A 56,986-nucleotide genomic window follows, 5' to 3' on the forward strand; every position below is an offset into this window, starting at 1 on the left:
GGCACCAGGTGGAGTTCGGCCATGCCTTGCTCGATTTCGCGCAGAACGCCGAGGGCGTCACCGTACGCGTGGCCACGCCGGCCGGCGAGCAGACCATCGCAACGCGCTACCTGATCGGCGCCGACGGCGGCCGCAGCGCGGTGCGCCCCATGCTGGGCATCGGCTTTCCCGGCCAGACCCTGGGCGTGCGCGCCGTGGTCGCCGACATCGTGCTGCACGGGCTGCCGCGTGATGCCTGGCATACGTTCTACGAGGACGACAACGCGCGGCGCATTTCGCTGTGCCCGTTGCTGGGCACGGCGCTGTTCCAACTGCAGGCGCCGGTGCCGCGCGACGGCGAGGTGGACCTGTCGGTCGCGGGCCTGGCGGCCATGCTGCGCGCGCGTACCGGCCGCGACGACCTGGTGATCGACCGCGTCTGTTGGGCATCGGCTTATCAGATGAGCGCGCGCTTGGCCGATCGCTACCGCGCCGGGCGCGTGTTCCTGGTCGGCGATGCGGCGCACATCCATCCGCCGACCGGCGGCCAGGGGCTGAACACCAGCGCCCAGGATGCGTACAACCTGGGCTGGAAGCTGGCCGCGGTGCTGCGCGGCGCGCCCGCCGCTCTGCTCGATACCTACGAGGAAGAGCGGCGGCCGATCGCCGCCGCGATGCTGGGCCTGTCCACGCGGCTGCTCGATCGCGCCCGCCACGGCGACCAGCGGCGCGGTCGCGAGGTGCAGCAGCTCGACCTGCAGTACCGGGCCTCGTCGCTGTCGCTGCAGGCCGACGCGGGCGAGCGCCGGATACTACAGCCGGGCGACCGGGCGCCGGATGCGCCGCTGCGCGGTGCGGGCGGGCAGCCGCTGCGGCTTTTCGAGGTCTTGCGCGGCACCCACTGGACCCTGCTCGGCTATGCCGCCGATCGGGCCCTCGCCCCCGGGTGCCGCGGACTGCACGTGCACATCATCGGTCCGGCCGGGGATCTGCGCGATGTGCACGGCCACTTCGCCGACGCCTACGCACCATACCCGGGCGAGTGGCTGTTGGTGCGTCCGGACGGCTACGTCGCCGCACGGGTGGCGACCCCGGACCTCGCGGCGCTGATCGGCCATTTCCAACGGCATGCGGCGTGACCTGCGCTGGCGCCTGCGCAGGTGGCACAGGATGCCGTGCGGCGACCCGATCGATCGCGCCACACGTCACAGCGCCGCCTGCGCGATCCCGCCCCAGGCGCGCCGGCGTTGGCGGCGGGCATAAAAAAACCGGGAGGCTTGCGCGCTCCCGGTGCGATGTCCTGGCCGGACTGCATCAGGCCGCCAGGCGGCGGCCTCGCCGGCGGCACTCAGCCCTTGTGCACGGTCGCCACGGCCTGGGTCACGTAGTCCAGGTTCTTCTGGCTCAGCGCGGCCACGCAGATGCGGCCGGTGCCGACCGCGTAGATGCCGAACTCCTCGCGCAGCCGGTCCACCTGCGCCTTGCTCAGGCCCGAGTAGGAGAACATGCCGGCCTGCTGCTGGATGAAGCCGAACTCCGGCGCGCCCAGGGCGGCCAGCTTCTGCACCATGCCGGCGCGCAGGGCGTGGATGCGCTCGCGCATCTCGGTCAGTTCCTGCTCCCACATCGTGCGCAGTTCCGGGCTGTTGAGCACCCCGGCGACCAGCGCGGCGCCGTGCGTGGACGGGCTGGAGTAGATGGTGCGGATGATGCGCTTGACCTGCGACTGCACCGCCTTGCTCTCGGCGGCGTTGGCCGAGACCACCGACAGCGCGCCGACGCGTTCGCCGTACAGCGAGAACGACTTGGAGTAGGAACTGGCGACCACGTAGCTGTCGATGCCGACCTCGGCCAGCAGGCGCACCGCGTAGGCGTCGGCGTCGATGCCCTTGTCGAAGCCCTGGTAGGCGATGTCCACGAACGGGAACAGGTTGCGTTCCTTCAGCAGCTCGGCCACGGTGCGCCACTGCGCCTGGCTCAGGTCGGCGCCGGTGGGGTTGTGGCAGCAGGCGTGCAGCAGCACCACGCTGCCGGGCGCGAGGGCGCGCAGGTCGGCGAGCATGCCGTCGAAGTTCAGGCCGTGGCTGGCCGGATCGAAATAGGTGTAGTCGACCACGTCGAAGCCGGCGGCGGTGAACACCGCGCGGTGGTTCTCCCAGCTCGGGTTGCTGATGGCGATGGTCGAGGTGGACAGCAGCTTCTTCAGCAGGTCCGCGCCCACGCGCAGCGCACCGCTGCCGCCGACGGTCTGCGAGGTGGCGACGCGGCCGGCGGCCAGCAGCGGCGACTCGGCGCCGAACAGCAGCTTCTGCGTGGCCAGGTCGTAGGCGGGCAGGCCGTCGATCGGCAGGTAGCCGCGCGGCTTGGCCTCCTGCGCCAGCTGCTGTTCGATCTGCTGCACGGCGCGCAGCAGCGGGATGCGGCCGTTTTCGTCGTAGTAGATGCCCACGCCCAGGTTGACCTTGGTCGGGCGGGAGTCGGCGTTGTAGGCCTCGGTCAGGCCCAGGATCGGGTCGCCTGGGACCTGTTCCACGTTTGCAAAGAAGGACACGGCGGTACTCGTTCGGTGGCGAAGGTGGGGGGCCGGGGGGACCGGAGCCGGCGCGGTCAAACACCTCATCCTAACAAACGCGGTCGCGCTTGGCCGGGTGCGGTGCGGCGGCACATGGGCGATGATGGTGCATGTCCGTTCCCCTCCCCTCCGCCCTGCTCTGCGGGGCCTGCGCCATGGCGCTGTCGTCCCTGGTTCGCGCCGCTCCCGGCGCGGATCCCGCCACCACCCTGCCCGTCTTGCAGGTCCAGGCCGCCCGCGTCGGCGGCGTGGCCGATTTCGACCTGCCGGCGTCGCTGACCACCACCGGCCTGGGCGACAGCGACCGCCTCGGCGTGCAGGCCTCCGAGGCCCTGGCCGGGGTGCCCGGCCTGCTCGCGCGCGACCGCCAGAACTATGCGCAGGATACCCAGTTGTCGATCCGCGGCTTCGGCGCGCGCTCGGCGTTCGGCGTGCGCGGCGTGCGCCTGCTGCTCGATGGCATCCCGGCGACGATGCCGGATGGCCAGGGCCAGCTGTCCAACTTCAACCTGTTCGGCAGCGAGCGGGTCGAGGTGCTGCGCGGGCCGTTCTCGGCGCTGTACGGCAATTCCTCCGGTGGCGTGGTGCAGCTGTGGAGCGCCGATGGCCAGCCGGACGATCCGTGGCGGCTGCGCAGCGCGATCGGCAGCCACGGCACCGCGGCCCTCAGCGCGCAGGCGCTGGGCCAGAACGGCGACGTCCACTACAACCTGGCCGCCACCCATTTCAGCACCGACGGCTACCGCGACCACAGCCACGCGCAGCGCACCACCTTCAACGCCAAGATCGGCATCGACCTGGGGCCGGGGCGGCGCCTGGACCTGCTGCTCAACGCGCTGGAGGCGCCCGATGCGCAGGATCCGCTGGGCCTGAGCCGCGCCCAGGTCGCCGCCGACCCACGCCAGGCCACCGCCGTGGCCAGCCAGTACGACACCCGCAAGTCCACCCGCCAGGTGCAGGCCGGCGCCATCTTCACCCAGCAGGTGGACCAGCAGACCTGGCGGCTGATGGGCTACGCCGGGCGCCGCGACGTGGAGCAGTACCTGTCGGTGCCGGTGAGTGCGCAGAGCAACCCGCTCAACGCCGGCGGCGTGATCGACCTGGATGGCGACTACGGCGGCCTCGACGCGCGCTGGGCCTGGCAGGGCGAACTGGGCGGCCGCCCGTTCCAGTTCACCGTCGGTGCCAATGCCGATCGCCAGCAACAGCACCGCACCGGCTACGAGAACTTCGTCGGCAGCACGCTGGGGGTGAAGGGCCGGCTGCGCCGCGACCAGCAGGACCGGGTGGAGAACGTGGACCAGTTCGCCCAGGCCTGGTGGCAGTTCGCCGAGCGCTGGTCGCTGCTGGCCGGCCTGCGCCACAGCCAGGTGCGGTTCCGCTCGGACGACGCCTACATCGTCGGCCGCAACCCCGACGACAGCGGCCGCACCGACTATGCCGCGACCACGCCGGTGGCCGGGCTGGTGTTCCGCGTCAGCGACGATCTGCGGCTCTACGCCTCGGCCGGGCGCGGGTTCGAGACCCCGACCTTCAACGAGCTGGGCTACCGCCGCGACGGCGGCGCCGGCCTGGCCCTGGACCTGGCCGCCGCGCGCAGCCAGAACCTGGAACTGGGCGCGAAGTGGCGCAACGCCGCCGGCGCCAGCTGGGACGCAGCGCTGTTCCGCGCCAGCACCGACGACGAGCTGGCGGTGGCCAGCAACACCAACGGCCGCAGCACCTACCGCAACATCGGCCGCACCCGCCGCCAGGGCGCCGAGACCAGCCTGACCCTGCCGCTGGGCGACAGCGCGCAACTGCAGCTGGCCTACACCTGGCTGCAGGCGACGGTGCGCCAGGCCTACCTGACTTGCGCCAGCAGCGGCTGCGCCACGCCCACCGCGGTGGTGGCCGCCGGCACGCGCCTGCCCGGCGTGCCGCGCCAGCAACTGTTCGCGCGCTGGCAATGGCAGCCGCGCGCCTGGCAGTTCGCGGTGGAGGGCGTGGCCGCCGGCGACACCGTGGTCAACGACCTGGCCAGCGAGGCCGCGCCCGGCTACGCCGTGCTCAATCTGGAAGCGGCGCGGCGCTGGACCACCGCGCACGGCACCCTGCGGACCTTCGCGCGCATCGACAACGCGTTCGATCGCCGCTACATCGGTTCGGTCATCGTCAACGACGGCAATGGCCGTTACTACGAACCGGGTCCGGATCGCGGCTATACGGTCGGGTTGCAGTGGGATTTCATGCCCTGAGTGGGTCGTCGACGTGCAGCATGGCGCGAACACCGCCAGTACGTTGCCACCCTCGCACGCGTTTGGAGACGCTGATGAAAACCGGATGGCTGCTCGCCCTGCTCGCCCTCACGCCGATCACCGCGCTGGCCGCGTCCGTCACCGGCACGCTGGTCGAGGGCGGCGGCATCGACGACATGAGCATCGTCGTGCGTGCGGCCGATGGGCGGCAGGTGGAGGCGTATTGCACGGTGCAGTGTGGCGACTGGTTTGTCGTCGAGGCAGAAAGCGAGGTGTCGGTGTTGAAGAAGGCACTCAAGGGCAGGCAGGTGGCGTTGGAGTACGCCACCGAAGCCAACGGCGACCGCATTGCCGGTCCGGGCCCGGACGAGCGGTTGCGGTTCGTGAAGCGTGTGCGCCTCCTTCCCTGAGCGGTCCTGTCGGCACAGGCGCAGCAGCGCAGACAGACGCCGGGAGGCCCGCCTCACGCGCATCCCCACGACGGCGCTGGAATGGACAGCGCCAATCGCCCCGGCCACAACGCAAGGCCCGCGCGTAGGAGCGGCTTCAGCCGCGACAGGCATTGCCGGGAATTGAAGCCGCTCCTGCGTGTGCATGACGCCGGCTCGCCGGTCGCTCACCCGGACGTGTTCCCTGCGTCGATGCCGCACGCAGGCGCATGCCATGGTGTCTCAAAGAACGGCAGGCGCACATCGAGGAAGCGACGCCTGCGCTAGGCGATCGCACATGACGAGCGCAAAAAACCGCGCCGAACTGTCTACAAATCCGGGTTGAGCTGTCTACTGGCGACGGCCGATTCGCTGGCTGCCTGCGCGTTGCCGGCGATAGCGTAATCACGCGTGGGCGACATGCAGCAACTCCACCCATCCACCGATGCGCAACGGAGACCGAATCATGGACAAGACAGGCGACAAGTTACTGGCCGAAGGCGTCAGTGCAACGCAGTATCAGGGAACGTTCGTGGTCAACAACGGAACGGGCCAGGTCATCACCAACGTCAGCGTGAAACACACGTGCGGCAATTTCGTGAATACCGCAGTGGCGGTCTCGCTGCAGCCGGGCGAATCGACATCGCCGGTGCTGCTGCAGGCGCAGACCGGGTCCAACGATGACTGGAGCCTGTCGTTCCAGATGGGCAACGTCTCGCGCAGCCGCAACAGCAAGCAATGCAACTACGAGACCGAGGATGCACCCAACACCTGCATCATCGCCTTGTACGACGATAGCTTCAGCGTGATCACGCCGAAGAGTTCGCCGTGTCTGAACAATAGCTACGATTGAACGACGGCGACAGCCGAGTGCCGCTGCCGCTGGGTCGGCAGCGGCCGTGTCGCGGCAATGCGTTGCGGCGTCCGCGCAGCGCTGGCGATCGAGACAGGCGAGGTCGATGATCTTGTGCAGTGTTGCCGGCAGCGTCGCGACACCCTGCTTCAGTGCGTCCCCAACTGCAGCCGCCGATACAGCGTGCTGCGGCTGATGCCCAGCCGGCGCGCGGCCTGCGACACATTGCCTTGGCAGGCATCCAGTGCCTGGCGCATGGCGCCGAGCGCCAGGCTGTCCAGGTCGGCGTCGGGCAATGGCATCGCGGTGCCGCCGTGGCCGCCCTGCTCCGCCGCGCGGAGGCCGGGCAGGTAAGCCGGCAAGGCGTCGGTATCGACCAGCGCGTCCGCCTCGCTCAACGCCACCAGCGTGCGCAGGCACGCCACCAGTTGGCGCAGGTTGCCCGGCCACGCATAGGCGCTGAGCGTCGCCAGGGCCGCCTCGGTCAGGCGCCTGCCCTGCCCCAGCCGTGTCCACAGGTCGGCGACCAGCGTCCGCCGGTCCGGATGCGCGCGCAGCGCCGGCACCTGCACGCAGTGATGGGCGATGCGGTAGTACAGGTCGGGGCGGAAGCGCTGTTCGGCCATCGCCGCGTCCAGATCGCGGTGGGTGGCGCAGATCAGCGCGAAATCCAGCTTCACCGGCTTGCCGCCGCCCAGCGGCAGCAGCTCGCGTTCCTGCAGCACGCGCAGCAGCCGCGGCTGCAGGGCCAGCGGCATGTCGCCGATCTCGTCCAGGAACAGCACGCCGCCATCGGCCTGGCGCAGCAGGCCCGGGCTGCCGTGCTTGCGCGCGCCGGTGAAGGCACCGTCCTCGTAGCCGAACAGTTCCGCTTCGATCAGCCCTTCCGGCAGCGCCGCGCAGTTGACCGCCACGAACGGGCGCCCGGCGCGCGCGCTGCGCCGGTGCAGTTCGCGCGCGAACACTTCCTTGCCGGTGCCGGTCTCGCCCTGCACCAGCACCGGCAGCTGCGCGTCGAGCACGCGCCGCGCGCGTTCCAGCGCCAGCTCCTGCGCGGCATCGAACAGCGGCGCGTCAGACGCGGCCGCCGCCGAAGGCCGCGACGACGTGGTCACGGTGATCGGCGCCTGCTGCGGGCGCCGCCGCGGACGGTCGTCGGCCGGGCTGTCGATGCGTCCGTGCAGTGCGCGCCCCTGCAGGTCGAACACGCTGCCCTGCTGGCGCAGCCGCGACAGCGGTTCCTCGAACAGTGCCTCGTAGGGCGCGCGCCCGAGTTCGTGGCGTTCCAGTCCGAACAGCCGCAACCCGGCCTGGTTGGCCGCCACCAGGCGGCCGTTGCGGAACGCCAGCAGCGCCTCGCGCGCGGTGCCGAGCAGCGCCGGGTCGTGGTGCACGCGCAGCAGTTCGCAGCCGGGAATGCCGTCGTCGAAGTAGCGGTGCTCGATGTTCGCCACCGCCATCCGCGCCAGCGCCAACGCATGCATGTGCTGCACGCTGGCGTCGCCGGAGATGTCGAGCACGCCGGCCAGGCGGCCGTAGGGATCGAAGATCGGCACCGCCGCGCAACTGAGGATCTGATGCGGGGCGAAGTAGTGCTCGCCGCCGCGCACTTCCACCGAGCGGCTTTCGACGATGGCGGTGCCGATCGCATTGGTGCCGACCTGGGTTTCGCTCCAGCATGCGCCCGGCATCAGCGCCACCCTGCCCGCCTTGTCGAGGAAGCGCGGGCTGCCTTCGGCGTCGAGGATCCAGCCGGCCTCGTCGGTGAGCAGCACGATGCTGCCGGTGGCCGCGGCGTCGCCGGCCAGGCCTTCCAGCTCGGCGCGGGCCAGCCGCCACAGGCGCTCGTGCGCCTCGCGCAGGGCGCGCAGGCGCGAGGCCTCCAGCGGCTCGATTGCCGGCTTGGCATCCGCGGCCAGGCCCAGGCGCTGGCAGCGCTGCCACGACTGCAGGATGGTGTCGGGCACCTGCCCGACCGGTGCGCCGCCGCGTTCGAAGAACGCGCGGCGGGCCTGACCGAGTTGATGTTGCGAAGGATGCTGCGCCATGTCCGGCTCCGCTGTCGCAGATTGCGACACCTGGTGATACGGGTGTTCCGATAAACAGCACATCCGCCGGTTCGGTGCAATCGCCGCACGTGACGCGACGCAGCAAAACCGGCGCGCCTGCGTCGAGGTGTCGCGGTGCGACGACGTGACGCGGCGCAGCACGCAAAACCTGGCATCGGACTTGCGCTTACGCAGCTACCGGATGGGCCTGCCCTGTCCTCTCGACCGCCGAAGGAGACACCACGATGAATGCCGTCAGCACCGCCAAGCCGCATGCCACCGATCCGCAGTCCATCTTCAAGTCGCGCTACGGCAACTTCATCGGCGGCAAGTGGGTGGAGCCGAAGAGCGGGCAGTACTTCGACAACAGCACGCCGATCACCGGCAAGGTGTTCACCGCGGTGGCGCGCTCCAATGCCGAGGACATCGAAGCCGCGCTCGACGCCGCGCACGCCGCCAAGGACGCCTGGGGCAAGGCCTCCAGCACCGAGCGCAGCAACGTGCTGCTGAAGATCGCCGACCGCATCGAGCAGAACCTGGAACTGCTGGCCTATGCCGAGACCTGGGACAACGGCAAGCCGGTGCGGGAGACGCTCAACGCCGACGTGCCGCTGTGCGTGGACCACTTCCGTTACTTCGCCGGCGCGGTGCGCGCGCAGGAAGGCGGCATCTCCGAGATTGACCACGACACCATCGCCTACCACTTCCACGAGCCGCTCGGCGTGGTCGGGCAGATCATCCCGTGGAACTTCCCGCTGCTGATGGCGTGCTGGAAGCTGGCGCCGGCGCTGGCCGCGGGCAACTGCGTGGTGATGAAGCCGGCCGAGCAGACCCCTGCCTCGATCCTGGTGCTGATGGAGGTGATCGGCGACCTGCTGCCGCCGGGCGTGCTCAACGTGGTCAACGGCTTCGGCCTGGAGGCGGGCAAGCCGCTGGCCAGCAACCCGCGCATCGCCAAGATCGCCTTCACCGGCGAGACCACTACCGGCCGGCTGATCATGCAGTACGCCAGCCAGAACCTGATCCCGGTGACGCTGGAGCTGGGCGGCAAGTCGCCCAACATCTTCTTCGCCGACGTGATGGCCGAGGACGACGACTTCCTCGACAAGGCGGTGGAAGGCTTCGTGCTGTTCGCCTTCAACCAGGGCGAGGTGTGCACCTGTCCGTCGCGCGCGTTGATCCAGGAATCGATCTACGACAAGTTCATGGAGAAGGCCCTCAAGCGCGTGGCGGCGATCAAGCAGGGCAACCCGCTCGACCCCAACACCATGGTCGGCGCGCAGGCTTCCAGCGAGCAGCTGGAGAAGATCCTGTCCTACATCGACATCGGCAAGCAGGAAGGCGCCGAAGTGCTGATCGGCGGCGAGCGCAACGCACTGGACGGCGACCTGGCGGGCGGCTTCTACGTCAAGCCGACGGTGTTCAAGGGCCACAACAAGATGCGCGTGTTCCAGGAGGAGATCTTCGGCCCGGTGGTGTCGGTGACCACCTTCAAGGACGAGGCCGAGGCGCTGGCGATCGCCAACGACACGCTGTACGGGCTGGGCGCGGGCATGTGGAGCCGCGATGCCGCGCGGCTGTACCGCATGGGCCGCGCGATCCAGGCCGGGCGGGTGTGGACCAACTGCTACCACGCCTACCCGGCGCATGCCGCGTTCGGCGGCTACAAGCAGTCGGGCATCGGCCGCGAGAACCACAAGATGATGCTCGATCACTACCAGCAGACCAAGAACCTGCTGGTCAGTTATTCGCCGAAGGCGCTGGGTTTCTTCTGACGCATGGGGCAGGGCGGCGGCATGCAGCAGCGCGTCGTCGCCTGCCCCAACTGATCTGGATCAAGGCACTCCGTCGCCGGTCGCGCGATGGTGACATCACCCGTTTTTCTCAGGAGCGTTGCAATGGACAAGACGATGAAAGCCGCCGTGGTGCGGGAATTCGGCAAGCCGCTGGCGATCGAGGAAGTGGCGGTGCCGCGGCCGCAGGCCGGCGATATTCTGGTCAAGATCGAGGCCTGCGGTGTGTGCCACACGGACCTGCACGCGGCCGAAGGCGATTGGCCGGTGAAGCCGAATCCGCCGTTCATTCCCGGACATGAGGGCGTGGGCCACGTGGTGGCGGTCGGCGCCGGCGTGGACCACGTCAAGGAAGGCGACCGCGTCGGCATTCCGTGGCTGTACTCGGCCTGCGGCCATTGCGAGCACTGCCTGGGCGGTTGGGAAACCCTGTGCGAGACGCAGCAGAACACCGGCTATTCGGTCAACGGCGGCTTCGCCGAATACGCGCTGGCCAACGCCAGTTACGTCGGCCATCTGCCGAAGGGCATCGGCTTCGTCGAGGTCGCACCGATCCTGTGCGCCGGCGTCACCGTGTACAAGGGCCTGAAGGTCACCGACACCAAGCCGGGCAACTGGGTGGTGATCTCCGGCATCGGCGGCCTCGGCCACATGGCGGTGCAGTACGCCAAGGCGATGGGCCTGAACGTGGCCGCGGTGGACGTGGACGACGCCAAGCTGGCGCTGGCCACGCGCCTGGGCGCGACGGTGACGGTGAACGCGCGCACCACCGACCCGGTGGCGTACCTGAAGAAGGAGATCGGCGGTGCGCACGGTGCGCTGGTCACCGCGGTCTCGCCGAAGGCGTTCGAACAGGCCATCGGCATGGTTCGCCGCGGCGGCACCGTGTCGCTCAACGGCCTGCCGCCGGGCGAGTTCCCGCTGGACATCTTCGGCATGGTGCTCAACGGCGTGACCGTGCGCGGCTCGATCGTCGGCACCCGCCTGGACCTGCAAGAGTCGCTGGAATTCGCCGAGCAGGGCAAGGTCGCCGCGACCGTGGCCACCGACACCCTGGACAACATCAACGACGTGTTCGCACGCATGCACGCCGGCAAGATCGAAGGCCGCATCGTGCTGGACATGGCCGCCTGATGGACGCGTCCGCGCCCGCGGCCGCGCTGCCGCTGCAGGTACTGGCAACACTGCCGGCCCTGCAGCTGATCGCCAAGCTGCGGGCGCGGCACGGCGCGCTGCTGTTCCACCAGTCCGGCGGGTGCTGCGACGGTTCCTCGCCGATGTGCTATCCGCAGGACGACTTCATCGTCGGCGACCGCGACGTGCTGCTGGGCGAGATCGGCGAGGCGCCGTTCTACATCAGCCCGTCGCAGTTCGCCTACTGGAAGCACACGCAGCTGATCATCGATGTCGTGCCCGGCCGCGGCGGCATGTTCTCGCTGGAGAACGGCGAGGGCGTGCGCTTCCTGGTGCGCTCGCGGTTGTTCGACGACAGCGAGTACGCCGCGCTGGAGGCGGCGGGGAAGGTGTAGTCGTGGAAGCGCGCGACCGTATGCATTGTAGGAGCGGCTCTGGCCGCGACCGTGGCGTTAACGGTAACGTCGGTCGCGGCTGAAGCCGCTCCTACATGGACGGGATTCGGACGCAGTGGAGGAGGGTTCGTGTCCCTGGTGAAGAAAGCTGCTTCCACTGAGCACGTCACCGACCAGGTCGATGTAGTGGCCGATGCACAAGGATGCCGCGATGATGCTCACCACAACGCAGCGCCGGGCACTCCCGTAGGAGCGGCTTCAGCCGCGACGGGCCTTACCGGGAACGCCCGGGTCGCGGCTGAAGCCGCTCCTACACATCCGTTGTACGTAGCAAAACGACGACGAGCGCGACAACAACGTCCTGAGACGCCTCCGGCTAAGACCCCTTCGGCGGTTTCGCCGGCACGAACGGCGACACCGGATCACTGGCGGGAAAGGTTTCTTCCAGCGCTTCGTCCTGGTTGGCGTCGGCGTGCCGTCCGTGCGCGGTGTCGGGGGTGGAGTGCGCCGGCGTGTCCTGCGGCGCAGCGCGGTTTTCGCCGGTGCGCGGTTCGTGTTCGACGATGGTCTCGGGGCTGTCGCCGGCGCCGCGGTCTTCGCGGTCCTGGGTGTGACGCTTGCCGCGCTGTTCGCCGGGAACGGGTGGGGCCTGGCGCAGCGGATCGGTGGGCGTGCTCATGTCCGGTTCCTCCAGAGGAATGGCGGCGGAGGTCCAGTTCACCGCCGCGGCAGTGAAGCCATTGCGAATCGCGGCCCTTGCACGCGTCGGTCACGAACCGCTAACGGGGCGGGCGCTACTGCTGCGCATCCCCCCGCCGACGTTGCCGCCCGGAGCCCTGCCATGCGCCCCAGCGACCGCCCCGACCCCTTGCTGTTCAACGCCCATCTGGACCCCTTGCCGAGCGTGCCGCCGCCGCGTCGCCGTGGCGCCGCACCGCGCCCGCAGGATGCGCCCGACTATCGCCGCTACAGCCTGGCCGACTATCGCCAGCGCCGCGCCCGCCACCGCACCCCGTGGCGCGACCTGTGCCCGGCCTATGCCTTCGCCCTGCAGACCCACGCCCGCGGCTGGCCGCGCGGGCCGGAAGCCGAGACCGATGGCGAATTGGCCGCGCACTGGGACCTGGTGCGCGGCGACTCGCGGCTGGACTGGGACCAGGCGCGGCAGGTGGTAGAGGACGCCTGGCAGGCGCTGGATCACCTGCCGGCGCAGGCCACCGGCATGGAGGCGCACTGATGCCGCGCCCGATCTGGACCGGCACGCTGTCCTTCGGCCTGCTCAACGTGCCGGTGTCGCTGATGTCCGGCGAACGCCGGGTCGATCTGCACTTCCGCATGCTCGACGCGCGCGACAAGCGCCCGATCCGCTTCGAGCGGGTCAATGCCGACACCGGCGAGGAAGTGCCGTGGAAGGACATCGTCAAGGCCTACGAATACAGCAAGGGCAACTACGTGGTGGTCGAGCAGCAGGACATCGCCTCGGCCGCGCCGGAGAGCCATGAGGCGGTGGAGGTGGAAGCCTTCGTCGACGCCGCCGAGATCGACCTGCGCTATTTCGAAAAGCCCTACGTGCTGGTGCCGGGCAAGAAGGCCGAAAAGGGCTACGTGCTGCTGCGCGAGACCTTGCGCAGCACCGGCAAGGTCGGCATCGCGCGGGTGGTGATCCGCACCCGCGAATACCTGTCGGCGGTGATGCCGCTGCAGGACGCGCTGGTGCTGATCCTGCTGCGCTATCCGCAGGAACTGGTCGACCTGGACGACTACACGCTGCCCAGCGGCAAGGCCGCCGACTACCGGATCAGCGCCAAGGAAACCGAGATGGCGGCGCAGCTGATCGACTCGATGTCCGGGCGCTGGGACCCCGATGCCTACCACGACGAATTCCGCGAGCGGCTGCACGCGGTGATCCAAAAGCGGATCAAGGCGCAGGAGGGCACCACCCAGGTCGACGAGGACGCCGAGGCCCCGCACCGCGAAGACGCCGCCACCAACGTGGTCGACTTCATGTCGCTGCTGCAGAAGAGCCTGGAGGCCAAGAAGCGCACGCCGGCCAGGCAGGACGAGCGCGTGCCGGTGCGCAAGACCGCGAAAAAGGCCAGCAAGCCGGCCAAGGCGGCGTCCGGCAAGGCGAAGAAGGCCTCGCGCGCGAAACCGGCGGCAGACAAGGCCAAGCCGGCCGCACGCAAGGCGCCGGCGCGGCGCAAGGCGGGGTAGGGCGGGCCCGTGGCGGTGGTGCCGGGTGCACCACCGATCTGGAGGGCGCCGCACCGCACCGGGGCCGGCAAACGTGCCGCTGGTGGTGCGGCGCACAGCGCCTGCCCGGTCGTCAGGTCGTGCCGCGCGCCGTCAATGCCGCGGCCCGCCCGGCCAACCCGAGCGAGCGCGGTGGCAAGGGCGTCATTCCACTGGCGTGCCTTGCCATCCGCGTCCCGGCTTCCTCGCGACGCGCCATCGCGGCGTGGCAGGTTCGCGACTGGCTGATACGCCCTACGCCGAGACCATCGCCTCGCGCGTCACCTGCGCTAGCGAATCGCGCGAGATCGCCGCGATCGACTTGGCGCCGGTCAGGGTCATCGCCACCTGCATCTCCTTCTCGATCAGGCCCAGCAGGTGCTCCACGCCGGCCTGGCCGGCGGCGGCCAGCGCGTAGACGAAGGCGCGGCCGAGCAGCACCGCGTCGGCGCCCAGCGCCAGCATGCGCACCACGTCCAGGCCGCTGCGCACCCCGGAATCGGCCAGGATCTTGAGCTCGCCCTGCACCGCATCGGCGATCGCCGGCAACGCCCGCGCGCTGGACAGCACGCCGTCGAGCTGGCGCCCGCCATGGTTGGAGACGACGATGCCGTCGGCGCCGAAGCGCACCGCATCGCGCGCGTCGGCCGGGTCGAGGATGCCCTTGATCACCATCGGCCCGGTCCAGAACGCGCGGATCCATTCCAGATCCTTCCACGTGATCGACGGGTCGAAGTTGGCGCCGAGCCAGCCGATGTAGTCGGCCAGCCCGGTCGGGTGGCCGCGGTAGGTGGAGATGTTGCCCAGGTCGTGCGGGCGCCCGCGCAGGCCCACGTCCCAGGCCCAGCGCGGGTGGGTGACCGCCTGCAGCATGCGCCGCAGCGGCGCATGGGGGCCGCTCATGCCCGAATGCGCGTCGCGGTAGCGCGCGCCCGGCACCGGCATGTCCACGGTGAACACCAGGGTGGTGACGCCGGCCGCCTTGGCCCGTTCCAGCGCATTGCGCATGAAGCCACGGTCCCTGAGCACGTAGAGCTGGAACCACATCGGCCGGTCGATCGCCGGCGCCACTTCCTCGATCGGGCACACCGACACCGTGGACAGGGTGAACGGCACGCCTTTGGCCGCCGCCGCCCTGGCCGCCTGCACCTCGCCGCGCCGCGCGTACATGCCGGTCAGGCCCACCGGCCCCAGCGCCACCGGCAAGGCCAGGCGTTCGCCGAACAGCTCGGTGCGCAGGTCCAGCGCCGACATGTCCTCGCGCAACACCCGCTGGCGCAGGGCGATGTCGCTCAGGTCGGACACGTTGCGGCGCAGGGTGTGCTCGGCATAGGCGCCGCCGTCGATGTAGTGGAACAGGAACGGCGGCAGCCGGCGCTGCGCGGCGGCACGGTAGTCGGTGGACGCGGAAATGATCATGGCGGCAGGCGGTCAGGGAGAGGAGGGCAGGCGCGAGGCGCGGGCGCGGCGCGCATCGTCCTCGTCGAGGGTGCGCAGCGCGCTGTGCACGAATTCCAGGTGGGCGTGCGCGGCGGCGCGGGCGCGTTCCGGGTCCCCGGCCAGGATCGCGTCGCGCAAGGCGCGGTGCTGGGCGTGCAGGGCGGCGAAGATGCGCGGCGAGGCGAACAGCTGTTGCCGGCTCTGCGAGATGTTGGCCTGCAGAAGGTCGAACAGGCCGCGCATCACCTGCAGCAGCACGCGGTTGTGGGTGGCCTCGGCGATGGCCAGGTGGAAGTCGGCATCGGCATGCGCCTGGGCGGCCGCATCGGCCTGCGCATGGGTCTGCAGCAGCGCCTCGAACGCGGCGTCGATGCGCGCGCGGTCGTCGTCGGTGGCGCGCAGCGCCGCGTGCCAGGCGGTGGCGCCTTCCAGGGCGTGGCGCGCTTCCAGCACGTCGAAACGGTATTCCGGGTCGGCGTGCAGCAGCGGCAGGAACGGCTGCAGCGGCGCCACCACCTGGTCCTCCGGGGTCGGTGGCCGTTGCACGTAGGTGCCGCCGCCCACGCGGGCGCGCAGCAGCCCCTGGCTGGCGAGCTGGGCGATGGCCTCGCGCAACACCGGGCGGGACACGCCCAATTCCGCAGCCAGGGCACGCTCGGCGGGCAGGCGCGCGTCGACCGCCAGGCCGCGTTGCGCGATCAGCGTCCGCAACTGCGCGGCGACCCGGTCGCTGAGCCGGGCAGGGGGCTCGGCGGCTGCTGGTGTGCTGGCAGCAATGGAAATTTTGGTCATACCAATCACGCAGAGAGAGCAATCGCTACGGCGGCATTAGGCGCCTGATTTCACGCGAGGTCAATCTCTTCAACGCGCTGGCTGCACGATATTGGTAATACCAATCAGTGGGGGTCGCGACCAGCGACGTGGCCTCACCACACCCACGGCAGCAGCCGCCAGCTGTGCGCGGCGTAGTCCGGGTACTCCTCGGGGAAGGCCTGGGTCAGCAGCGCTTCCTCGACCCGGATGCGGCGCAGGAACGCCCAGGTCACCGGCAGCACGATCGCCAGCAGCGACAGCACGTTGCCCATGCCCAGCGCCAGCCCGTAGAACGCCAGCAGCGCGCCGGTGTAGGAGGGATGCCGCAGATAGCGGTACGGCCCGTGGCGGACCAGGCGATGGCCTTCCTGGATGGTCACGTCGACGGTGAACCAGCGCGCCAGCACGCGGATCGACCACAATCGCAGCGCCAGGCCGCTGGCCAGCAGCACGCACGCCGTCCAGCGCAACGGCTCGCGCAGGTGCGGCGCATACCGCCACACGCCGAGCATCGACAGCACGACGCCCAGCGCCACCGCGGCGTACAGCACGCGCCACAGCAGCCGCAGCGTGCCCTGGTCGCGGGCGCCACCATCGGCGGCGCGGCGACGGCGGCCGAGCAGGATTTCGTAGGCGCCCCAGCTCAGGCCGAGCAGCATGAACAGCAGATCCGGATGGTGCAGGGTCATGGGCATGGCGGTGTCCTCGTGCGGCGTGCAAGGCCGGCATTGCGTGGCGGGGTGCCCCGTCCAACGCGCCGGGTGTCCAGCGCGCAGCAGGGCATGGACGCAGTGTGCCGCCATCGCGGTGGCGCGGCAGTGGCCGCTGGTCACCCGCTCCGCCTGCCGGAAGTCACTTTCTACGCCCGACCCATTGCCGCGGCGTCGTCGCACGGTCAGCATCCGCCGCATGAACCGATTCCTGCGCGACCTGATCGAACCCAAGCGCCTGGCCGGGCTGCTGACCGTGGCCACCGTGCTGTGGTCGTTCCAGTTCGCGCCGCATGCCCTGGCGGTCTGGTGCTGGCTCGCGGCGGCGTTGTTCCTGCTGCCGCTGATCGGCGCGCACTACCTGCCCGGGCATTGGCGCGATGCCGCGCTGTGGCTCGAGGCGGCGGCGGCGATGGCCCTGGTCTGGCTCGAGCCGCACGTCGGCACGGCGCCGGTGCTGCTGGTGGTGGTGGTCGCGCAGGTGGCGCTGCAGTGGCCGCCGCGGCAGGTGCTGCTGTTGGCCGTGCTGGCCAACCTGGGCACGTTCCTGGCGCTGTCCGCCGCCAGCATCAAGCATCCGCTGCTGACCACGCTGATCTACGGCTGCTTCCATGCCTTCGCCGGCCTGAGTGCGCACTACGCGCGCACCGCCGAGCTGGCGCGCGAGGCGCTGGCGCGGGTCAACGCCGACCTGCTGGCCACCCGCGCGCTGCTCGCCGACAGCACCCGCGATGCCGAGCGCCTGCGCCTGGCGCGCGAACTGCACGACGTGGCCGGGCACAAGCTCACCGCCATGCGCATCCAGCTGCGCCTGCTGCTGGCCGATCCGGCGCTGGCGCAACGCGCCGAGGTGGCGACGGTGGAACGGCTGTCCGCCGAACTGCTGGCCGACATCCGCGCGGTGGTGCAGTCGCTGCGCGACGACCGCGGCGTGGACCTGGAGACGGCGCTGTGCGCCCTGGCCGCGCCGTTCCCACGGCCGCAGCTGCAGCTGCAGATCGACCCGGCGCTGCGCATCACCGATCCGTACCTGGCCGAGACCCTGCTGCGGCTGGTGCAGGAAGCGCTGACCAACGCCGCGCGGCATGCCGACGCCGCGCATGTGCGGGTGCGCCTGGGCCAGGACCGGCAGCAGCTGTGCCTGGACATCGAGGACGACGGCCACCGTGCCGAACGCATCCGCGAGGGCAACGGCATCGCCGGCATGCGCGAGCGCCTGGCCGCGCTGCACGGACGCCTGGACCTGGGCCGCACGCCGCTCGGCGGCATGCAGCTGAGCGTGAGGCTGCCGCTGTGAGCGCGCTGCGGATCGCCCTGGCCGACGACCAGGTGCTGGTGCGCGCGGGGCTGCGCGCGCTGCTGCAGACCCAGGGCATCGTCGTCGCCTGCGAGGCCGACGACGGCCAGGCCCTGCTCGACGCGGTGGCGGCCACGCCGGTGGACGCGGTGCTCAGCGACATCCGCATGCCGGGCATGGACGGCATCCAGGCGCTGCAACAGCTGCGCGCGCGCGGCGACCGCACGCCGGTGCTGCTGCTCACCACCTTCGACGAATCCGACCTGCTGCTGCGCGCCACCGCCGCCGGCGCGCAGGGCTTCCTGCTCAAGGACGCTGCGCCGGAGGACCTGCGCGAGGCGATCGCGCGCGTAGCAGCGGGCGAGACCCTGCTGCAGCCGGTCAGCACCGACCCGGTGCGCGCGCGCTACCGCTACCGCGACGAGGACGCGCCGCGCGACACCTTCAACGAACGCGAGGTGGCGATCCTGCGCCTGCTCGCCGGCGGCTACTCCAACAAGGAAATCGCGCGCAGCCTGTTCCTGGCCGAAGGCACGGTGAAGAACTACGTCTCCACCATCCTCGACAAGCTCGGCACCCGCGACCGCACCCGCGCCGTGCTCAAGGCGATCACCTTGCGCATCATCTGATGCGCCCGCAGGCGATCTCGCTGCGACATCCACCGTCAGCGCGTCGGGACTGAAGTCCCTCCCACACTGTCGCCATCCGACATGGCGGCACCGCCTCAATGGCGGCCCCGTCCCATCCCGTAGGAGCGGCTTCAGCCGCGACAACCAACGACGCGGTGAAGGGTTCGCCGATCCGCGCTTTTCCCTCCCGCCAGCACGGCATCCGCCGCTGCGCCGCAGCTCTTTTGTGGGAGCGACTTCAGTCGCGACGCGACACCCCCGAGCGCGCGCGCCTCCACCCGCACCGCGCTCCATACCCTGCCGTGTGCTGCCACCGGGACTTCTGCCTGCCCGCCGCAGACATTAAGATGCCGCGGGCATTGTGCCGACGAGGAATTCACGTTGATCATCCATCCGAAAGTCCGCGGTTTCATCTGCACCACCACGCATCCGCTCGGCTGCGAGCGCAACGTGCTCGAGCAGATCGCCGCCACGCGCGCGCGCGGCGTGCGCCACGATGGGCCAAAGAACGTGCTGGTGATCGGCGCGTCCAGCGGCTACGGCCTGGCCTCGCGCATCACCGCCGCGTTCGGCTTCGGCGCCGCCACCCTCGGCGTGTTCTTCGAGAAGCCCGGCAGCGAGAAGAAGGCCGGCACCGCCGGTTGGTACAACGCCGCCGCCTTCGACAAGCAGGCCAAGGCCGACGGCCTGTACAGCAAGTCGATCAACGGCGACGCCTTCTCCGACCAGGCGCGGGAGAAGGTGATCGAGCTGATCAAGCAGGACATGGGCGGCCAGGTCGACCTGGTGGTGTATTCGCTGGCCTCGCCCGTGCGCAAGCTGCCGAGCACCGGCGAAGTGAAGCGCTCGGCGCTCAAGCCGATCGGCCAGACCTACACCGCCACCGCCATCGACACCAACAAGGACGCGATCATCGAGGCCTCGATCGAGCCGGCCACCGAGCAGGAGATCGAAGACACCGTCACCGTGATGGGCGGGCAGGACTGGGAACTGTGGATCGATGCGCTGGACGCGGCCGGCGTGCTCGCGCCGGGCGCACGCACCGTCGCCTTCAGCTACATCGGCACCGAGATCACCTGGCCGATCTACTGGCACGGCGCGCTGGGCAAGGCCAAGGTCGACCTCGACCAGACCGCGCAGCGCCTGCACGCCCGCCTGCAGCCGCAGGGTGGCACGGCCAACGTGGCGGTGCTGAAGTCGGTGGTGACCCAGGCCAGCGCGGCGATCCCGGTGATGCCGCTGTACATCTCCATGGTCTACAAGATCATGAAGGAAAAGGGCCTGCACGAAGGCACCATCGAACAGGCCGACCGCCTGTTCCGCGAGCGCCTGTACCGCGAGGACGGCCAGCCCGCGGCCACCGACGACGAGAACCGCCTGCGCCTGGATGACTGGGAACTGCGCGACGACGTGCAGAACGCCTGCAAGGCGCTGTGGCCGCAGGTGACCACCGAGAACCTGTTCCAGCTCACCGACTACGCCGGCTACAAGCACGAGTTCCTCAAGCTGTTCGGCTTTGAACGCCAGGACGTGGACTACGACGCCGACGTCGACCCGGACGTCAAGTTCGATTGCGTGGAGCTCTGAGGAGCGGGGATTGGGGAGTGGGGATTCGGGAGTCGTTGTGATCCCGGATCCTGGAGAGAACATGCGGCCGGCAGCGATGTCGGCCGTTTTCTTTTTCGATGGCAGCCGAAGCGATGGCAGCGCCGGGATGAGCGGCCTCCATGGGCGAGACAGGCGAGGGCTGTGCAGTGGCGGCGGGCCAGGCCATACAGTGGATTAGCGGCGCTGCCCGCAACACCGAAGCAGCGACATGTGCGCCATTGCGCTCGCACCGCGCATTGCCAATGTTCGATGGCTTGTCGCGGCTGAAGCCGCTCCTACGAGAGCGCACGCCGCCGACAGCGCACGCCGCACCCGTAGGAGCGGCTTCAGCCGCGACAACCGAAGCCGTGATGCGTGAATTGACCGAATCGCGTCGGGACTAAAGTCCCTCCCACAAATGCACCAGCCATCCCGCGACAGCTGCTTTCCCGTAGGAGCGGCTTCAGCCGCGACAAGCGAAGCGGCAATGCGTGCGTCGACCGAATCGCGTCGGGACTGAAGTCCCTCCCACAAGTGCACCAGCCATCCCCGCGGCAACTGCACTCCCGTAGGAGCGGCTTCAGCCGCGACAACCGAAGCCGCGATGCTGGATTTGACCGAACCGCGCCGGGAACGAGGTCGGTTCCATACCGCGGCGCCACCCCGCGCCACGAAACCCGCAGCACTAGCGCCTTTGCCAATCCCCAATCCCCAATCCCCATTCCCGAATCCCGAATCCCGAATCCCGAATCCCGGCCCTTCACCGCCTCACATCGAACCGCGTCGCCCCCACGCAGGCCTGCACCTCGGCTTCGCTCAGCGCCAGCACGTCGCCGGGCAGCGTGTGCTTGAGGCAGCCGGCGGCCAGGCCGAAGCGGATCGTGGCGGTGTCGTCCCAGCCCTGGCTCAACCCGTGCAGCACGCCAGCGGCGAAGGCGTCGCCGCCGCCAATGCGGTCGACGATGCCACTCAGCTCTTCGGCCGGCGCCTGCGCCACGCTGCCATCGCGGCGCAGCAGCATCGCGCCCAGGCTGTGCCGGTCCACGCTGTGCGCCACGCGCTGGGTGCAGGCCATCGCCTGCAACTGCGGGAACGCGGCGAAGGCGTCGCGCGCACCGGCCTCCACGCGGGCCTGCACGCTGTCCTGCGGGTAGCGGTGACCCAGGACCACCTCCAGGTCGCGATAGTCGGCGAACAGCACGTCGGCCTGGGCCAGCAGCTGCCGCAGGATGCCCGGCGCATCGCCGTGCCAGGCTTCCCACAGCTTGGGCCGGTAGTTGCCGTCGAACGACACCCGCACCCCGGCCGCGCGGGCCGCAGTTGCCGCGGCCCGCGCCGCCGCCGCGCCACGTTCGCCCAGCGCCGGGGTCACCCCGGACAGGTGCAGCCACTGCGCGCCGCGCAGCAGCGTCGGCCAGTCGTGCCGGTCGCCCGCATCCAGCGCGAAGGCCGAGCCGGCACGGTCGTAGGTGACCTCGCTGGGCCGGTGTCCGGCGCCGGTGCTGAGGAAGTACAGGCCCATGCGCCCGGGCACGAAGCGCACGCCGCTGGTGTCCACGCCATGCCGGCGCAACTCGCCGGCCGCAGCCTGGCCCAGCGGGTTGTCCGGCAGCACGCTGACCACGGAGACGGTGTGGCCGAAATGCGCCAGCGCCACGCCCACGTTGGCCTCGGCACCACCCACCTGCACCTCCAGCCGCGGCGTCTGCAGCAGCCGTTCGTGGCCGGGCGCGCCCAGGCGCAGCAACAGTTCGCCGAAGCAGACGATGCGGGAAGCGGTCATGGCGGGCGGGTCCGGGCGGCCGAAGGGACGCCAAGCATGCCGCGAAACGCGGACGTGGGCCAGAAGAACTGACTAGCGGTGTCATTTCTGTGCGGCAACAGGCGTTTCGGCACTGGCCGCCATCGCGATCACGCGCTATCTCATTGACTGGAAAGACCCTTGGAGCGCCGGGCACTCTGTTGCGCTGCAAGATGCCGCAATGTTTCGCAACTGTTAACGTTGTTTTTGACTAGCGGTGTCATTCGCGACAACGCCCGCAGTTCCACGCCGTCATGTAACCCTTGGGAGGGGAGGACATGCAATCACGTACCGAACGCCGGAAGACACCGGTTACCTTGCTCGCGCTGTCGATCGGCCTGGCCCTGCAGGCCGGCGCCCTGCAGGCGCAGGAAGCCCCGGCGCAGGCGCCGGCCACGGCCTCCGCCGATGCCACCACCGAGCTCGACACCGTCGTCGTCACCGGCTACCGCGCCAGCGTGGAGAAGGCGCTGGACATCAAGCGCGCCGAGAAGGGCATGGTCGACGCCATCGTCGCCGAGGACGTGGGCAAGTTCCCCGACACCAACCTGGCCGAATCGCTGCAGCGCATCCCCGGCGTGGTCATCACCCGGGACGCCGGCGAAGGCCGCAACATCTCCGTGCGCGGCCTCGGCCCGGACTTCACCCGCGTGCGCATCAACGGCATGGAGGCGCTGACCACGGTCGGCGCCAGCGACCAGAGCGGCGGCACCAACCGCGGCCGCGGCTTCGACTTCAACGTGTTCGCCTCGGACCTGTTCACCCAGATGGTGGTGCGCAAGACCGCCTCGGCCGACGTCGAGGAAGGTTCGCTGGGCGCCACGGTCGACCTGCGCACCGCGCGGCCGTTCGACTACGACGGCTTCACCTTCGCCGCCAACGGCCAGGCCACCTACAACGGCATGTCGGAGGAGGCCGATCCGCGCATCGCCGCGCTGGTCGCCAACACCTGGGCCGACGGCACCTTCGGCGCGCTGATGTCGGTGGCCTATTCCGAGCGCCAGGTGCTCGAGGAAGGCAGCGGCACCACGCGCTGGGCCAACGGCCCCAGCAACAACGGCTACAGCCCCGCCTCGCCGTTCGCCGCGGCCAACAGCGCCAATGTGTTCAGCCCGCGCATCCCGCGCTACACGCAGATGGAGCACAAGCAGAACCGCCTGGGCGTGACCGGCTCGCTGCAGTGGAAGCCGAGCGACAGCACCGAGTTCTCGCTGGACGGGCTGTACTCGAAGATCGACGCCAAGCGCGACGAGCACTACATCGAGGCGATCAGCTTCAGCCGCGGCCGCTCGCAGAACGGCAAGCCGGAGATGATCGTGCGCGACGGCTATGTCGATCCAGCCTCCGGCGCGCTGCTGTACGGGCGCTTCGACAACGTCGACATCCGCTCGGAGAACCGCCACGACGAGTGGAACACGGTCTTCAAGCAGCTCACCCTGAGCGGCGAGCACCGCTTCAGCGACACCTTCAAGATCACCGGCGAGGTCGGCACCTCCAGTTCCAAGCACCGGAACCCGATCCAGACCACGGTGATCATGGACAAGAACAACGTCGCCGGCTACAGCTACGACTACCGCAACAGCGACACCTCGCCGGTGTTCAACTACGGCATCGACCCCACCGCCGCCAACGGCTGGACCCTGGCCGAAGTGCGCATGCGCCCGCAGTCGGCCAACAACGATTTCGACACCGGCTCGCTGAACTTCGAGTGGAACCTGGGCCCGAACTTCACCCTCAAGGGCGGCGTGCTGGCCAAGAACTACGGCTTCGACACCAAGGAGTTCCGCCGCGCCTCCGAGACCAGCGTGCCGACCTTCGCCACCGGCAACCGCATCGTGCCGACCGACCTGGTGGCACTGGCCGGGCTGAAGGGCATCGAAGGCACCCCGTCGAACTGGGCGGTGCCGGACCTCAACGGCATTGCCGATGCGCTGGGCATCTATAGCGGCACCGGCACCTGGACGCTGACCGAGCGCGCGGTCAACACCCGCAGCGTGGAAGAAAAGGACCGCGGCGCCTGGTTGATGGGCGACTTCGCCTTCGACATCGGCGCGATCCCGTTCTCCGGCAACATCGGCGTGCGCTACGTGAAGACCAACCAGTCCTCGACCGGCTACGCCCTGGTCGGTTCGAACCTGATCAACACCACGGTCGAGCGCGACTACCACGACACCCTACCGTCGCTGAACCTGGTCGCCGAGATCACCCCGGATTTCCTGATCCGCTTCGGCGCCGCCAAGGTGATGACGCGGCCGGGCCTGGGCAGCCTGACCCCGGGCGTGACGGTCGCCGTCGCCGGTGGTGCGCGCACGGTCAGCGGCGGCAATCCGAACCTGGATCCGATCCGCGCCAAGACCGCCGACCTCGGCTTCGAGTGGTATCTGCAGGAAGGCGCGATGCTGGGCCTGGCGCTGTTCTACAAGGACATCGACAGCTTCGTGCAGACCGCGCGCACCATCGCCCCGTACTCCAGCAGCGGCCTGCCGGTCAGCCTGCTCGACGGCACCGGCGCGGCGGCCAGCGACGACTTCGTCTTCAGCGTGCCGCTCAACACCCCGGGCGGTAAATTGAAGGGCGCCGAGTTCAACTACATCCAGCCCTTCAGCTTCCTGCCGGGCAAGTGGGCCAACTTCGGCACCCAGCTCAACTACACCTACGTGCAGTCGAAGATCCAGTACGTCACCGGCACCGGCGCGCTGTCGTTCAACACCGACCTCACCGGCCTGTCGAAGAATTCGTACAACGCCACGCTGTTCTACGAAGGCGAGCGCTTCAGCGGCCGCGTGTCGCTGACCCACCGCGACGGCTACCTGACCCAGGTGCCGGCCACCGAGACCGGCTTCGACATGCACGGCATGCGCGGCACCAATGTCGTCGACGCCAAGCTGACCTACAAGATCGACGAGAAGATCGACATCAGCCTGGAAGGCTCGAACCTGACCAACGTGCCGTACTACGAGTGGGTGCAGACCAGCGCGGGCGGCGCGCAACTGCCGCTGACCTACAGCGAGACCGGCCGCCAGTACGCGATCGGCGTGCGCTACAAGTTCTGAAGGTTGCGTGCGCCGGTGCCGCGCTGCGGCATCGGCAACGCCCCGCTGCCCGCATACTCGCGGGCCGGGGAGGGAGGTCGCCGCGCGCTGCCATGGCGCGCGTCGATCGCAAAGGAGCGAGATGAAACAGGCAATGTGCCGCAGCGCCATGCGCGCTGCCCGTGGTGTGGCCGCAATGGGTCTTTGGGCATGGCAGCGCCTTGAGGCAACTGCGATGCAACGCCTGACCTTCATCGGCTCCGTACGAACGTCACAGGATGTGCCCGCACCGCGCGTCGCGGCTAAAGCCGCTCCCACATGTACGGTACTGCACTGTGGGAGCGGCTTTAGCCGCGACGCGCTGCACCGACACACGTCGACAAGGCAAGGCGTTACTTCATACGCCTCCAACACGCAGTGCACGCACCGCATTGCACACCGCTTCATCCTGCTGTGCTCCCTCGCTTTGCCAGCGATCGCCACAGCCGCCACCCCCGAACTCCTCTTCCGCGTCTCTGCCGACAAAGGCCTGGACGCCGACGTCGCCCACGGCGACCCGACACCCAACTTCCGCGACAAGATCACCCTGGTGCCCACCGGCGTCTCCGGCCAGGCGATCGAATGGGCCGACGACGGCGTACTGTCCTGGAACGCCCCCGGCAACCTCTACACCCAGCGCGGCACGCTGTCGTTCTTCTGGCGCTCGCGCTATCCGGTCGGCGAAGCGCCGTTCGTGATCTTCCGCGTCGGCTACGCCGACCACACCAGCTGGGACATGGCCTGGTTGCGCATCGACTGGAACGGCCACGGCTTCGATGCCTTCGTCACCGACGCCAACCTGGCGCGCACCCGCGTCTCCTTCACGCTCGACAAGCACCCGGCGCCGAGTGCCTGGACCCACCTCGCCTTCGTCTGGGACGAGACCCGCGGCGTGCGCCTTTACGTGGACGGCAAGGAAGCCGCGCGCGTCGACTGCACGCAGGCCTGCGCCGCCGGCGGCTCGCTCGACTTTGACGCCGCGCTCGACCAACTCGGCCTGGCCGCGCGCGTGCTGGCGCCGCACCAGGTGCAGAGCCGCTACAACTTCCTGCGCGGTAGTGACGTCGACGAGCTCCGCGTCTACGACCGCATGCTCGATGCCGCCGGCGTCGCCGCGCTGGCCCGGCAACAGGAGCCACGCAGCGCCGAGGCCGTGCCCGACAGCGCCGCGCGCAACGCCTGGCTGCATCGCTTCGGCTGGGACCACGGCCGCGCCCCGCCAGCGCTGGACGCGCCCTCCACGCGCATCCGCAAGGTCGAGTTCGCCGACGCCAAGGACCTGAAGGAGTGGATGTGGAAGGCCACCGACGGCATCGCCGAGACCACCTGGCCCGGCGTCTACAACCGCTCGCGCCTGCCCGGCCGCAACGACTACTTCCAGTTGCCCGACTGGAACGTCTACGTCGAAGGCGGCAAGACGCTGGACCTGGCCCTGCCCGACGAACCGTTCAACCGCATTGAACTGCGCGGCGCCGCGTACGGCCAGGCCACCTATGCTGCCGATGGCGCGACGCCCACGTCGTTGTTCTCACGCGCCCAGGGCACCGTGCGCAGCGTCGACCAGTTCGAACGCCGCCGCGGCGGCCACCTGCGTTTCAGCAACGTCGCCCAGGAAACCCCGATCCAGGAGATCTGGGCCTACGACGTCGGCGCCGGCGCCGAGCCGGCCACCCCCAGCGCCACGCTGCGCTACACCGTGCGCAGCGACATCGCCCCGGACTACGCCAACCTCGCCGCGCTGCGCGCCTACATCGCCGGGCGCTACCCGCCGGACGAACGCAGCACCGTGGTCGCGCTGCCGACCAAGGCACCCCAGCGAAAGCGTGCCGACGACAAGACCGCGGTGCCGGCGCTGCCCATCGTCCACGTGCTCATCCCCTCCAACCTCGGCGACGCCCCGGCGGCGCAGCCGCTGATGCGCAGCTGGTCCTACGGCTGGGAAAACATGCACGACGGCCTGGACGGCATCGCCATCGACCTGCCGGCGCTGCAGCTGCCGGCCACGCACAATGGCCTGATCCCGCTCAACATCCGCGTCAAGGATCCCATCTGGCCCGGCCGCGACATGCTCGACGTGTCGGTGTCGGTCGCGCCCGGGCAGGCGCGCACGCTGTGGCTGGACCTGCGCGACCGCATCCTCGGCGACGACAGCCTGATGCTCAGCATCGCCTCGGCCGCGCCCGGCTTCGACGCGCGCGCGCTGGACGGCGCGCAACTCCGCCTGCTGTTCAAGCCGCGCGCGCAGGCCAAGGCCGAACACATCGCCGACCGCTTCAACCAGGTCAAGGACAACTGGGGGTTCCTGGTCGAGGAACACACCACCTCCAAGCGCCAGCGCCTGTACGCGCGCCTGGATGCCGACATCCACGACCTGCTGCGGGTGGACCCGGACAACGCGCTGGGCCGCCAGTACTGGGCCGACATCAGCTACGGCAACCAGGGCCCACTGCCGGTGCAATTGCCGCAGCCGCCCAAGGGCGTGCCGGGCTGGGCGTTCTGGCAGCTGGAAGACCTCAAGGCCACGCGCCGCTACATCCACTGGTGGATCGACGAGCGCCAGGTCGACTACGGCGATTTCGGCGGCGGCATCTCCGACGATTCCGACCTCACCCAGCAATGGCCCGGCGTCGCCCTGATGGGCGTGGACCCGGACAAGCTCACCGCCTCGCTCACCGCGCTGTCCGACGCCAACTACCGCAACGGCATGTTCACCGACGGCCTCTCCACCATCGAGACCGACGAACTGCATTCCTACGAGGAGGGCATCAACATCAACAGCGCCATGCTCTACCTCAACTGGGGCGACCCGCTGACGGTGGAGCGGCTGATGCGCACGGTGAAGGCGTTCGACCGCATCATCCAGGTCAACCCGCAGGGCCACCTGCTGTTCGCCAGCAACTGGTTCGGCGGGCGCAAGGTCTACCGCGAACCGAACTGGCAGTGGCAGAAACCCTACTCGTTCCCGATCCTGCACCCGGCGCTGCTGCTGGGCGGCTACAACGCCGACCCCAACAGCCGCCGCATCGTCACCGGACTGGCCGACGGCTACCTGGCCTACGCCTACACCGACGCCAAGGGCCAGTGGGCGCTGCCCAACGAGATCGACTGGGCCACCGGCAAGACCCGCGGCGGCAGCCTGTTCGACGGCAGCGGCGGCCCCGACACCCTGCACACCTTCTGGGCCGCGTACCGCTGGACCGGCGACGCGCGTTATCTCAAGGCCATCGACTACCGCGTCGCCAAGGCCGGCCCCGGCGGCCTGTCCCTGCTCAACGAGAACTTCCTCGACGTGCTCGGCAAGCGCGACAGCTGGGGCACCAGCCTGGCCAAGGCGGCAGCCGACGCCGACCCCGACGACGCCCCGGACTTCGCCCACCACGTCGCCTGGGAACAGAGCGGCGACCCGCGCTGGCTGGAGACCCTGTACCGCGCCGAGACCCGCGACAAGCTGCAGACCTTCTACATGAACACCGAAGGCCACTGGTGGAGCGACCGCGTCGAATCGCCCACCGTGAACCTGCAGCGCGCCCGCCTCGGCGGCGTCGCCCTCAAGCGCAACCAGACCTACCCCGGCCACACCGTCAGCTGGCGCTTCGCCGATCCCGAAGGCGCGGTGCAGGTGGCGCTGCTGCTGCCGAAGCCGCGGCAGGATCGCTTCACCGTCATCGGCTACAACACCAGCGGCAAGACGCAGCAGGCGCAGATGACTGGCTGGAATGTCGCGGCGGGGCAGTGGCGGATGCGCGCGGGCGTGGACCGCGATGGCGATGGGAAGATCGATGGCAAGGCCGCCACGCGGGAGTTTGCGTTCGAGAAGAGCGGGGCGGTGGACGTGGAGTTTCCCGCCGGGCAGACGGTGGTGATGGAGTTCGAGCTGGTCACGCCGGCCGCGGTGCCGGTCGAGGAGCGGCCGGATCTGGGGATTGGGCGTGGGGATGTGCGGGTGATGGCCGATGCCATCGAAGTCACCGTGCATAGCCTGGGGCATGTGGATGCGCCGGCAGGGTTTGTGGTGTTGGAGGATGCGCGTGGCCGCGAAGTGGCGCGGGCGGGGTTTGCTGCGTTGGAGGCGCCGCGGGATTTGGAGCCGAGAATCGCGAACGTGCGGTTGGTGGTGCCGGCGGGCGGCGGCGGCAAGGGGGCGCGGTTGCGCGTAGTGACCGGAGAGAAGACGGCCGAGGTCACCCAAAGCAACAACATGCTGGATTTGCGGTGAAATCCGAAAGCGGCGCGGAATCTAGCGTGCCGGCATCTCGGCAGGGCCTTCATTACACCCGTGAATAGACGGGGTAACGGTTACACCCGCAAAATGCGGCATAACGTCCAGCGGTGAAGTTAGCATAAGACCGGTAGCGGCAAGGAACCACACATGTTTCGGCCGGATTGACGGCGTTCAATTACTCAGCGACGATTGCGTTATTCCGTGCTTGGCGGTCCAATAGGAGTTAGTTCTTAGGAACAACATGGACGTCATATCCTCTATCCCAAGCCTTTTCAACTTCCAGAGGGAGGGCATATCTCGTGATGGTTTGATGAAGAGATATGCCATTCTATTTGAGCACATCATCTTCAATCGCTATGGCGCCCCGATCGGCAATTTCGGAATAGGGTCACTGGCAGAATTTGTATCGATGCTCATATCAACGGGCAAATCACTCAAAGATCGAAAATCCCTTGGTAAAAATAAGCGTTTTCAGAATCTATTCGTTGATTGCTGGGATGTAGTTAAAGACGCTGAACGTTTCGAGTCTATGAGATACGGCGTGGTCCCGGAGGAAGCTAGAAGCAGGCTCAGTGAGTTTTGTTTTTCCGAGGTCCGGCGTATAAATGGCCTTCCCACTGACTCGTATGAGTTCGATATCGACGACGTAAAAGAATTGAGCGGCGATCTCTACGCTGACATTGGCCTCAACATACTGGCCGAGGCTGAAGGACTCGACGTAATTCCAAACTATTCGCCAATTATTGGCCGTGCTCTTGCAAATGAAGTTGCTCTCGCAAACGGGCAATGCCATGAATTGTTCAGCGGCTGACTGCTCGTTCCCGACTTTGACGGCTTCAGTTGGGACGAGGTGTTGGAACTAAGAGAAGACAAGTATGTAAAGGCATTTCGTACAGCGATTTACGAATTAATGAAAAGTGGGGCGTCACTTGAGTCTGACCTCCAGCATAAGGTGCAAAACGATCTATGGGAGCTTGCAGCTGATGTGAGGCCGAACGTTCGGCAATCCGTTCTGGCTGGAATTGGATCAAATCTTCCGTCTCCAATAATAGTCAATCCTATAGGCTTGGGGCTGGCGTTGAAGGACATCCGAGACAATCGACTTCGAGAGAGCAGATATGGACACGTCTTTTTCATTCAAAGTGCTCGGCAGCGCAGGAGCTAACCAGAGCATCAAGCCGACGTCCACGCCTTCGCTGCGCTCCGGCGAGACCGCGGCTTATGCTCAGCGTTACCCCACTGCATGAGCATCACCGACAAGACAAGGAAAGTGCTCTGGGGCCGTTCCGGCAACTTGTGTGCATTCTGCAAGGAACACCTTGTTGTCGATGCATCAAATGTTGATTCTGAGTCGGTGGTTGGAGACGAATGCCACATCATCTCTGGTGCGCCTAATGGGCCACGCCATGACCCAAATCTCGCTCCAGACGCATTAGATGCTATAGACAATCTCATTCTCTTGTGTCGGGTGCATCACAAGCTTGTCGATGACCAGTCGGAAACATTCACCGCGGAAACATTGCGCCAACTAAAAGCAAATCACGAGAAATGGGTCAAAGTCAGGCTTGGCCACTCAAAACAGCCTGAAGCCGTAACGCTAGTCCGCAACCCAGCCGCGATCCCTAGCCATCTGTTCTCAGTCTCGTCTGCCAAAGCACTGCTTGATCTCAGCTCTGACTGCCATGGTCGATATGACGACTACCCAACTGACCTCTCGGAGGAAGAGCTCGACTGTGTGGGCGGCTTCCTGCAAAGCCTCACAGACTGGGTCGATCTCGGAATGAACGAGCCGCACGAGAGAATTGAGGCTCAGAAATCCCTTGCAGAGAGCTTGAAGCAACTGGATCAATTTGGGCTTCGCGTATACGCTGCTCGGGAGAAGCAGCAATTGCGGAGCGGCGTCAACGCACCGTCAGCTTTCAACGTCCTGCACCTTAGAATCGTTCGGCATGATGATCCAAGCCAAGTGCCCATTACGGCTAAGCCAGAGGGCTAACAATTCATTGAAGCCGAACCCGCTTCGCGGGTCGGCTTAATTCTGGTCCTAGGGGGCGCGATGAGGAGTATCGACTACCTTGTAGACAAGCTCTATTCGGAGACAGACTTTGCACGCAGCATTGCAACGTCCCTGTCCGGCGGCATCGGTCTCGGGCTTTACTTGTGGCAACGCGACTGGGTCATCGCTGCCTTCTCCGCAATCATTGCTTTCCCAATTCTTCGGCTGGCTTCTGGCGCCTTGCACGAGCGTCGCAAACGTGCTCAAACCAATCGCGCTCGGGCACAGGATGCCTCGGAGCTATATGCCAGGCTCAGCGACGAGGAGCAGAAGGTCGTAGATGCATTCGCTAAGGTTGGCGGCGCGGTTTTGACATGGTCGCAGGTCAACAACTTGGAGCTAAACGGTCCAGCCGTTGAATCACTCATGCAACGCCAAATGCTCACGACCTCAATGACAGCAGACATCATGCGTGAGACTTTCGTTCTTGATCACGCGCTATTCGAGGTTGGAGTCGCAAAGGTTCGCGGCGTGCCCAATAAAAATTCGTTCAAGCCGAAACCGCTTCGCTCGGCATAACTCATGCGTTAGGCCTTATATGGACATACTGTCGATAAGTGTTGGATTTCTGGTCGGGGCCGTGACAGGTGCTGCCGGCAATTACTTCGCTGACAAATACACTGACGTTCGCCGGGACAAGAAGCTGGCCAAAGAGCAGGCCAAGCTCTGGCAAGACATCGAGACGCGATTCCCTGCCGTTATTGCTGATATGCGGCAAGCTTTCACTAGCCCTGAGGGCAAGAACATCCGAGCGTTCTTCGTCAAGGAAAGCGGAACGATGATTGGCTTCCTGTCAGAGCCTTGCTTCGAGTTTCATACAGATGAACATCCAGACTTAAATGCGGCCGTTCTACATTTGGCGCGCAACGAGTTCATCACAGACATTACGCCCGGCAACTGCCCCATGTACCGGGTGCACGAAAAGCTTATCGACTGGCTGATGATGCCTAAAAACTCATTCAAGCCAAAGCCGTTTCGAGGTTCGGCTTGATTTAGGAGTTTATGCTGCAAACCAAACATCAAGGAGATCGTGACACGTGGAGACTTATGTAGCATGGGTTTTGGCGGGAATCCATTTAGTGTCCGCTTCCTGCCGCCCGATGAAACTGGTGCGGACCTCTTGGGAAAACAGGGGTCAGAGTCACTTTTCTTGTGTGCTACATCTTTGAAATTTCACTCTAATCCCAGCTTTAACACACTAACTTCATGGCAACCCAAACCTGGACAGAGAAAGAGTACCTGGAGTACCTGACGCACGAACGCTACATGTTCGCGTGGGTCTTTCGCTCTTACGGTTCCTACTCCCCGGCAGACGCCGACGATGCGGCAGTTGCACACTATTCCTACGAGCCACCAAATGATCTACGTGGGCTGATCTTTCATCAAAAAAAGGGGTCAGATTGCACTTTTTTTGTGCTCCGACCGCAGTTCTACGCCCAGTTCTAATCTCGTCTCCCGCCATCGGATCGACCGCCGCTCGGTCGTCCGGCTTGGTTGCCCGCTACACTCATTGCCTTCGGTATCGATCGCATCCAGCGGTCAGCATTTTGGGCAAACCCTAAGCCCGCAACCTGTGGCATGCTCGGCTCTCGGCGGCACTGTAGGGAGCACCGTCCATGCCTCACCAACTCCTCGGTATCACCGCCTAACCATTCATTCAAGCCAACGCCTCTCCGCGGCGCGGCTTAATTCAGGCGTCAGTTGCAATGAAAAGCTCTCAGGCCGCGCCAACCAAGGACATGGCAGTGCTATGCAGCCTTGCTGAACTTCCCGACGGGTCCCTTAGGCTCGTACTAGATGATGTCCGTAAAGGGCAACAGGCTGGTACTTGGTCTTACCATAGCCTTTTCACCTTCAAAGACTTTGAGCGCGGCCGCTTGACAGACCTAGCAAAGTTGTCAGAGAAAGAGTTGGCGGATTTAGGCTATTACGCTTTGACACGGCTACTCGTGAGTAACGGGCATGGTACCTAACAATCCACTCAAGCCAAGCCCACTCTGCGGGTCGGCTTACCTTGATGTTAGGTCTCACGGCATGCTCTGTTGGCAGCTTGTAAAATACATGACCCTCTTCCTCCTTCTGGCTGGCTGTGCGCGTTTTGCAAGCCCGGTAGCCAAGCCAGTCATCCCTCGAACTGAGGCGGAGTGCATCGGCAAGGGCGGATCATGGACGGCGCTAGGCTTGCCAATGCCCGACAAGCCCAAGACTTGTGATCTAAAGGCCACAGACTCGGGCAAATCCTGCATAGACTCTAATGCCTGCCAAGGCATCTGCGTCGCTTCAAAGTCGAATGAGCCTGGCTTACATGCCATTGGCAAGTACTCGGCATCGTTGTCTAACTTCGGCTATGTCCGCCAAGTCACCAATGGTGTCGTCGAGGAGCTAAACGTAGAGTGAGTCCTCAATCCGAGCCCGATAACGGGTCAGGTTGAATTATTGGTTGATCGTAGTGGGTTTGCGTTGCCGATGGGCTGGACTGACATCAGCGAAGCGGCGGGTCTTGGCCTCGACCATGTCGGGAAACGCATCATGGCCGAGAGCCCGCTGTTGCTGGAGGTGAATGTGGATGTCAGCAAGCAGTTCGTGTGTGATAGCTTCGGAAGGTCACTCTGACACTGTTTTCACTCCTCCAAGTTCTTCCTAGGCGATCCAATAGTAGTTAGGCGCCACACACGAATTTCATGGCAACCCAAACTTGGACAGAGAAAGAGTACCTGGAGTACCTGAAGCACGAACGCCACATGTTTGCGTGGGTGCTTCGCGCTTACGGGTCCTACTCCCCGTCAGACGCTGACGATGCGGCAGTTGCACGCTATCCCTACGAGCAGCCAAATGACCTCCGCGGGCTTATTTTCCATGAAGAGGCATGGCACTGGGCCATGCTTCACATCCACGGAGAAGCCTACTGGCTTGCCAATCCTCAGCTTGAGTTTCCCTCGCAGGAATACCTTGATGCATCATCGTTGCTGGAGCCTAACAGTGGCCCCTAACCATTCACTCAAGCCGAACCTGACTCGCAGGTCGGCTTAATTCAGGCGTTAGGCCCGAGTGGACACATGGAAGCCAATCACAGCAGACGCGCTTAGCCAACTCATCGAGCGAGAGCTCGGTGGTTGTAAAACTACCCAGCAAGAGGCATTCAAGCAGTTAGGATGGCGCCGCGTGCAACGCCCATCGTTCGCGGAGGCAATGTTGAATCCGTCTTTGTCGTGGCGGAACGTGGTAATGAAGTGTAGTACTACGAAGACGTAGAAGAGGGGTTCACTGTGTCGCCCCTAGATAGCGATGGTGTCATTGCAAATCCGGGTTTCGAGCAGTGGGAACTTGACGATGCTCTGCATCACTGGCTTGGAGCCTAACGATTCGTCCAATCCGACGCCGTTCGCGGCACGGCTTAACTCAGGTATTTAGCGCAGATCATGGGTGTCGAGATCATCTTCCCAATCGCGTGGCTTGTAAGCATCGTGTCCTTCATTTGGCTCGTGATTCGATCGCGCTCCGCGGCTACACGTGCGTACGCACTTCCAACCCTTATCGGTTCCGCTCTCATTTCCGTTCTGTGGGCGGCCCTTGATCACAAGGATGGCTACTTTTGGCAATACGCACTAACTTGGTTTGCGCCAGTAGTTGGCATACTTGGTAGCCAAGCACATGCCATCAAGTACATGGTGAGGCGCAGTGCGACAGCAACTTCGCGCTAACAATTCATTCAAGCCATAAACCAGGGCATACACTCTCTTGCGTGTGATACCTTTAAAAATTCAGTCTGACCCCAGTTCTACAGTAGCCACAGCGCTAGTGCCGAGCGGACCTGCTCGAGGATCGCTCCACGCCGCGCTTCTGCGGCAAGAGGAACAAATAGGCCACAGATGGACGGTACAGCGATTCGGTTAGGAATTGTGGCACTGCTCTTTGTCATGTGTGCTTCGGTGAACTATTCCGCTCTCCGGGCGGCTGGTGGCCTGCCGAGTAGGATGAGGCCCCTTGGCGTGATGTTTGGCGCTGTCGGCATCCTTCTGATGGTTCTGGTGGTGTTATGCGTCTTCATCTCTCTGCTTCAATACTTCATCGGCGGCGCCTATCTTGTCGCAAGACTTTTTGATCCACTCCTCTTGGGCGCAGGGTGCTGCACCATAGGCTCACTTATCATCCTTGTGCTTGGCGCGCGAGGCCGGCATGACCAAAAAGCCCGCTGACTCATTCGGACCGATTGCACTCAGTGGAACGATGCAATGTAAGCGGATAGCGCTTTGAACGCCACCAATGTTGTTGCCCGCAACTTCGCCCGATGCGCCGCATACGACGACCGCTCGTTCGTCGGTTGTCTCCATGAAGAGATGCGTTGGGACTGGGATGAGTACTGGCTCTGGAGAAGGCCATGTACCACTCATGCTTCCAACAACTGAGCCAATGCCGATCCACACGGCGACTCACTCCACCCTGGATGTAAGCCCATCATGAAACGCCAGAAAGGCAATTCTCCCGTCGGTTGGTATGTAGGCACCTACGTGATTCGCTTCATCGAACTCGATGCCGTTGGTAACGACGACCCGCAAGAAGAGTTCCTAGCATGGGAAAACACGGTCATCGTCAGTGCTCCTGACTTCGACGAGGCTTATAGGAAGGTTGTTGCCGTGGCGGAGACGACGACCGATCCCTACAAGGGCGGTCCCGACGGGATTCCTGTCCAGTGGGTATTCGAAGGTGTCACGCAGCTCCTGCCCATCTATGAGTCGCTTGAGGATGGGGCCGAGATCATGTACGAGGAACACGAGTCCATTCGCCTCGATGCGCTGAGGCAGCGGGTGATGTCGCTGGAAGCGCTGAAGATCAACTGGGTGCATGACCGCGATGCCATGAAAGCACCAAAATGGCACGTATCAGATGCCCCCGCTGGGATTCGCTTCTTCGCCATTCTGCTTGACATCTTTGTGTTAGCAGTGACGCCTGGCGCCGTGTAACTGTCTATCCCTTCATTGAAGCCAACACCGACCTACGCACATGTTTGCAAACTGGAAGTGGCCAAGAACATTTCACCTCGGCCTGCTCCGACCCAGGTTCGCCCTGGCAGTTCTTCTGGTCTGGTTCCCCGGGCTAAGCTTTGCTGGCTATCTCGACAACTGGAACGGTGAATTCGCTACGTCGGCGTCGTTGACCGTTGCTGGTATTGTTCTTGCTCTATCTGCCTGGTCGTTTTGGCGTCTTGCCGCGAGCGAGCGGACGTGGGCTAGGGTGATGCGTCCCACTGTCGATCGCGCGTCGCATCTTTCGGGCGTGCGGGTTGGCGTCTACATCACCGCGCCTGTGGCGCTGTTCTGTTTTCTGAAGGCTGCCCGCCTCTGGTGGGTAGGTAACTGAGGCACGTGACTGATCTAGAATCTCGCGTCGCCGTTAGCGCAGCATTCCCAGGGCGCGTTCCCCCCATGACCACATTCCAGTTCCAACCTCGCTGGAAGGAAGAACTCGTCTGCACCGGTCCGGGCGGCGAATTCGTTCTGGATTTCCCGATGGGCGTGCCGTCGGTCTACGCGCCGACCGAGCATGCCTGGACGCAGAGTGCACCTGTATGGGCACGCGACCTGTGGCCGGTGTTCAAGGCCGAGCTGGAGGCCTGGTGCGAAGAGCACAACGTGCAGTTCTTCCTGGATGGCTCGGCCAAGTGCTACGGAGCCGTCGCGAAGGCCTAGGTGAACACAACGACAGCAGGCGGACGCGCGTGGCTTGGTATCCTGGCGCGCCATCGCAGCAAGGTCTCCAATGAGTCAGAGTGCAGAGCGCGCTGAAGCGACGAACGTCCCGCTGTATCACCTGATCACGCCGGAATCGCACGAGGTGCTCGGCCCGTGGGCGGACGCGTTCCCGGCGTATACCGCCGTGGTCGGCTATTCGAGTCTCGGTCACTTCTTTCTGCATGATCCGGCCAGCCAGGATTACGCGGTGCTGCATCCGTTCAAGGCCGCCGGCAAGTCGTATGGCGCACATGCCTCCACCGCGGCGTTCGAGGCGGCCATCCTGCGCGATCCGGGCTTCGAGGAGTACGTGTTGCGCGGCGACCACGTCCGCGCGATCGCTGCGCGTCTTGGCCCGTTGAAGCCCGGACAAATCTACATTCCGCAACCCTATCCGACGCTCGGCGGAACGGAAGCACCCGAGACCTATGACAAGGGCGATATATGGGTCTTTGCGGACCTGGTCGCGCAAAGCGTGGGTCTGTGACGCAAACTGGAATCACGCCGCGGGACGCGATCTTCTAAGTGAGAACCCGGGCGACACCACATCGCCGCCCGGATCACACGCAACGCGAAAACCGCAGAAGCTGCGCTTCAGCGCTTGGCTGCATTGCGCCGGTACACTCCGTTGAAACTGACATTGGCGCCCCCGCACTGCAGGTTGTCCGAGACCACCAGCAGGTCGCCAACCAGTTGCAGACGGACCTTACAGTCGTCCTCGCTCAGTTCCAGCCGGTTGCCTTCTGGAAAGCCGCGCGCGGTGACGGCGCCCAGGTTGGGGCCGCCGGGCCTTTCCTCGGGGGTCGGGTTGGCGCTGGGCCAGTAGGCATCGCCGTTGGCAGTGAGGGTGCCGTCGCCGTTGGCGAGTAGCTGCAGTTCGTTGTCGCCGTCGTGCCAGTGGCCGACCCAGGCCTGCGGCTTCGGTGCGGCCGTCGCCGGCAAAGGCTGCACGCTGGACGCTGCCACCCAGCCGGCGCTGCCGCCGACCTTGTTGGGGTAGAACGCGCAGACGAAGCCGCCCTGGTGCTGCGCCAGGATCACCGTGTCGTCCTTGACCACATAGGCGCGCTGCCGGCACGCGGTCTCGCCCTTGGCCGGGCAGCCGTCGTCGTCGTTGAGCAGGTACAGGCGCGGCACCGCGACCTTGGCGAGCGAGAACCCGGCCGTGCTCATGGGGAAGCCGCCGTTGCGGCACATCGCCGTGTCCTCGTCCGGCGCCGCGTGGGCCAGTGCGGGAACCGCCAACAAGGCGAGCAGCCAGGTCTTGTGCATCAGAGTCGCTCCAAAGGTGGGGCGGTAGTGTGGTCCATTGCGGGTGAACCGGTGGCGAGTGAATCGGCAGGTGGGGACGTAGGGGCACCCGCGATGCATCGCCGCTGCGGTGCGTGGTCTGGGTCCCCGCACGCCATGCGCATCGATCAGCAGCAGCGACGACGAAGAGCGCCTCGAGCTGTCAGGTGGATGCCATCAGGCACACCGCAGGGATACCCTTGCGGAGATCCGGGTTCCAGACGCAAGAGGATGGTGGAATGGCAGTGAAGTACCGGGCGGGCGATGTCTTCGCGATCCCGTTGGACATAGGGAGGTACGCGCTCTGCCAGGTGCTGTGGGCGCCGCAGGGCGACTATCGCAAGGTGGTCGGCTTCTGTGTGCTGGAACAGCAGGCGTCGGCCCCGACGCTTGGCCCGTCGCCGGTAAGGCCGCTGCCGGTGCGCGACGGCGACAAGGACATCCGGTTGCTGTTTACCGGCACTCAGAAGCTCAAGCGCGGCAACTGGCAGCTCATCGGCCACGCGCCGCTGCCCCACGACGCCAGGGAACTGCTGACCTTCCACATCGCCGGGGAACTGCACGAAGGCGACACCTTCGTGCGGATGCTGTCGGTGGACGAATACCCCCGCTATCCATCGATGTCGGTGCTTGGATGCGAGCTGGTGCACCGGTTGCTCGGCGACAGCCGATGAGCGCTGGCGCCGGCCGTTGACGGCCACCGGTCGCTCGGCGAGCATCGCATGCAGGCTCAACGCATTGGCGTGGCCGGCGCCGCACATCACGTTTGTCTGGACCAGGTGACACCATGCCCGCAAGCCTGCTGACCGAGGTCGTCCTGCGCCCGGTGCTCGAGATCGTCCTCTACGGCCTGTGCTACGTCGTCGGCATGATCGTGGTACCGGCGTTCTCGTTCGGCTACTACAGCGTCGAACCGTGGAGCAGCAAACGGCGCAGCAAATCCGGCAGGCGCGGCGCCTATCTGGCCCCACGCGTGGTCTCGGCCGAAGCGGCGGCGTTCTGGGGTGGGTTCGCCCTGGTGGGATTGGGGCTGTTGGGTTATGCGCTGTGGAGCGCGGCGGGCGCTTAACCTCGAAGCGCCTACATCGCACTACGCTTCCTCGCCTTGGACTGCAAAGGATTGCACCGATGCCCCATTCCAGCACCTGCTTCATCACCCGGCACACGTTGTCGGCGCTGCGCGATCAGATTCACCAAAGGCCCGAACTGGTGATGGCGCTGGAAGGCTTGATCGAGGTGGAAGAGGAGCATTTTCCGGATCCACCGACCTACGCGGCGCTGTCGCATCTGGCGCAATGCACGGCCTGCCAGGCCTGGAGCGCGCTCTGGCTGGAGGCACAGTTTCCCGAGAGCGGGCCGTGGCGCGAGCGTGTCGCTCGTTACTGCTGCTTCAGCATGTTCGAGGCAGTGACCAAGCCGGACAGGGCGGTGCGGATCGGGTTCGAGTTGCTTCGTGGCGAGGATCCGACCTGGTATCTCAATGACGCGATCTGCGTGCAGTTCTGCCCGTGGTGCGGGCAGTGTCTGCCGGATCATCCGTTCGAGCCGGATCTGCAGCCTGAGCCGGAGCCAACACCATGACGCGGTGCCGCCGCCGCGTCGCGGCCGTTTCAGTGCAACCGCGACAACCGCCGCCCGCCCTGTGGATGGCGTGGCGCTGCGATCGGACTCAGGGTGTCTCAGGGCGCGCGTGCCTGTCTACGAGGAATGCGATGAGTTGTCATGCAGGCGTGCTGCAATCGATCTGGCCGGTTGCGGCGATGGCGTCCGGCTCCGGTCGCCGGCGCTGCGAGCACCGAACGCACAGCGCCGCGTCCACGTGCCGCAGCGACCGCACCGGGCCGCATGACGCGCGGCGCCGCTGTCCACCTGGACCGGCGCACGCGCGTTTACCCTTCGGGACCGTCCCTTCGCGCCTGCCGTGACGCAGTTGCGCCGATGTGGCGTCCGCCATCCAATCGTTCGAGATCAAGCTGCCGCATGCATCCTGTCATTCACTTCCGCTCCCGCCTGTTCGAGGTGAGCGCCGAGCCGGAAAATCCGATCAACCCGATCCGCGGCAGTTCGCTGCTGGACTGGCTGCGCGTCCATGTGGGCGACGCCATGGTGCTGTCCGAACCGGATCCGGAGGATTGGGGCTGGGCATCCGAAGCGGAATGCCAGGGGCGCACCTACCTGGTCGGCGCCTATGCAGAGGAAGAGGTCGATGGCAACCATACCTGGATGCTGCAGATCGAGAAGGAACGCTCGTTCTGGGAGCGCGTGCTCGGCCGGCATGCGATGCGCGACGACGATCCGTGCTTTGCGCGGGTGCATGCGCTGATCGCCGCCGAACCGCAGTTCACCGACCTGGTGTTGGAGCGCGAACCCTGACCGCCGCTGCCGTCTCGGCGGCAACGCGGTGCTGCGCACGCCGGTGATGGCGCCGGCTGCAGCACGCCTGCCATCGTGCTTGGGTATGCTCGGCGGCCCGTCTCCGTCTGTGCCCGCCACGATGCCGATCCGAAGCCTGTCGCTGTTCCCGTTGTTGCTGCTCGGCACTGTGCCCGAGGTGATGGCAGCGCCCAAGCACTGTCTGCCGTACGGGCCGACCCAGGTCACCTTGTCCGGTACCTTGGCGCCATCGTCCACTGGGAACGCCGCGCCTACCGCGCCGCATGCGCACACGCATATCGATGCCGGTGTGGCAGCGACCCAGGAAGAGGTGCTGATCCTGCCGCAGCCGGTGTGCGTGGCGGCGTCGGCGGACGGGCGGCAGCCGCGGCACGAGCAGGTGCGTCGGCTGCGGTTGGCGGTCACCGCGGACCAGGCGGCGCATCTGCGCGAAGAAGGCACCGGGCAGGTGGTGCGGGTGACCGGCACCTTGGCGCATGCGCCAGCCGGTCCGGATGCACCAGCGCTGCGCCTGAGCGTGCTCGGGGTGGACAGCGACTGAAGGGCCGCGCTGGTACGCGCTTTTGCTGCGACTCAGCGGAGTGTGTCGTGGCCAATGTAGGAGCGGCTTCAGCCGCGACGGGCTTTATCTGAAATGTCCGTCGCGGCTGAAGCCGCTTGTGTCGAAAGAGGGTCTTGCGGCGAGCTCGTCGGGTGCACTGTGGGAGGGACTTCAGTCCCGACGCATTGCGCCATCGGAACGCATGCCGCTTCGCGCGCCGTGGCTGCATGACAGTTGGCTCCTACGTCGGGGGCTGCTGCTGTGAGTTGGAGGCTCGGTGAGACCGGGTGTTTCTCGCTTCCAAGCCCACCCGGTTGCTGCGTCCACGCCGGGTGCTGGCGCACACGAGGCAACGCTCGCATTGACGCCGCGCAGCGGCTAACCGAGGATCGCCATGCCGCGCCTGGCGGCCCAAGCGGTCGGCGATCCATGAGGGGAATGCGGTTTCTGTGCGCGATGAGCCTGTGGCTGAGCGCGTTCGCTGCCATCGCGGGCGAGTCGCCGGTGCGCACGGTCCAGGCGTTCTATGCCTGGGCGCTCGCGCCCGAGCACGCGGGCGGGGATGTTGCGCAGGTGCGGCATCTGCTGGGGCGGCAGCTGTTCGCGGCGCTGGAGGCGCAGCGCGCCTACGAGGCAGCCTGCGCGAAGCGGGTGCCGGCCGACGTCAAACCGCACATGCTGGACCAGAGTCCCTTCTTCCTGTGGCCGGATCAGCCCACCGCGCTGGTCTCGACGACCGCTCGGGTCAAGGGCGATACCGCACGGGTGCGCGCCCGCCTGGCCGTCGACAACCTGCAGTGGACGGACACGGTGGTGCTCGGTCGGCAAGACGAGCGCTGGGTGATCCTCGACATCGCGTGGCAGGAAGGAACGCTCACCCAGCGCCTGGCCGAATTCGCTGCGGAGCGCTGCACACCTTGATGTCCACCGGCGAGAAACACGGGGCGCAGTGCCGATGCCGGCACCGCTGCAGCCCCTGCCGCACGTGGCATAAGACCGCTCCGAGGCGGGATCTTCGGCCTGAATGACGTCGCCGGCGTACGGCTTCCCGGGTCCCTACCGTTCCTCCGTCCCCGCCTCCACCACCCCAGGAATCGGCGTCGCGTTGGGAAACGCGTCGCGCAGCAGGTCCACGCCCTGCTGCGGCTTGGCCAGCGGCGTCAGGTCCTGGCGGTCGGCGCGCAGTTCGGCGCTGCGGTGCGGGGCGATGGCGTCGCGGCGGGCCTGCAGGTCCGGCTGCAGCTCGCCGTCGCGGTTGAACGACCAGGCCAGCATGGGCTCGCCCAGGGGCAGGGCATCGCCGGGCTCCGCGCCGTGGCGCGAATGCCAGGTGTGCCAGGTCTTGCCGTAGCTGTTGAGCTTGCTGCGCATCAGCGCCTTCTCCGCGGTAAGCGGCAGGCCGGGCGCGGACAGCTGGCCGGACAGGATCTCGCCGTTGTGCGGATGCCAGTAGCGGCGCTCCTCCGGCGGCAGCCGCTGGAACAAGACCTCGGAAATGATGTACTCCACGCCGGTGAGGTTGGCTTGCGCGGTGTCGCCGTCGAACAGGGCGCACTGGGCGAAGTCCTCGTTGACCTGGCGGCAGAAGTGGTGGGCTTCCATCTGCTGGTGCGGGTGGTCGCGCATGGGATGGAAGCCGACCAGGTGGATGTCCAGCACCGCGGCCGGACCATCGTCCTGCAGCGCCTTGGCGCCGGCTTCCAGGGTGCGGGTCTTTGCGCTCTCGGCCGCGCCGGGCGGCTGCGTGGCGGGTTCGGTGCGGTCGCGGCCGCAGGCAACCAGGGTCAGCAACAAGGGAATGAACAGGAGCTGGCGCATATGGGGTCTCCAAAAGCGGCGCGGCGGCGTGGGGCCGCATGGCAGGATGCGTGGCGCACGACAGGGCCAGCATCGGCTGCGCCACGTCGATCGGCTGTGGCCGGGGTGTCTGCATGGTGTCGTGATGTGCGGAGTTGGCCCCGCGCCGTGGCGCATGCAGGTCCACGCATGTCTGCTGCAGCCGCGTCGCGCGACGTCGGCCGGTCATGCACCGTCGCGTCGTGGCCGCCGCGCCGTCATTGCAATGGCGCTGCAACACGAACGACATATCGTGCCGCGCTGCGCCACAGTCTGGCGCATGCCGTCGCGGGCTGCTGCGCAAGCCGAACGGACTCGATCTTGCGCGCTCACAAGGATCCGACATGCTGCATCCCGCTCTCTCCCCGCGGCCGCTGACCGCGCGCGCCGCGCCGGCCCGTACCCGCCTGGCGCAGGCCTGCGCCGCCCTGGTGCTGGCCTCGGTGGCCGCCGCCGCCGCCGCGCAGGACAGCGCGCCGTCGCTGGCCGGCAGCGAGACCCGCCCGGTCAACGCCGCCGGCAACGGCGATGCGGCGACCTCGCTGGACACCATCATCGTCACCGCCGAGCACCGCGAGCAGAACCTGCAGGAGGTACCGGTGTCGGTGGGCGTGGTGCAGGGCGAGGCGATGCGCGACTTCACCGCCGGCGGCGACGACACGCTGCTGGCGCTGTCCGGCCGCGTGCCCAGCTTCTATGCCGAGACCACTACCGGCCGCATCTTCCCGCGCTTCTATATCCGCGGCCTGGGCAACATCGACTTCTACCTCGGCGCCTCGCAGCCGGTGTCGATCATCCAGGACGACGTGGTACTGGAGCACGTGGTGCTGAAGTCCAACCCGGTCTACGACCTGGACCAGGTGGAAGTGCTGCGCGGCCCGCAGGGTTCGCTGTTCGGCCGCAACACCACCGCCGGCATCGTCAAGTTCGACAGCATCAAGCCCAGCGACGACTACACCGGCCGGGTCACCGCCAGCTACGGCAGCGACAACACGGTCTCGGTCGACGGCGGCATCGGCGGCCCGATCAACGACGTGCTGTCGTTCCGCGTGTCCACCCTGTACCAGCACCGCGACGACTGGGTGGACAACACCTACAGCGGCCCCAGCGCCGACGGTACGGTCACCCCGAAGAAGGACGCGATGGGCGGCTACGACGACCGCAACGCGCGCCTGCAGCTGCTGTTGAAGCCGAGCGAGAACTTCTCCCTGCTCGGTGCGTTCCACACCCGCGACTACGACGGCACCTCCACCCTGTTCCTGCGCGGCGCGCTGCGCAAGGGCTCCAACAAGGTCGACGTGCCGCGCGACCAGGTGGCCTACGACGAGGCCCACGACAACCCCCAGGCGTACAAGACCCACGGCGCCTCGCTGAAGGCGATCTACGACTTCGGCGGCGTGTCGCTGACCTCGATCAGCGCCTACGAGACCACTTCAGGCTACAGCCGCGGCGACACCGACGGCGGCGCCGCGGCCAACTTTCCGGTCAACGGCGTGCCCAACGGCTACGGCCAGTCGATGGGCCAGGTGCGCGACCTGGACCAATACACCCAGGAACTGCGCCTGGCCAGCGAAGGCGACGCCCCGCTGCAGTGGCAGGCCGGCGCGTTCTACTTCGACGGCAAGGACACCACCGATTTCTACCAGCGCGCCTATTTCCTGCAGACCGCCGCGCGCAATCCCAACAACTGGGTGCGCCTGCACAACAGCAACACTTCCTGGGCCGGCTTCGGCCAGCTGACCTACAAGGTCACCGACGCGCTGACCCTGACCGCCGGCGTGCGCCAGACCCGCGACAGCAAGGAGACCAAGCTGCTCAAGACCGCCGACACCGCGGCCGGCGTGGTCACCTACAAGGGCCGCCGCGACGTGCGCCTGGCCGACACCCAGCCGAGCTGGGACCTGAGCGCGATGTACGCGATCAACCCGAACGTCAACGTCTACGCGAAGGTCGCCCGCGGCTTCCGCGGCCCGACCATCCAGGGCCGTTCGGCGGTGTTCAATTCCGACTTCACCACCGCCGACTCGGAAACCATCCTGTCGTGGGAAGCGGGCATCAAGAGCAACCTGTTCGACAACCGCCTGCGCCTGAACGTCACCGGCTTCACCTACACCGTCGACGACATCCAGCTCAACGGCAACGACGCCAACGGCAACGGCGTGCTGTTCAACGCCGACAAGGCCAAGGCCTACGGCATGGAAGCGGACCTGGACTGGCGCCCGATCCCGAACCTGTCGCTGACCGCCGGCCTGAGCCTGCTGCACAGCGAGATCCAGGACAAGCGCGTGTATGCGCAGGTGTGCGGCCTGAACGGCGTGGTGGTGTGCACGGTGAAGGATCCGACCATCCGCATCGGCAACAACACCTTCGCCCAGATCGACGGCAACCCGTTGCCGAACGCCCCCAAGTACAACGTCAACCTGGCCGCCCGCTACGACATCCCGGTCAACGACGGCGGCGCGTTCTTCGTCGCCACCGACTGGAACAAGCAGGGCTACACCAGCTTCGTGCTGTACGACTCTACCGAGTTCACCTCCAACGGCAACTTCGAGGGTGGCCTCAAGCTGGGCTACACCGGCGACTACGGCGCATGGGAAGTGGCGGCCTTCGCCCGCAACATCACCAACGAGAAGAACCTCAAGGGCGTGATCGAGAACTACATGGCGGCCGTGTACAACGAACCGCGCATCGTCGGCGTCTCGTTCAACCTGCACTGGCACTGATCGCAGGCATCGCAACACACGCGCCGGCAGCACACGCCGGCGCCAGCGGGCGGGAGGGCAGAAGCCCTCCCGCCCGTTTGCGTTTGGCAGCATAAGTTGCCGCAGCTGTAACCAAAGCTGTTGCTGTTGCTGCTGTTTGTGGCTTTGGCTGTTGCTTTTGACTTACCGGGTTGCCTTCCGAAGCGGCGGCCAGCGCGGGGAAAAACCCCGAAGGGGCGGCGCACAAGGATGTGCGCCGTCCGCGGCAGGGGCAGGATGCCCCTTCCGCGGATCCCCGGGCTGGCCGCGGACCCGGAGCGCGCAGCGCGGAGGGCGCGAAGGCAGGGTGTGCTTGACCAGCCTTCGGCTGTGGTAAAGCGCTTCTTTTGGTTACTTTTCTTTGCACAAGCAAAGAAGTGCTTCTCAGCAGCCGAAGGCTGATCAAAGTAACTCGCCCGCAAGGGCGAAAGCCTTTGCTGTTGCTTCAAGCGTGAGTGCCGGACGAGAAGAACTGTAGGAGCGGCTTCAGCCACGACGCGCGATGCGCCAGCCTCGCTAGTCCCCTGAGACGATCGCCCCCCGCATTGCGGCAGCCGCCGGTTACTACTGCGTCGGGACTGAAGTCCCTCCCACAACACGTCTCTGCGCGTGACGCATATGTTGGCGCGATGCCCAACCGTAGGAGCGGCTTCAGCCGCGACGAGCGTTCCCGGGAACCCCCGTCGCGGCTGAAGCCGCTCCCACGCCCCCAAGACCCCCGAGCAAACCTGCCGCCCATCCCAAATCCCATGGCGGCCCAGCCCCCGCTCTGCTACAGTCCGCGCCCAGCGCTGCCGGGTCCGGCAGCCGGGCACAGCCGCCGCCATGCCTTCATCCGTGAGTCTTTCGGGGGGAGTGGTGCATGCGCGTCGCGCGATCGGTGTTGTCCTTGTCTGTCGTGTCCATCCTGCTGGGCTGGGCGCCCACAACGCGCGCCGCTGGCGCCGAAGTCGCGCCTCCCCCCGATCCCACCACCCTCGACCAGATCGTCGTCACCGGCGAGAAGAGCGGCCGCAGCGTGCAGGACACCACCAGCTCGGTCGCCGTCACCACCGAGGCGCGCATCGAGCAGGAGAACCTGCAGAACGCCTACGAGGTGTTCAACCGCACCGCCAACATGGCGCAGACCTACGGCGATGCCGGCTTCAGCATCCGCGGCATCCGCAACATCGACGGCGGCAGCGATGCGCCGCTGGCCACCATCTACCTGGACGGCGCCGCCCTGCCGTGGAAGGCGATCAGCTGGGCGCCGTTGAGCCTGTGGGACCTGCAGCAGGTGGAAGTCCTGCGCGGCCCGCAGTCCACCCTGCAGGGCGAGAACGCCCTGGCCGGCGCGATCGTCCTGCGCACCGCCGAGCCGACCATGGACTGGCAGGGCAAGCTGCGGGTGCTGGCCTCCGACCCGTCCGACCGCAGCCTGGCCGGCGCGATCGGCGGGCCGATCGTGCCCGACGAGCTGGCGTTCCGCGCCTCGGTGGAGCAGCGCAGCTTCGACGGCTACACCTGGAACCTCACCCGCCAGGCCGCCGACGACGCGCAGGTCTCGGCGATCTATCGCGGCAAGCTGCTGTGGACGCCGTCGGCGATCGCCGGGCTGAAGGTGCAACTGGGCTACACCCGCTCGCACCGCACCGGCCCGTACATGTACACCTACGTGCGCACCGACCTGCCCGATTACCTCGAGCACCGCTACGCCACCAACAACACCCCGGACCGCACCCGCAGCGACAGCGACATCGTCACCCTGCAGGCCGACTACGCGCTCTCCGACGCCTGGTCGCTGTCCTCGGTCAGCGCCTGGAACAAGGTCACCTCGTCCAGCCTGTGGGACATGGACCATGGCCCGGACAACGCCGGCTACGCGCAGCGCCAGCTCGACGACACCACCGCCTCGCAGGAACTGCGCCTGCACTACGCCGGCGCCTCGGTGCAGGGCCTGATCGGCGCGTACTGGGCGCGGCACGTGGAAGACAACGACGCGCAACTGCTGAACAACGTCGCCACGCCGACCACGACCATCGCCGGCCTGCTGCGCAGCGCCGGCTTCCCGGCCGCCACCGCCACCGCGATCGCCACCCGCTACGCGCAGGCGCTGCCGGTGATTCCGGTCGACTACGTCAGCGCCAGCCCGACCCGCTCCAGCAACCGCGCGCTGTTCGCCGACGGCCAGTGGCAGGTCGGCAGCGGCTTCTCGCTGCTGGGCGGGCTGCGCTACGACCGCCAGCGCTACGCCATGGCCTCCGACACCACCGCCGCCTTCGCCGGCCGCTATCCCGACCCGGCCGCCTTCGCCGCCAGCGGCACCGCGCTGTACCGGGCCATCGTCGCGATCAACCAGGGCGTGGCCGGCATCGTGCGCTCGGCCAACGGCGAGGTGGCCTGGAACACGCGCGACTTCGACGCCTTGCTGCCCAAGCTCGGCGTGCGCTACGACTGGAACCCGGACCTGTCGACCAGCCTGGTGGTGCAGCGCGGCTACCGCTCCGGCGGCTCCAGCTTCAACTCCGCGCGCAGCCAGGCCTTCCCCTACGACCCGGAATACACCTGGAACTACGAGGCCTCGCTGCGTTCGCAGTGGCTGGACCGGCGCCTGACCCTCAACGCCAACGCCTACTACATCGACTGGAAGGACAAGCAGACCACCGCCTACTTCGGCCTCAACAGCTTCGACTACAACACCGTCAACGCCGGCCGCGCGCATCTGTACGGGGCCGAGCTGGAGGCCAGCCACCGCCCCAACGAAGCCTTCGACTGGTACGGCTCGCTGGGCTATGCGCGCACCCGCTACGACAGCTTCGCCACCATCGCCGGCGCCTCGGTCATCGACTACGCCGGCCGCGAGTTCGCCTACGCGCCGCACTGGACCGCGGCGCTGGGCGCCAACTGGCGCTTCGCCGACGGCTGGCTGGCCAACCTCAACGCCAGCTTCCGCGACCGCGTGTACACCGACATCGGCGCCGGCGCCGTGCAGCTGGCCTCGCGCACCGTGGTCAACGCCAAGTTCGGCTACGAGAACCTGGACTGGAGCGCGTGGATCTTCGCCAACAACCTGCTTGACCGCGACTACGTGCAGTACCGCTGGGCCACCGAGCCGGTCGCGATCCTGGGCGCGCCGCGGGTGGTCGGCATCGGCTTCGAGGCGCGCTGGTGATGCCTGCCGTCGCCACCGCCGGCTATCTGCTGGCCGCCGCGCTGGCGGCGCTGGCGTTCTACCTGGCCACTGCGCACCAGCGGCTGTGCCCGGCCTGGCGCCGGCACGCGCGCGCGCTGCGCGTGGCCGGCACGCTGCTGTGCGTGGCGGCGCTGGGTGCGGCGATCGCCGCGCTCGGCGTGTGGGCCGGCGTCTTCGCCGCATTGAGCGCGACGATGCTGGCGGCGGTGGCCTTGCCGTACCTGGATGCGTGGCGGCAATTGCACCGAGGGGCTGGCGATGTGGGCTAGGTGGCTGGCGGCGATCGTGCTGGGCCTGCCGCTGGCGGTGGGCGTCATCGGGCTATGCGTGCTGCTGTGGCCGGGCCAGCTGCAGGTGCACACGCTGCCCTGGCTGCTGCTGGTGTTCCCGGCGTGGATCGGCGCGATGTCGCTGGCCTTCGTGTTCCGCAGCGGCGCACGCGCGTGGCTGTGGCTGGGCGGTGCGACCGCGCTGTGCTACGTGGCGCTGTTCCTGCTCAAGGCCAACCATCTCGTGCAGGTGACCCCATGAAGGCCGCGACCCTGCGCCAGTTCCTGTCGGCGCACAGCTGGATGGGCCTGCTCGCCGGCATGGCCTTGTTCATCGCCTTCTATGCCGGGGCGATCAACGTGTTCACCCACGACCTGGAGCAGTGGCCGCGGCCGTCGGCGCTGCACGCCCCGACGCTGCCGCCGGAACAGGCCGCGCAGGCGCTGGCCGATGCGGTACTGGCGCGGCATCCGGCGCTGGCCGAGTCCTACACCCTGATGCTGCCGGGCGAGGGCCGCGCGCTGCCGCAGTTGTATGCGTTCGGGCCGGCGGCACAGCAGGCCTTCGGCGGCATGGTGCAGTTCCAGCCCGGCGCCGATGGGCAACCCGTGCAACTGCCGCAACGCAGCGGCTTCGTGGACTTCCTGTACGACCTGCATTTCACCGCGGGCCTGCCGCGCACCTTCGGCACCTACCTGTTCGGCGTGGTCTGCCTGCTGTACGGGCTGGCCCTGGTCAGCGGCGTGGTGCTGTATGCGCCGGTGCTGCTCAAGGACCTGTTCGCGCTGCGCCGCGGCCGCAACGTCAAGCGCCTGTGGCAGGACGCGCACAACGCCATCGGCATGCTGTCGTTGCCGTTCCACGTGATCTTCGCCTGGTCCGGCGCGGTGCTGACCCTGGGCGTGCTGCTGCTGGCGCCGTTCCAGTACCTGGTGTTCGACGGCAAGCTGATGCAGGTGCTGCAGCCGGACTTCGAACTGGCCCCGCACGTGCAGCCCGCGCACGTGCCTGCGCCGATGCTGCCGGTGGCCGAGCTGGTGGCGCGGGCGCGCGCGGCCAATCCCGGCTTCGTGCCGGAGAGCCTGTCCTTCCACGATGCCGGCGACGCCAATGCGCAGGTGGAGCTTTACGGGCACCAGGACCAGCGCCGGCTCAACACGCTCGCTGGCGTGGCGCTGCGCGCGGCCGACGGCCAGGTGCTGCGGGTGCTGTCGCCGCAGACCATGTCGCCGGGCGTGGCCGCGCTGCGCGGCCTGCAGACCCTGCACTTCGGCAACTACGGACGCTGGCCGCTGCAGTGGCTGTATTTCCTGCTCGGGCTCGGCGGCGCCTTCCTGTTCTACAGCGGCAACCTGCTGTGGGTGGAAGCGCGGCGCAAGCGCCGCCAGCAGGCGCAGCCGCGGCGCACCCATGTCATGGCGCGGCTCACCACCGGCGTGTGCCTGGGCTGCGTGGCCGGGGTCTCGGCGCTGTTCGTGGCCGCGCGCCTGCTGCCGCCGGGCATGGAGCGCGTCGCGTACTACGCGGTGTTCGCGCTCGGCGTGGCCTGGGCGCTGCTGCGTCCCACCGCGCGTGGCGCCTACGAACTGCTGCTGGCCTGCGCGGCGCTGACCGCGTTGGTGCCGCTGGCCGGGTTGCGCGGCGCCGCCGGCTGGGTGGCGCCGTGGAGCAGCGGCACCCTGCTGGCGATCGACGCCTGTGCGTTGCTGCTGGCCTGGGCCTACTGGCAGATGGCGCGCGCGGCATACCGTCGTGGGCAGGGCGGCGATCCGCACAGCGTGTGGGCGTTCCCGCCGCCGCGCTGAGGCGCCGCGGCGCGTGCCATGCGGCGCAGTAGGGTGCCGCTGTCACGCAATCGATGGCCGCGAAAGTGGACAATCGCGCGCCGGTGCTTTTTCATGGTCTCGACGTGGGCACCGCAGCGTCCGCGCGAAATGGAGTCGGGTTGCACGTTTGATGTGACCTGCTCCGCACTTCGCGCCGCGCTGCCGTCGACAGGGGACTGCATGCACGAGCGTTACCAGGAGCCACACGACACGCCGCCGGGCGAGGCCTACGCGGCGCAACTGCGCAAGGGATTCGCCGCGCTGCGTTTCGATCCTCCGCTGGAACGGGCGTACCGCCACTACACCGCCGCCACGCTGGGCTTCGCGCAGCGCGTGGCGGCCTCGCTGGGCGTATTGATCGCGCTGCTGCTGCTGGCCTGGGATGCGGTGCATTTCGGCTGGCGCGGCGGCGGCGGCCTGCTCGGCTATGCGATCGCGGTGCGCGCGGCGACCCTGCTGGCACTGCTGTGGGTGGCGGCCGCGATCCACCGCGCCGACACGCACGGCCCCGGCCGCGCCGCGTTGCTGTTGCTGGTCGGCGGCACCGGGCTGGTGCTGTCGAGCGTCGGCTATCCGCCGCAGGAACTGCGCTACGCGGCCGCGGTGATGACCCTGGTGCTGGTGGCGGGCTTCTTTCCGCTGGGCCTGGCGCTGTGGCAGAGCGTGGCGGTGGCGCTGCTGTTGTGCGCGATCAGCGCCGCCGCCGGCCACCTGTTGCTGGACGGCGCAGCACGCGACGCTTATCTGCGCCTGCAATGGCTGCTGTGGACGGCCGTGCCGGTCGGTGCGGTCGGCGGCTACCTGCGCGAACACTCGCGCCGCGAAGGCTTCCTGCAGCGCCGGGTGCGCGACGACGAGGCCTTGCGCGACGCGCTCACTGGGCTGGGCGATCGCCGCCGCTTCGACGAACACCTGGCAGTGGCGCTGGCCGAGCGTCGGCGCCTGCAGCGCGGGCTGGCGCTGATCCTGGTCGAACTGGACGGCTTCGCCGCGCTGGTGCAGCGCGCTGGCGCCGGTGCCGGCGACCGTGCGGTGCTGGAGGTGGCCGAGGCCATGCAGTGCCTGCTGCGGCCGCTGGACGTGGCCATGCGCATTCGCGCCGACCGCTTCGCGCTGGTGCTGTACGACGCCAGCGGCGCGCACCTGCGCCAGGTGGCGCCGGCGTTGCGCGACATGGTCGAGGTGATGGCGATCGCGCAGGACGCGGCGGAGGCGCCGGCGCTGACGGTGAGCGTCGGCGCGCTGCTGGCCACGCCCGAGGACACCCCGGCCACGCTGATGCAGCGCGCCGAGGCGCTGCTGGCCGCCGCGCGCGCCGTCGGCAACCGTGTGGTGCTGGCCGAGGACACCGGCTGGTAGGCATGCGGCAACCGCCATGTACCGGTACGGCCATGGCGGGCGGCGACGATGCCCTGCGCGCGTCGCGGGCAGGGGCGGATATACCTGGCTGCTTGGTGCGGCGCAGGCTCACTACCCCGCGCGCAACGCCATGCGTTCCGCCGCGCCAGGCAGTAGCGGATCCATGTGCGTGGTGCGCCGCGCGCCGCAATGCAAGTCCCTTTCACCACGGCCCGGCCGACGCCTCGATGCGCGCTCCACGGTTGTAGGAGCGGCTACAGCCGCGACAGGCGTGACCGGCAATGCGCGTCGCCGCTGAAGTCGTTCCCACGAGGCACGTTGCCTGCCGCTACGCCAGCACCACCGTATGCCGAGGGCTGGGCCAGAACAGCGCGGCCTGGCCCCACCCGGCGCTGCTGCCGAAGCCCAACTGCCAGACTTCGCCATCGTGGATCACGAAGCGGTTGCCCTGCTTGTCCACCCGCTGCCCGCTGTAGCCATCGGCAATGCCGCGCTGGGCGACCGCATCGAGCAGCCGCTGCCGTTCGGCGCGGTTGGCCGGGGCTGCACTCAGCCGCGAGGGGAGTGCGAGCATCTCGTCCTCGCTGTACTTGAAGCAGCGCAAGGCGCAGCGATTGGCGTAGAAGAACACCGGGTCGGCGCTGGCGTCATGCGCCAGGATGGCGTACGGCGCCTGCGCATGCAGCCAGTGGTAGCGGTCGGCGATGGCGTCGGGGCAATACAGGCCGTGACCGCTGAGTGCGCGGTAGCAGTCGTCGATGCGCGCGAGCAGGGTCGTCTGCGGTGCGGAAGGCGGCATGGTGGCGGTCTGGCAGCCTGCGGGAGCCCGGATTGTCGCGGATGCGCACGTTCGCCGACGTGACCCCGGCCCTGGTCTGCGCCTGTGCCACGCCGGTGACGGCGCGGCCACGCGGCGCAGGCGCTCAGAACGTTCCGCGCTGCACGAACGGCACCTGCGCGTAGAGCCGGCGTTCGCCACCGCGCGGGTCGTGCGCCAGGCGGCTGTCGGTGTCGAACAGCAGGGTCTCGCGCTGGGCCAGCGAATACGGCTCCCAGCGCGGCAGGCCGGCGTGGTTGGGATCGCCGTGGCGGGCGAAGGCCAGCAGCGCGGCGCTCATCGCATCGGCCATGCGCTGCGCGTCGGCGCCGTCGCCGGTGCGCGATCCGGGCTGGCGGATGTTGTCGAACACCAGCGGGATGTCCAGGGTGTGGAAGGCGCCGAACTTGCCGCCGTCCAGCGGCGAGCCCCAGTCGAGCTGGTAGACCCAGGTCGGCGCGCCCTGCCGCGCGCGCGCCTCGGCTTCCTCCACTGCGCCGCGCCAGGAGCGGCCGGCGGTGGTGGCGGCGAAGAACACCTCGCTCGGCGTGTAGTGCGGATACAGCCGCCGGTACTCGGCGATCACCACCTGCGGCGACAGGTCCACGAACTGCTCCTGCGCCAGCCTGTCCGGCAAGGCGTCCCAACTCAGCGCGAAGTTGGCCGGATCGTGGCCGAGGAAGGCACGCGTCTCGTCGCGGGTGTTGCCGATCACCATCGGGATGCGCGCCGATTGCGGCGGCGCGTCCGGCCAGAACGGATGCCGGTGCAGCACCTGCGCATCCAGCACCGGGCCCAGGTACAGCGCCGTGGTCTCGGCGCGCGACGGGTCGGGCGTGCGCGTGGCCTCGAGCACGCGCTGCAGCGGCAGCGTGCGCAGCGCGTCCAGTTGCGATGGCGCCAACTGCAGGGCCTGCAGCAGCAACTGCGCGCGCTGGCTGGCCGCTCGCGGCCCGGCGGCGGTGACCTGCTGCCCGCTCATGGTCCAGGCGCGGTGGAACAGGCCCTGCGCGGCCGGCATCGCCATCAATGTGGCGATCTTGGCGCCGCCGCCGGACTGGCCGAACACGGTGACGTTGCCGGCATCGCCGCCGAACTCGGCCGCGTGCGCGCGCACCCAGTGCAGCGCCTGCACCAGATCGAGCTGGCCGACGTTGCCCGAGGCGGCATAGGCGGGGCCGCCGAACGGCGCCAGGTACAGATAACCGAAGGCGTTGAGGCGGTGATTGACGCTGACTACCACCACGTCGCCGCGTTGGCACAGGCGCACGCCGTCGTACAGCGGGTCGCTGCCGGAGCCGTTGTTGTAGGCGCCGCCGTGGATGTAGACCAGGATCGGGCGACGCGCGCCATCGCGCAGGCCGGGGGTCCACACGTTGAGGAACAGGCAGTCCTCGCTGACCGGCTCGGATCCTCGCTGCGGCGCCGAGGCGGCATAGGCGCTGCAGTCGCGTACGCCGTGCCAGGGCCGTTCCTGCAGCGCCGGCTGGAAGCGCCGCGGCGCGGTGTCGGCGCCGTAGGGGATGCCCTTGAACACGCACACGCCTTGGTCGCGCACGCCACGGATGCGGCCGCTGCGGGTGCGCGCCAGTGGCGTCGCTGGCGTCGGCGCCGCCACGGCCGCGACACCGGGCAGCGCGCCGCTCAAGGCCAGCGCGCCGAGTGCGCCGTCGCGCAGGAAGCGGCGCCGGCCGTGGTCGGCGGGGGCGGCAGCGGCGGAGGCGGCGGTGTGCGCGCCGGGCAGGCGAGGGCGGACGGTCATGCGTGGACGGACTCCTGACGAGGCGATCGGGGACGCGTTCGCGGCGTGGCGGCGCGGCGGCCACCGGCGACGCGATCGCCTGGCGGGGCATGCAGCGGCGCGCAGGCCATGTGGTTCACTTCCCGCCCGCCGGCGGCGGGATCGGCGCGCGGGCGCGCGGATCGTCCTGCACGTTGCGCATCCAGCTCAACGCCAGCTGCGGCCAGGCCGCCAGCGGCAGGCCGGCGATGCCACGGACACCGAAGCCATGGCCGCCGTGCGCGAACAGGTGCAGCTCGGCCGGTATCCCCGCCTGGCGCAGCGCCTGGTAGAACAGCAGGCTGTTCTCCACCGACACCACCGGGTCGTCCTGCGCCTGCACCAGGAAGGTGGGCGGTATGCCGGCGTGCACGCGGTTCTGCAGCGAGTAGGCGGCCATGGTCGCCGCATCCGGGTGGCGGCCGAGCAATCGTAGCCGCGAGCCGGTGTGCGCCGCGGTGCCGCTGCCCATGTCGATGACCGGATACAGCAGCAGCAGGAAATCCGGTCGCGCGCTGACCCGGTCGATCGCATCGCGGGCCGGATATACCGCGTCGTCGTAGCGGGTGCCGAGGCTGGCGGCGACGTGGCCGCCGGCGGAGAAGCCGATCGCGCCGATGCGCTGCGGGTCCACGCCGTAGTCCGCGGCATGCGCGCGGATCAGGCGCAGCGCGCGCTGCGCGTCGGCCAGCGGCTGGTCGCGCGCCGCGGCACCGTCGACGGCCGCGTCGGGCAGCCGGTAGCGCAGCACGAACAGGGTGATACCGGCTTGTTCGGCGAAGATCGGCACCAAGGCCGTCCCTTCCTTGTCCAGCACGATGCGCGCGTAACCGCCGCCGGGCGCCACCAGCAGCGCGCTGCCGTTCGGGTGCTTCGGCCGGTACACCACCAGGTAGGGCTGGTAACGGCCGCTGAGCGCGCGGTCGGGCAGGGCAGGGTCGTCGCTGCGCTCGACCAGGTGCCCTTGCGCGGGCCCGGCCGTCGACCCCGGCGCCGGCCCGGGCCACAGCGGCAGCCGCGCCGCCAGCTCGGCGGCGCTCTCGCTGGCCGGCCGCTCGGCCGCCGCGGCCGCACCGAGCGCGCCCAGCAGCAGGCCCAGCGCCGCCAGCACGGCGATGCAGGGACGGGACCGGCGCCTGCCGCAGCGCGGGGACAGGGATTCGGTGGGACGTAGGCGGGTAGGGAGGAGGTGGGCCGACATCATCGAGATCTCGCGTGGGTGGAGGAAGCCGCGCGGCGCGGATGGCCGCCTTTCCAGTGTGCGCGCGGCCTGCGCCAACGCATGACGCTGTGTTGCTGTTGCTGTTGCTGTTGCTGTTGCTGTTGCTGTTGCCGATTCCCGATTCCCGATTCCCGATTCCCGATTCCCGATTCCCGATTCCCGATTCCCGATTCCCGATTCCAGGCTGTTTGCCGCACCGCACATTGCCAATGACACCGGTTTACCATATACAACGGCGCAACGCGCTGTCGATGCGCGGCGCAGCAATTCCCGACCCCCCATCCTTGCGGAGATGCCCTTGAGCCTTCCTTCCGGCCCGTCGCAGACGCCACCGCCCGCGTTGGCCGATATCGCGGCCCGCTTCGTCCAGGCCCGCCGCCAGGGCCGCGCATTGCCCGATTTCCCTGGCGTCATCCCGGACGACCTGGAGACCGCCTACCGCGTGCAGGACCTGGCGATCGCGCAATGGCCGGACCGCGTGGTCGGCTGGAAGGTCGGCTATATCGCGCCCGAGCGCCGCGACCACTCCGGGGACGAGCGCCTGCTGGGCCCGATCTTCGCTGCTGCGTTATGGAATGCTACCGGTGGAACAGCCGACATCCCGGTGTTCGACGGCGGCTTCGGCGCGGTCGAGGCCGAGTACGTGCTGCGCCTGGACGCGGATGTCCCCGCCGACCAGTTGCACTGGACTTCGCAGCAGGCTGCCCAGGTG

Annotated in this window: 50 protein-coding genes (2 of these 50 only partly in view); 37 read left to right on the forward strand and 13 right to left on the reverse strand. The window is 67.6% G+C overall.

Annotated elements, in window-relative coordinates:
- A protein-coding gene (locus M3U25_RS15825; protein WP_355501646.1) for an FAD-dependent oxidoreductase crosses the window boundary here: on the forward strand, nt 1–1,118 show its 3' portion. Its footprint begins 370 nt before the window's first position; the window shows 1,118 of its 1,488 coding nt (coding positions 371–1,488); its start codon lies beyond the left edge, outside the window; its stop codon occupies nt 1,116–1,118.
- Between the two features lie 209 nt (nt 1,119–1,327).
- On the opposite strand, the gene M3U25_RS15830 is transcribed toward M3U25_RS15825, so the two are convergent.
- Nucleotides 1,328–2,530: an amino acid aminotransferase gene (locus tag M3U25_RS15830; RefSeq protein WP_355501643.1), complete on the reverse strand. Its 1,203-nt coding sequence runs from the start codon at nt 2,528–2,530 to the stop codon at nt 1,328–1,330.
- A gap of 131 nt (nt 2,531–2,661) precedes the next feature.
- On the opposite strand from M3U25_RS15830, the gene M3U25_RS15835 reads away from it, so the two are divergent.
- The 3 genes from M3U25_RS15835 to M3U25_RS15845 all read left to right on the forward strand — a co-directional run bounded on the left by M3U25_RS15835 (nt 2,662) and on the right by M3U25_RS15845 (nt 6,069).
- Entirely contained in the window at nt 2,662–4,788 is a 2,127-nt protein-coding gene (locus M3U25_RS15835; RefSeq protein WP_355501640.1) for a TonB-dependent receptor, read from the forward strand.
- Nucleotides 4,789–4,862: 74 nt separating this feature from the next.
- Complete coding sequence (locus tag M3U25_RS15840; protein ID WP_355501637.1) at nt 4,863–5,198, forward strand: hypothetical protein; 336 nt, start codon at nt 4,863–4,865, stop codon at nt 5,196–5,198.
- Nucleotides 5,199–5,682: 484 nt separating this feature from the next.
- Entirely contained in the window at nt 5,683–6,069 is a 387-nt protein-coding gene (locus M3U25_RS15845; protein WP_355501634.1) for a hypothetical protein, read from the forward strand.
- A gap of 149 nt (nt 6,070–6,218) precedes the next feature.
- Here the strand turns inward: M3U25_RS15845 and M3U25_RS15850 are convergent, their stop codons facing one another.
- Nucleotides 6,219–8,117: a sigma-54-dependent Fis family transcriptional regulator gene (locus M3U25_RS15850; RefSeq protein ID WP_355501631.1), complete on the reverse strand. Its 1,899-nt coding sequence runs from the start codon at nt 8,115–8,117 to the stop codon at nt 6,219–6,221.
- 245 nt (nt 8,118–8,362) lie between these two features.
- Here M3U25_RS15850 and adh point away from each other — a divergent pair, with 245 nt between their 5' ends.
- From adh to M3U25_RS15865, 3 genes are all read left to right on the forward strand, one after another.
- A complete protein-coding gene (gene adh, locus M3U25_RS15855; protein WP_355501628.1) occupies nt 8,363–9,892 on the forward strand; it encodes an aldehyde dehydrogenase in 1,530 nt (509 codons plus the stop codon).
- Nucleotides 9,893–10,015: 123 nt separating this feature from the next.
- The gene (gene adhP, locus M3U25_RS15860) at nt 10,016–11,044 is read left to right on the forward strand and encodes an alcohol dehydrogenase AdhP (protein WP_242158014.1); all 1,029 of its coding nucleotides are present in this window, start codon (nt 10,016–10,018) and stop codon (nt 11,042–11,044) included.
- Nucleotides 11,044–11,439: a DUF779 domain-containing protein gene (locus tag M3U25_RS15865; protein ID WP_355501624.1), complete on the forward strand. Its 396-nt coding sequence runs from the start codon at nt 11,044–11,046 to the stop codon at nt 11,437–11,439. The genes adhP and M3U25_RS15865 overlap by 1 nt, the downstream gene beginning before the upstream one ends.
- A 376-nt stretch (nt 11,440–11,815) precedes the next feature.
- Here the strand turns inward: M3U25_RS15865 and M3U25_RS15870 are convergent, their stop codons facing one another.
- Complete coding sequence (locus M3U25_RS15870; RefSeq protein WP_355501621.1) at nt 11,816–12,118, reverse strand: hypothetical protein; 303 nt, start codon at nt 12,116–12,118, stop codon at nt 11,816–11,818.
- Nucleotides 12,119–12,280: 162 nt separating this feature from the next.
- On the opposite strand from M3U25_RS15870, the gene M3U25_RS15875 reads away from it, so the two are divergent.
- Nucleotides 12,281–12,676 (forward strand): hypothetical protein, encoded by a 396-nt coding sequence (locus tag M3U25_RS15875; protein WP_184502732.1) that lies wholly within the window; start codon nt 12,281–12,283, stop codon nt 12,674–12,676.
- Nucleotides 12,676–13,653, forward strand: a complete 978-nt coding sequence (locus tag M3U25_RS15880; protein ID WP_355501617.1) for a Ku protein — start codon at nt 12,676–12,678, stop codon at nt 13,651–13,653. The genes M3U25_RS15875 and M3U25_RS15880 overlap by 1 nt, the downstream gene beginning before the upstream one ends.
- Nucleotides 13,654–13,926: 273 nt before the next feature.
- On the opposite strand, the gene lldD is transcribed toward M3U25_RS15880, so the two are convergent.
- The 3 genes from lldD to M3U25_RS15895 form a co-directional block, all read right to left on the reverse strand.
- On the reverse strand, nt 13,927–15,090 hold the full coding sequence (gene lldD / locus M3U25_RS15885) for an FMN-dependent L-lactate dehydrogenase LldD (protein ID WP_355501613.1): 1,164 nt from the start codon (nt 15,088–15,090) through the stop codon (nt 13,927–13,929).
- Between the two features lie 12 nt (nt 15,091–15,102).
- On the reverse strand, nt 15,103–15,903 hold the full coding sequence (lldR, locus tag M3U25_RS15890; protein WP_355501610.1) for a transcriptional regulator LldR: 801 nt from the start codon (nt 15,901–15,903) through the stop codon (nt 15,103–15,105).
- A gap of 134 nt (nt 15,904–16,037) precedes the next feature.
- Nucleotides 16,038–16,613: an isoprenylcysteine carboxylmethyltransferase family protein gene (locus M3U25_RS15895; RefSeq protein ID WP_355501826.1), complete on the reverse strand. Its 576-nt coding sequence runs from the start codon at nt 16,611–16,613 to the stop codon at nt 16,038–16,040.
- 220 nt (nt 16,614–16,833) lie between these two features.
- On the opposite strand from M3U25_RS15895, the gene M3U25_RS15900 reads away from it, so the two are divergent.
- The 3 genes from M3U25_RS15900 (at nt 16,834) to fabV (ending at nt 20,147) form a co-directional block, all read left to right on the forward strand.
- Complete coding sequence (locus tag M3U25_RS15900; RefSeq protein ID WP_355501607.1) at nt 16,834–17,931, forward strand: histidine kinase; 1,098 nt, start codon at nt 16,834–16,836, stop codon at nt 17,929–17,931.
- Complete coding sequence (locus tag M3U25_RS15905; protein WP_242158054.1) at nt 17,928–18,560, forward strand: response regulator transcription factor; 633 nt, start codon at nt 17,928–17,930, stop codon at nt 18,558–18,560. The genes M3U25_RS15900 and M3U25_RS15905 overlap by 4 nt, the downstream gene beginning before the upstream one ends.
- A gap of 381 nt (nt 18,561–18,941) precedes the next feature.
- Nucleotides 18,942–20,147, forward strand: a complete 1,206-nt coding sequence (fabV, locus tag M3U25_RS15910; protein WP_355501604.1) for an enoyl-ACP reductase FabV — start codon at nt 18,942–18,944, stop codon at nt 20,145–20,147.
- Between the two features lie 760 nt (nt 20,148–20,907).
- Here the strand turns inward: fabV and M3U25_RS15915 are convergent.
- Nucleotides 20,908–21,930 carry a sugar kinase gene (locus M3U25_RS15915; RefSeq protein ID WP_355501601.1) on the reverse strand — a complete coding sequence of 341 codons (1,023 nt, stop codon included), beginning with the start codon at nt 21,928–21,930 and terminating at the stop codon, nt 20,908–20,910.
- Between the two features lie 296 nt (nt 21,931–22,226).
- Between M3U25_RS15915 and M3U25_RS15920 the strand changes: the two genes are divergently transcribed.
- The 8 genes from M3U25_RS15920 to M3U25_RS15955 all read left to right on the forward strand — a co-directional run bounded on the left by M3U25_RS15920 (nt 22,227) and on the right by M3U25_RS15955 (nt 34,287).
- Nucleotides 22,227–25,001 carry a TonB-dependent receptor gene (locus M3U25_RS15920; RefSeq protein ID WP_355501598.1) on the forward strand — a complete coding sequence of 925 codons (2,775 nt, stop codon included), beginning with the start codon at nt 22,227–22,229 and terminating at the stop codon, nt 24,999–25,001.
- 445 nt (nt 25,002–25,446) lie between these two features.
- Nucleotides 25,447–29,235 carry a LamG-like jellyroll fold domain-containing protein gene (locus M3U25_RS15925; RefSeq protein ID WP_355501595.1) on the forward strand — a complete coding sequence of 1,263 codons (3,789 nt, stop codon included), beginning with the start codon at nt 25,447–25,449 and terminating at the stop codon, nt 29,233–29,235.
- Nucleotides 29,236–29,482: 247 nt separating this feature from the next.
- Nucleotides 29,483–30,052 carry a hypothetical protein gene (locus tag M3U25_RS15930; protein ID WP_355501592.1) on the forward strand — a complete coding sequence of 190 codons (570 nt, stop codon included), beginning with the start codon at nt 29,483–29,485 and terminating at the stop codon, nt 30,050–30,052.
- A gap of 432 nt (nt 30,053–30,484) precedes the next feature.
- Complete coding sequence (locus M3U25_RS15935) at nt 30,485–31,237, forward strand: HNH endonuclease signature motif containing protein (protein ID WP_355501589.1); 753 nt, start codon at nt 30,485–30,487, stop codon at nt 31,235–31,237.
- A gap of 60 nt (nt 31,238–31,297) precedes the next feature.
- Nucleotides 31,298–31,816, forward strand: coding sequence for a hypothetical protein (locus tag M3U25_RS15940; protein WP_355501586.1), 519 nt, complete (start codon nt 31,298–31,300; stop codon nt 31,814–31,816).
- Between the two features lie 61 nt (nt 31,817–31,877).
- A complete protein-coding gene (locus tag M3U25_RS15945; protein ID WP_355588659.1) occupies nt 31,878–32,288 on the forward strand; it encodes a hypothetical protein in 411 nt (136 codons plus the stop codon).
- Between the two features lie 1,445 nt (nt 32,289–33,733).
- The gene (locus tag M3U25_RS15950; protein WP_355501580.1) at nt 33,734–33,910 is read left to right on the forward strand and encodes a hypothetical protein; all 177 of its coding nucleotides are present in this window, start codon (nt 33,734–33,736) and stop codon (nt 33,908–33,910) included.
- Between the two features lie 68 nt (nt 33,911–33,978).
- Nucleotides 33,979–34,287: a hypothetical protein gene (locus M3U25_RS15955; protein WP_355501577.1), complete on the forward strand. Its 309-nt coding sequence runs from the start codon at nt 33,979–33,981 to the stop codon at nt 34,285–34,287.
- Between the two features lie 1,149 nt (nt 34,288–35,436).
- Here the strand turns inward: M3U25_RS15955 and M3U25_RS15960 are convergent.
- Nucleotides 35,437–35,628, reverse strand: coding sequence for a hypothetical protein (locus M3U25_RS15960; RefSeq protein WP_355501574.1), 192 nt, complete (start codon nt 35,626–35,628; stop codon nt 35,437–35,439).
- A 126-nt stretch (nt 35,629–35,754) separates the two neighbouring features.
- Here M3U25_RS15960 and M3U25_RS15965 point away from each other — a divergent pair, with 126 nt between their 5' ends.
- The 4 genes from M3U25_RS15965 (at nt 35,755) to M3U25_RS15980 (ending at nt 37,513) form a co-directional block, all read left to right on the forward strand.
- Entirely contained in the window at nt 35,755–36,258 is a 504-nt protein-coding gene (locus M3U25_RS15965) for a DUF4288 domain-containing protein (RefSeq protein WP_355501571.1), read from the forward strand.
- 40 nt (nt 36,259–36,298) lie between these two features.
- On the forward strand, nt 36,299–36,655 hold the full coding sequence (locus M3U25_RS15970; RefSeq protein ID WP_355501568.1) for a hypothetical protein: 357 nt from the start codon (nt 36,299–36,301) through the stop codon (nt 36,653–36,655).
- Nucleotides 36,656–36,720: 65 nt separating this feature from the next.
- Entirely contained in the window at nt 36,721–36,984 is a 264-nt protein-coding gene (locus M3U25_RS15975) for a hypothetical protein (RefSeq protein ID WP_355501565.1), read from the forward strand.
- 70 nt (nt 36,985–37,054) lie between these two features.
- Nucleotides 37,055–37,513 (forward strand): T6SS immunity protein Tdi1 domain-containing protein, encoded by a 459-nt coding sequence (locus M3U25_RS15980; protein ID WP_355501562.1) that lies wholly within the window; start codon nt 37,055–37,057, stop codon nt 37,511–37,513.
- A 107-nt stretch (nt 37,514–37,620) separates the two neighbouring features.
- Here M3U25_RS15980 and M3U25_RS15985 read toward each other — a convergent pair whose 3' ends face one another.
- Complete coding sequence (locus M3U25_RS15985) at nt 37,621–38,298, reverse strand: hypothetical protein (RefSeq protein WP_355501559.1); 678 nt, start codon at nt 38,296–38,298, stop codon at nt 37,621–37,623.
- A 257-nt stretch (nt 38,299–38,555) separates the two neighbouring features.
- Between M3U25_RS15985 and M3U25_RS15990 the strand changes: the two genes are divergently transcribed.
- The 6 genes from M3U25_RS15990 (at nt 38,556) to M3U25_RS16015 (ending at nt 42,172) form a co-directional block, all read left to right on the forward strand.
- Complete coding sequence (locus M3U25_RS15990) at nt 38,556–38,990, forward strand: hypothetical protein (RefSeq protein ID WP_355501556.1); 435 nt, start codon at nt 38,556–38,558, stop codon at nt 38,988–38,990.
- 113 nt (nt 38,991–39,103) lie between these two features.
- Nucleotides 39,104–39,385, forward strand: a complete 282-nt coding sequence (locus M3U25_RS15995; protein WP_355501554.1) for a hypothetical protein — start codon at nt 39,104–39,106, stop codon at nt 39,383–39,385.
- Nucleotides 39,386–39,444: 59 nt separating this feature from the next.
- On the forward strand, nt 39,445–39,897 hold the full coding sequence (locus tag M3U25_RS16000) for a hypothetical protein (protein ID WP_355501551.1): 453 nt from the start codon (nt 39,445–39,447) through the stop codon (nt 39,895–39,897).
- A gap of 399 nt (nt 39,898–40,296) precedes the next feature.
- On the forward strand, nt 40,297–40,689 hold the full coding sequence (locus M3U25_RS16005; RefSeq protein WP_355501548.1) for a hypothetical protein: 393 nt from the start codon (nt 40,297–40,299) through the stop codon (nt 40,687–40,689).
- Between the two features lie 121 nt (nt 40,690–40,810).
- Nucleotides 40,811–41,251: a hypothetical protein gene (locus tag M3U25_RS16010; protein WP_355501545.1), complete on the forward strand. Its 441-nt coding sequence runs from the start codon at nt 40,811–40,813 to the stop codon at nt 41,249–41,251.
- Nucleotides 41,252–41,707: 456 nt separating this feature from the next.
- Entirely contained in the window at nt 41,708–42,172 is a 465-nt protein-coding gene (locus tag M3U25_RS16015; RefSeq protein WP_355501542.1) for a nuclear transport factor 2 family protein, read from the forward strand.
- A gap of 135 nt (nt 42,173–42,307) precedes the next feature.
- Here the strand turns inward: M3U25_RS16015 and M3U25_RS16020 are convergent, their stop codons facing one another.
- Nucleotides 42,308–43,069 carry an OBAP family protein gene (locus tag M3U25_RS16020; protein ID WP_355501539.1) on the reverse strand — a complete coding sequence of 254 codons (762 nt, stop codon included), beginning with the start codon at nt 43,067–43,069 and terminating at the stop codon, nt 42,308–42,310.
- A gap of 362 nt (nt 43,070–43,431) precedes the next feature.
- On the opposite strand from M3U25_RS16020, the gene M3U25_RS16025 reads away from it, so the two are divergent.
- The 6 genes from M3U25_RS16025 to M3U25_RS16050 all read left to right on the forward strand — a co-directional run bounded on the left by M3U25_RS16025 (nt 43,432) and on the right by M3U25_RS16050 (nt 52,455).
- Nucleotides 43,432–45,810, forward strand: a complete 2,379-nt coding sequence (locus M3U25_RS16025; RefSeq protein WP_355501536.1) for a TonB-dependent receptor — start codon at nt 43,432–43,434, stop codon at nt 45,808–45,810.
- A gap of 916 nt (nt 45,811–46,726) precedes the next feature.
- Nucleotides 46,727–48,979: a TonB-dependent receptor gene (locus M3U25_RS16030; RefSeq protein ID WP_355501824.1), complete on the forward strand. Its 2,253-nt coding sequence runs from the start codon at nt 46,727–46,729 to the stop codon at nt 48,977–48,979.
- Nucleotides 48,979–49,269 carry a hypothetical protein gene (locus M3U25_RS16035; protein WP_355501534.1) on the forward strand — a complete coding sequence of 97 codons (291 nt, stop codon included), beginning with the start codon at nt 48,979–48,981 and terminating at the stop codon, nt 49,267–49,269. The genes M3U25_RS16030 and M3U25_RS16035 overlap by 1 nt, the downstream gene beginning before the upstream one ends.
- Nucleotides 49,259–49,531, forward strand: coding sequence for a hypothetical protein (locus M3U25_RS16040; protein ID WP_355501532.1), 273 nt, complete (start codon nt 49,259–49,261; stop codon nt 49,529–49,531). The genes M3U25_RS16035 and M3U25_RS16040 overlap by 11 nt, the downstream gene beginning before the upstream one ends.
- The gene (locus tag M3U25_RS16045; protein ID WP_355501529.1) at nt 49,528–51,075 is read left to right on the forward strand and encodes a PepSY-associated TM helix domain-containing protein; all 1,548 of its coding nucleotides are present in this window, start codon (nt 49,528–49,530) and stop codon (nt 51,073–51,075) included. Before M3U25_RS16040 ends, M3U25_RS16045 begins: the two co-directional genes overlap by 4 nt.
- Nucleotides 51,076–51,276: 201 nt before the next feature.
- Nucleotides 51,277–52,455, forward strand: a complete 1,179-nt coding sequence (locus tag M3U25_RS16050; protein ID WP_355501526.1) for a GGDEF domain-containing protein — start codon at nt 51,277–51,279, stop codon at nt 52,453–52,455.
- Nucleotides 52,456–52,783: 328 nt separating this feature from the next.
- On the opposite strand, the gene M3U25_RS16055 is transcribed toward M3U25_RS16050, so the two are convergent.
- The 3 genes from M3U25_RS16055 to M3U25_RS16065 form a co-directional block, all read right to left on the reverse strand.
- Entirely contained in the window at nt 52,784–53,254 is a 471-nt protein-coding gene (locus M3U25_RS16055; RefSeq protein WP_242158212.1) for an MEKHLA domain-containing protein, read from the reverse strand.
- Nucleotides 53,255–53,378: 124 nt separating this feature from the next.
- Nucleotides 53,379–55,034, reverse strand: a complete 1,656-nt coding sequence (locus M3U25_RS16060; protein WP_355501522.1) for a carboxylesterase family protein — start codon at nt 55,032–55,034, stop codon at nt 53,379–53,381.
- 115 nt (nt 55,035–55,149) lie between these two features.
- The gene (locus tag M3U25_RS16065; RefSeq protein WP_355501519.1) at nt 55,150–56,163 is read right to left on the reverse strand and encodes an alpha/beta hydrolase; all 1,014 of its coding nucleotides are present in this window, start codon (nt 56,161–56,163) and stop codon (nt 55,150–55,152) included.
- Between the two features lie 403 nt (nt 56,164–56,566).
- Here M3U25_RS16065 and M3U25_RS16070 point away from each other — a divergent pair, with 403 nt between their 5' ends.
- Nucleotides 56,567–56,986, forward strand: partial view of a 2-keto-4-pentenoate hydratase gene (locus M3U25_RS16070; RefSeq protein ID WP_355501516.1) — the 5' portion only. 405 nt of this gene lie beyond the right edge of the window; the window shows 420 of its 825 coding nt (coding positions 1–420); the start codon lies at nt 56,567–56,569; its stop codon lies beyond the right edge, outside the window.

The organism is Xanthomonas sp. PPL134 (assembly GCF_040595915.1).
In the GTDB taxonomy this organism is placed as follows: domain Bacteria; phylum Pseudomonadota; class Gammaproteobacteria; order Xanthomonadales; family Xanthomonadaceae; genus Xanthomonas_A; species Xanthomonas_A indica.

What these genes read in the sequence shown, in the direction of transcription:
- M3U25_RS15835 (WP_355501640.1), top strand. Translation starts at nt 2,662, where the DNA reads ATGTCCGTTCCCCTCCCCTCCGCCCTGCTCTGCGGGGCCTGCGCCATG.
- M3U25_RS15840 (WP_355501637.1), top strand. Translation starts at nt 4,863, where the DNA reads ATGAAAACCGGATGGCTGCTCGCCCTGCTCGCCCTCACGCCGATCACC.
- M3U25_RS15845 (WP_355501634.1), top strand. Translation starts at nt 5,683, where the DNA reads ATGGACAAGACAGGCGACAAGTTACTGGCCGAAGGCGTCAGTGCAACG.
- M3U25_RS15850 (WP_355501631.1), bottom strand. Translation starts at nt 8,117, where the DNA reads ATGGCGCAGCATCCTTCGCAACATCAACTCGGTCAGGCCCGCCGCGCG.
- adh (WP_355501628.1), top strand. Translation starts at nt 8,363, where the DNA reads ATGAATGCCGTCAGCACCGCCAAGCCGCATGCCACCGATCCGCAGTCC.
- adhP (WP_242158014.1), top strand. Translation starts at nt 10,016, where the DNA reads ATGGACAAGACGATGAAAGCCGCCGTGGTGCGGGAATTCGGCAAGCCG.
- M3U25_RS15865 (WP_355501624.1), top strand. Translation starts at nt 11,044, where the DNA reads ATGGACGCGTCCGCGCCCGCGGCCGCGCTGCCGCTGCAGGTACTGGCA.
- M3U25_RS15870 (WP_355501621.1), bottom strand. Translation starts at nt 12,118, where the DNA reads ATGAGCACGCCCACCGATCCGCTGCGCCAGGCCCCACCCGTTCCCGGC.
- M3U25_RS15875 (WP_184502732.1), top strand. Translation starts at nt 12,281, where the DNA reads ATGCGCCCCAGCGACCGCCCCGACCCCTTGCTGTTCAACGCCCATCTG.
- M3U25_RS15880 (WP_355501617.1), top strand. Translation starts at nt 12,676, where the DNA reads ATGCCGCGCCCGATCTGGACCGGCACGCTGTCCTTCGGCCTGCTCAAC.
- lldD (WP_355501613.1), bottom strand. Translation starts at nt 15,090, where the DNA reads ATGATCATTTCCGCGTCCACCGACTACCGTGCCGCCGCGCAGCGCCGG.
- lldR (WP_355501610.1), bottom strand. Translation starts at nt 15,903, where the DNA reads ATGACCAAAATTTCCATTGCTGCCAGCACACCAGCAGCCGCCGAGCCC.
- M3U25_RS15895 (WP_355501826.1), bottom strand. Translation starts at nt 16,613, where the DNA reads ATGACCCTGCACCATCCGGATCTGCTGTTCATGCTGCTCGGCCTGAGC.
- M3U25_RS15900 (WP_355501607.1), top strand. Translation starts at nt 16,834, where the DNA reads ATGAACCGATTCCTGCGCGACCTGATCGAACCCAAGCGCCTGGCCGGG.
- M3U25_RS15915 (WP_355501601.1), bottom strand. Translation starts at nt 21,930, where the DNA reads ATGACCGCTTCCCGCATCGTCTGCTTCGGCGAACTGTTGCTGCGCCTG.
- M3U25_RS15920 (WP_355501598.1), top strand. Translation starts at nt 22,227, where the DNA reads ATGCAATCACGTACCGAACGCCGGAAGACACCGGTTACCTTGCTCGCG.
- M3U25_RS15930 (WP_355501592.1), top strand. Translation starts at nt 29,483, where the DNA reads ATGGACGTCATATCCTCTATCCCAAGCCTTTTCAACTTCCAGAGGGAG.
- M3U25_RS15935 (WP_355501589.1), top strand. Translation starts at nt 30,485, where the DNA reads ATGAGCATCACCGACAAGACAAGGAAAGTGCTCTGGGGCCGTTCCGGC.
- M3U25_RS15940 (WP_355501586.1), top strand. Translation starts at nt 31,298, where the DNA reads ATGAGGAGTATCGACTACCTTGTAGACAAGCTCTATTCGGAGACAGAC.
- M3U25_RS15955 (WP_355501577.1), top strand. Translation starts at nt 33,979, where the DNA reads ATGGCAACCCAAACTTGGACAGAGAAAGAGTACCTGGAGTACCTGAAG.
- M3U25_RS15960 (WP_355501574.1), bottom strand. Translation starts at nt 35,628, where the DNA reads ATGGAGACAACCGACGAACGAGCGGTCGTCGTATGCGGCGCATCGGGC.
- M3U25_RS15965 (WP_355501571.1), top strand. Translation starts at nt 35,755, where the DNA reads ATGAAACGCCAGAAAGGCAATTCTCCCGTCGGTTGGTATGTAGGCACC.
- M3U25_RS15970 (WP_355501568.1), top strand. Translation starts at nt 36,299, where the DNA reads ATGTTTGCAAACTGGAAGTGGCCAAGAACATTTCACCTCGGCCTGCTC.
- M3U25_RS15975 (WP_355501565.1), top strand. Translation starts at nt 36,721, where the DNA reads ATGACCACATTCCAGTTCCAACCTCGCTGGAAGGAAGAACTCGTCTGC.
- M3U25_RS15980 (WP_355501562.1), top strand. Translation starts at nt 37,055, where the DNA reads ATGAGTCAGAGTGCAGAGCGCGCTGAAGCGACGAACGTCCCGCTGTAT.
- M3U25_RS15985 (WP_355501559.1), bottom strand. Translation starts at nt 38,298, where the DNA reads ATGCACAAGACCTGGCTGCTCGCCTTGTTGGCGGTTCCCGCACTGGCC.
- M3U25_RS15990 (WP_355501556.1), top strand. Translation starts at nt 38,556, where the DNA reads ATGGCAGTGAAGTACCGGGCGGGCGATGTCTTCGCGATCCCGTTGGAC.
- M3U25_RS15995 (WP_355501554.1), top strand. Translation starts at nt 39,104, where the DNA reads ATGCCCGCAAGCCTGCTGACCGAGGTCGTCCTGCGCCCGGTGCTCGAG.
- M3U25_RS16000 (WP_355501551.1), top strand. Translation starts at nt 39,445, where the DNA reads ATGCCCCATTCCAGCACCTGCTTCATCACCCGGCACACGTTGTCGGCG.
- M3U25_RS16005 (WP_355501548.1), top strand. Translation starts at nt 40,297, where the DNA reads ATGCATCCTGTCATTCACTTCCGCTCCCGCCTGTTCGAGGTGAGCGCC.
- M3U25_RS16010 (WP_355501545.1), top strand. Translation starts at nt 40,811, where the DNA reads ATGCCGATCCGAAGCCTGTCGCTGTTCCCGTTGTTGCTGCTCGGCACT.
- M3U25_RS16015 (WP_355501542.1), top strand. Translation starts at nt 41,708, where the DNA reads ATGAGCCTGTGGCTGAGCGCGTTCGCTGCCATCGCGGGCGAGTCGCCG.
- M3U25_RS16020 (WP_355501539.1), bottom strand. Translation starts at nt 43,069, where the DNA reads ATGCGCCAGCTCCTGTTCATTCCCTTGTTGCTGACCCTGGTTGCCTGC.
- M3U25_RS16025 (WP_355501536.1), top strand. Translation starts at nt 43,432, where the DNA reads ATGCTGCATCCCGCTCTCTCCCCGCGGCCGCTGACCGCGCGCGCCGCG.
- M3U25_RS16035 (WP_355501534.1), top strand. Translation starts at nt 48,979, where the DNA reads ATGCCTGCCGTCGCCACCGCCGGCTATCTGCTGGCCGCCGCGCTGGCG.
- M3U25_RS16040 (WP_355501532.1), top strand. Translation starts at nt 49,259, where the DNA reads ATGTGGGCTAGGTGGCTGGCGGCGATCGTGCTGGGCCTGCCGCTGGCG.
- M3U25_RS16045 (WP_355501529.1), top strand. Translation starts at nt 49,528, where the DNA reads ATGAAGGCCGCGACCCTGCGCCAGTTCCTGTCGGCGCACAGCTGGATG.
- M3U25_RS16050 (WP_355501526.1), top strand. Translation starts at nt 51,277, where the DNA reads ATGCACGAGCGTTACCAGGAGCCACACGACACGCCGCCGGGCGAGGCC.
- M3U25_RS16055 (WP_242158212.1), bottom strand. Translation starts at nt 53,254, where the DNA reads ATGCCGCCTTCCGCACCGCAGACGACCCTGCTCGCGCGCATCGACGAC.
- M3U25_RS16060 (WP_355501522.1), bottom strand. Translation starts at nt 55,034, where the DNA reads ATGACCGTCCGCCCTCGCCTGCCCGGCGCGCACACCGCCGCCTCCGCC.